This window comes from Streptosporangium sp. NPDC002524, from assembly GCF_040295985.1.
Classification (GTDB): Bacteria; Actinomycetota; Actinomycetes; order Streptosporangiales; family Streptosporangiaceae; genus Streptosporangium.
In genome coordinates this window covers 1-57671 of sequence record NZ_JBEOWK010000013.1, presented here as the reverse complement: position 1 = coordinate 57671, position 57671 = coordinate 1, and the positions used below count along the sequence as shown (strand labels likewise).

Here is a 57671-nt window from a genome sequence, read left to right as displayed (position 1 = left end):
GCCTGCTGAGCAACGCGACCATTTCCAGCGCCTCGCTGAAACTCACCACTACGGCCGGAGCGGGATGCCCACAAGGTGGCATTCTCTCTCAGAGAGCGACCGCGTCATGGGACAGCGGATCGGTGGACTGGTGGAACCAGCCTGCCAGCACCACTTCGGGCCAGGTTGCCAATACCAACCCAAGTAGTTGCAACACCGGATCGGGCGTCCAGATGACCTGGCCCATCACCGCCATCACCCAGGCGTGGGCGGACGGCCAGCCCAATCACGGTCTGATGTTGCGTGCGGCCCAGGAAGAGTTCTCCACCTTCGACAACGGTTTCGAACGGGCTTTCAACGCCTCCACTGCCGCCCTGTCGGTCACTTACAGCACGCCCGGTGTCGACGGGTTCTCGGTGATCCCGAGCCTGGCCCCGGCCGCGCCCACCGTGACCGGCTCATTGACTCCTGAACTGAGCACCAGGGTCATCGCCGCCGTTCCAGCCGGGGCCAGAGTCGATTTCGAAGTCCAGCACGATCCGGCTGTTCCCGCTCAGGGCAGCGGACAGATCTGGACCGGTGCCACCTCCGGCATCCCGGTTCAGGGGTCCGAAGCGCGCATCGCCGTCCCCACTGGCAAACTGACCAACGGGTGGAAGATCCAATGGCGTGCCAAGCTGTCGGCGCTGATCGACGGGTCGACACCCGTCTGGTCAAAGTGGCAGAACTTGACCGTCGATCTTGCTGCCGTACCTCCTGCCCCTACAAACAGCACCGAGGATGCCTACACGGAGGTCACCTCCACCCGCTACGAGTATGAGACCCGGACTGTGGCCAACTCCATCCCGGTCACGGCCCACATGGTGATCTCCAATCGGTTGCGCACACGGGAACGTCTCGCCAACGGTAGCTACCGCTTCAGCGACGCCCGGCTCGTCTCTGACATCTATGGCTTACCTACGGCGATTCATGCTTACGGCCAAGACGGTGTTCCCGACGACAACACCTGTACCGGCATCACCTATGCCCGTAATACGGCGGGCGGCCGATGGATGATTAACTTTGCTGCTGGTCAGGAGGCCCGTAAGGGCGATGACTGCGCTGCCGGGGCCCTAGTGGCACGAGGCCTGAGTCTGTATGACGGCGCGACCGATTCGGCGGTGAACGTCCCAACGAATGGCAACTTGACAGAGAACCGGCTTTGGAGCGACCAGAACACCTTCCTGGCGACGAAGACGTCCTTCGACGCTTACGGTCGCCAAACCATCGAGACCAGCCCTTCCGGTAAGTCGACAACGACCGCTTACAGCCCATCGGTGGGCTGGCCTGCTGGTGGTGTGACGATGACCAATCCACTCGGCCACACCAGTACGATCTGGCCTTCTCATCTGAACGGTCAGGCGATCGGTGCCCGCGACGCCGACGGTAACGACATCAACATCGATCACGACGCACTGGGCCGCACTACGGAACTGTGGACTCCCCAGCAACCTAGGACCGGGAGCATTCCGGCGGCCAAGGTCAATTATACGGTGCCGGTAAACGTGAGTACCGGCACCGTATCCGGTCCCGCCAGCAAGACGATCAGTCAGTTGCAGCGAGTCGATGGCGCCACACCACACTGGCTGACAAGCCATACCTATATCGATGGCCTTGGTCGGGTGCGGGAAATCCAGAACGCTTCTCCCAGCGGAGGTCGGACTGTCGCCGGTGCCACCTACGACGCACGGGGTCTGGTATCCGCGAACTTCCTCCCGGTGCACAATGCCGCCCAGCCGGGCACCGGCCTACTCAATCCGATTCTGACAGACTTGCCGCAGTGGACCAAGAACGCATATGACGCCCTCGGCCGTCCCACTGCGCAAATCGACATGTCGGAATCCATCGAGCTGAAGCGTACCGCTACCACGTATTTCGGTGACCGCTACGAGGTCAGGCCCCCGACCGGTGGGAAGACCGCTTTCTACACCAACCTTGAGGGGCAGGTGGCCAAAGTCGAGGAGTGGGCCAACGCGACAGCCCATCACGACACCACCTATACTTACGATCCCGCCGGGGCGTTGACCAAGATGGTCGACGCCAACGGCGCCGTTCGCACCTTTACTTATGACCTGCTAGGCCGCCGGGTCGCTGGCAGTGACCCAGATTCCGGTAGTAGCCAGCAGCATTACGACGCTGCGGGTCGCTTGGCGTGGACGACAGATGGCAAGAACCAGAAGATCTCGTTCACTTACGACGACCTCAGCCGGAAAACCGCCCAATGGGCTGGGGAAGTTGACACCGGCACCAAGCTCGCCGAATGGGTCTACGACAGCCTGGCCAAGGGAAAACTCACCTCGGCTACCCGCTTCGTCGAGGGCAACGCCTATGTCGACACGATCGCCGGCTACGACACCATGGGGCGGCCCACCGGCTCCACTCTGTCGGTTCCCGCCTCAGAAGGTCTTCTAGCCGGTACGTATGCCTTCACCTCCGGCTACAACCTCAACGGTACTCTGCGCGAGTTCGGCATGCCCGCCGCGGGAGGGCTTCCGCAGGAGAAGCTGACTCTCACCACCACCGATCTCGGCCAGTCGTACGGGCTCACCTCCGACCTCGGCGGAAGCTTCACCTATGTGAAGTCCACCGCCTATTCGGCCACCGGCCGCATGACCGAACGTTCGTATGGAGCGAATGGCCAGGTCAAGAGATCCCTCACCTGGGATGAGAGGACCGGATGGCTGAAACGGCTCACCACCACCGCCAAGGCCAATACCGCTACGCCTCAGCTTGCCCAAGACGACGAATACACCTACGACATCTCTGGTGAGATCACTCGTATTCTCGACCGCGCCTCCGCAGTTCCCGGGCAGACCGACGGCCAGTCCGAATGCTTCACCTACGACGGGCTCCACCGCCTGTCTGCGGCCTGGACCACTACCGGTTCATCGTGCGCGGCGGGACCGAACAGCCTGGGGGTTGATCCTTACAACCAGTCCTACGCCTACGACGCGGTCGGCAATATCACGGCTCTGACCGACAATGGCCAGGCCTCTATCTACCGTTATCCCGCTCCGGCATCCGCGCGGCCGAACGCGGTCACCTCCATCGAACGCCCAAGCCGTACCGACAACTACACCTATGACAATGCGGGCCGGATGATCGCTCGCACTGTCGACGGCAAGCAGGCGACATTCCAATGGAACGAGCTCGGCCAGTTGATCAAATCCACCATCGACGGTAACGACACCAGCATGGTGTACGACGCTGATGGAGAACGCTTAATCCGGCGTGCCCCCGACGGCAAGACGACACTCTACCTCGGTGCCATGGAGCTGGAATTGAGCGGCGCAACCGTCACTGGTAAGCGGTACTACTCGGCTGCTGACGGTGCCATCGTCGCGATGCGCACGTCTGGCATGGGAGTGACCTGGCTCGCCTCGGGCCTGCATGGATCTCAGCAACTCGGCATCGATGACTCCACCGGGCAGATCAACCGGGAACGCTATCTGCCCTTCGGGCAACGCCGTGGCACCGACGACTTGGCCTTCACCGACCGAGGCTTTCTCGGCAAGACCGAAGACGCTTCCACGGATCTGATCTATTTGTCGGCCCGCTACTACGATCCCTCCATTGCCAAATTTATTTCTACTGATCCCCTGCTTAACATGTCGCCGCCCCAATGGGCAAATCCTTACAGTTATGCGGCGAATAACCCAATTGGGTTGTTCGACCCCACCGGCCTTAAAGCAGTAAAACAAAGCAAGGCCACCAAGGGTGTGAGAGTTCCGCCTCCGACTGTGTGTAACACGAGCCCAAAGAGTCTGGCTTGTGCGATGTTTAATGCTGATCGCGCACAAGTGAAAGTGGAGCAAGCAGAACAGGAACTTTGGGATGCGCTGAAAGATTTGGCGCGCCTTGCTGCAGAAGTTTCGGGAATTACCGACGGGCTTGGATGTATTACTGGAACAGATATATCAGCCTGTGCAAGCTTTGCAATTGACGTAATCGGCAAGCTTGTGGCCGGTGCTGGTGGCTGGGTGGCGCGGACAGCAGCTAAGTATGTGTTTAGATGGAAGGAGGGGGTGAAGCTTGTAAAAAGAATTTACAACGCAGGAAAGAGGGCGGTGGATGCTGTAAACAATTGGGTTAACTCAAAACGGGCATTCGTAGCCGCTCAAAAAATTGTTGGCGACACTCTGAAAAATATATGCAAGATAAGTAGCTTTGTTGCAGGCACAAAAGTTCTTTTACCAAATGGCGGTCGCCGTTCTATAGAAAAACTAAAAGTTGGCGACAAAGTTCTCGCAACCGATCCCGTGACTGGCATTACTGAAGCGAAGCCTGTCATTGCGTTGATAACGAGCCAGGGAACCAAAAACCTTGTACGCATATCTGTTGAAACGGGCAGGAAAGATGGTGTAACTGCTCCAGTCGTCGCAACCGATACGCATCCATTTTGGGTTGAGGGTAAGGAAAAATGGGTCGAAGCGGGCGATCTCATTCCCGGTGCACGCCTTCAATCCATAAACGTAGATAGTCTGAAGGTGGTGCAGGTTGCAGAATACTTTAAATTAAACCAGCGCGTTTACAACCTCACGATTGAAGGCATTCACACCTACTATGTGGCGTTTGGAGATCGAGGCGCTCTAGTTCATAACTCGGGTGATGATGGATGTTTTGTCGATCGTCCCGGTGCGATTGCTGCTAGAACTGGATACTCTGTGAAGGAGATTAAAGATGCAATCCATGCTGTGAAGAGGAATATGCCCAGGAATGGCGAAAGGTCAAACCCGGACATAATTGTAGACCTCAGCACCGGCGAAGTATACATAAAGCTACCCGATGGTGGACGAAGCCAAGATTCGATTGGTAATATATATGATCACCTTCACAAGGATTGAATGATGAACGAAACATGGGCTGCTTCTACCGTTCAATTTATTGGCCTAGGATCGAATGACGAGCTTATTGCGCAGGTGGCTACTCATGGAACATTTATTCGCGACAAAGGTGGGTGGCACGTAGATTTTAGAGCCGAGGGGGGGAACCCTTTGGGTGAACAATTAAAGCTCGTTGAGCAATTTCTTGCGGACGTGCAGCAAGTATTTGATGGGGTGATCGATGGAAAGATTAGCTTGCACTTAAGCTGGACGCCCCGCGAGCCGCAAGATGGAATTATATTCAATATGAGAATGATAAAGATCATGGCGTCGATGGATATGGCCGTACTGCTCGACACATACATGGACTAGGAATTTTATTCGAGATTTAAAATGGAGATTTATTAATTGCTTATTGTTGTGGCGAGTGTTGCTGGAAAGAGGTGGGTTCGGCAGGCCGATTGCATTTGGTGCCCAACCTTGGACTGGGTCGTGCACGGGATGCTTCAGCTACGGCGGCCCGCCCCGGACCGGCCCCGACAGACGCTTCAGCGGCGGCGGGCCGACAGGGCGGCCGGAAAGAAAGCGACTACGGCCCGCACCCCTCACGGCCGGAACGTCTGCAGCGGAGGTGGGCGGGTGTTCCGGCCGGCTTAAAAAAAGCCCGCAACCACCACGCCCGCGCAGGCCGAAGGCCTGAACCACCAGACAGCAACTGAGACGGCCGGCCGGAACACCCGCCCACCGCAGCGAGCACAGACAACCACCAGACACCGCAACGAGCACGGACACTCACCACAGACACCGCAGCGAGCACAGACCACCACACCGAGCGCACCGGGTGGCCGCCCAGGTGAAAAAGTCAGACGAGGCGCCAGTCGTGGCGTTCCAGGAAGGCGCGCTCGCCGGTGGCGTACTCGGTGAAGGCGTCCTGAACCGCGCCCAGGTCCGGGACGTGGGTGCGGAACATCCGGTTCCTGACGCTGTCCTTGTACTCCAGCTCGTAGCCCGAGGTCTCCGGGGAGCTCTGGACGAAGTGTTCGCCGAAGACGACCAGGGCCGTGAACGGGTTCTGCGGGGACATGGTGGCGAGCGTGTCGGAGATGAGCCGCAGGTCGGGGCCGACCACGATCATCCCGTCGCCCGTCCGCATCTCCATGGTCGGGTAGACGCCTCGCGGAGACAGGTTGTGCACCAGGCCGCGCTGCGGGTCGTAGCAGACCAGCCCGCACTCGGCGGCCAGGGCGAAGACCTCGGCGGACACCTCGTCGGCCCGCTCCAGGTCCACGCGGACCAGGAGATGGTCGGGGGAGAGCCACCCGGCCCCGGGCAGCCGATCGGCGAACGCCGTCACCCCCGGGTGCGCCTCGGGCTCCTCCTGCTCCCCGGGCGCTCCCCGCTCTCCGGAAGCTCCCCGCTCTCCGGAAGCTCCCCGCTCTCCCCGGTTCCCGGGTTCCCCCCGCTCTCCGGAAGCTCCCCGCTCTCCCTGCTCTCCGGGCGATCCCCGCTCCCCGGAAGCTCCGGGCTCCCCGGAAGCTCCCGGACGGGGATCCGCGCCATGCGTCGGTGTCGCCCCCGGTTCCCTGGGGGGAGGCGTTCCAGGGACCTCCGCAGCCCCACGGCGGAGGGACTGGAAGACCTGTTCCGCGTGTTCCCTGGTGATCGGTTTGGGCTCGTACCAGACGGCCAGTTCGAAACTCACGGTCCCATTGTCCTCCGGGTGCCTTTCCCGGTGGGAAAGGGCCGGACCGATCGGGTGATCGGCCCGGAGGACGCGCCGTGGCCGGGGCGTTCACGATACGCGGGAAGGGTCAGCCCCTGTGTGACCCTGGTGGAGATGAGCCCGCCGTGCCCGCTCATCCTCGTACGGATCGTGAAGCCTCAAACGACCACGTGATCTCCTGCCATCCGGACGCTACGGAGCCGCTGCATATTTTCCGCATATACCGAACGAAACGATCAGGGACAGCCGGTGATCGAGGATCCGAGGAGTCCGGCCAGGTCGTTCGCCTTCGTCCCGTCGCCGATGACGGTGAAGAGCTCGTGGGCCTCGCGCCAGCATCTGACGGCCTTCTCCCGGTCGCCGGCCGCCACGTGGGCGAGGCCGAGGCTGCGGAGCGCGCCCGCCAGGTACGTCGTCCAGCTGCGGGTCCGCCACAGCGCCACGGACTCCGTCAGGCGCGCGACCGAGCGCGCGTGGTCGCCGTCGGCGCGGTCGAGGTCGCCCAGGATCCAGAGGGCGTCGGCCAGGTGGTGGGTGAGGTTGTAGCGGCGGCTGAGCTCCTCCACGGTGACGGCCGTGGGCCGCGCCCGCTCGTCGCCGTCGCCGGCGTAGAGCTTCGCCAGCGTGACCAGGGTCATCGTCTCGGACGCCGGGTCCCGCGCCACCCGGGACATGACGAGCGAGCGGCTGAGGCACCGCTCGGCGGGTTCCGACTGGCCGGTCTCGACGTACGCGAGGCCGAGGAACTGCAGGGACGTCGCCTCGAAGCGCGGGTTTCCCAGCGTCTCCGCCACCTTCAGCGCGCTCACCAGGTGCGGGATCGCCGAGAGGACGTCCCGCTGGCCGTGCGTGATGCCGAGCGCCAGGTGGGCGCGCGCCCGGCCGCCGAGGTGGCCGGTCTCCTCCGCGAGGCGCAGCGCCGTCTCCGCCGACTCCACGGCCGGTTCGACGAACCCCTGCGCGGCCAGGCCCCAGGCGCACATCACGTGGGCGTCCGACAGCCCGCGTAGCTCGCCGACCTCGGTGAACATCTCCGCCAGCCGGACGGCGTTGGTGTGCAGCGCGACCATGGCGCCGCCCTCGTGCTCGACGCCGGTCCAGGTGGTCACGTCGAGCAGCCCGCGCAGCATGACGGCCTCGCCGAGCAGGTTCCCGGACATACGGCAGGCGAGCATGGCCCGCTCGTTGAGGCGCCGGCACTCGGAGAAGAACCCGTGGGAGTCGAAGTAGCGTTCGAGGCACCCGGCGAGGTCCCAGGCGAAGTCGTCGAGCGCGAGGGCGCAGGCCTGCTCGACGAGACCGGCCAGCGCGCTCCGTTCGGCGTTGAACCAGGAGAGGGGGTCGCGCAGGAGGGACGCGGCGACGTCGCCGGGCAGCGCCCTGCGCGGTGCCGGGCCGTGCAGCACGGCGTAGCAGGCGCCGTGGACGTGCTCCATGGCCTGTTCGGCGAGCCAGAGCCACGCGCCGAACGCCCGGGTCGTGGCGAGCAGGAGTTCGGCCGGGTCCTCCTCGGCCTCCGCGCGCTCGCGGGCGTACAGCCGGACGAGGTCGTGGAAGCGGTAGCGGGCCTGCCCGGTGGAGTCGATCCCGGAGATGGTGACGAGCTGCGCGTCCACCAGGGACTCCAGGTGGGTCTCCCCCTCCTCGTGCGGGCGGTCGAGCAGCGTGGCGGGGACCCAGCTCGCGAAGCCGGTGACGTCGAGGAGGCCGAGCAGCCGGAAGGCGCGCCGCGTGTCCTCGGGGAGGCCGACGTAGCTCAGGGCCAGGCTCGCCCTGACCGCGCGGTCGCCGACGACCAGCTGGTCCAGGCGCCCGCGCTCGCCGCCGAGCCGCCCGACGAGCCAGGCGACGCTCTGCTGGGGACGGGCGGCGAGCCGCGCGCCCGCGATGCGGACGGCGAGCGGCATGCGGTCGCACAGCCAGACGAGCTCGGTGGCGGCGGAGAGCTGCGCGGCGACGCGGTCGTGGCCGATCAGCCGTGAGAGCAGCTCCACGGCCTCCTGGGTGCTCAGGACGTCCAGCTCGACCGGCCGCACGCCCTCCAGGCCGGAGAGCCTCGCGCGGCTCGTGACGATCACGGCGCAGCCGGAGACGCCCGGCAGGAGGGGGCGCACCTGCTGCTCGGACGCCGCGTTGTCGAGGACGATCAGGACGTTCGCGCGGGCCAGGCGGCTGCGGTACAGCGCGGCGCGGGCCTCGACCGACTCCGGGATGCTCGACCCGGGCACCCCCAGCGCGACGAGGAACCGTCCGAGCACGTGGCCGGGGTGCGCCTGCTCCTCCTCGTGCGCGCCGTGCAGGTCGACGTAGAGCTGGCCTCCGGGAAACCTGTCGGCCAGCCGGTGCGCCACGTGCACGGCGAGGGCCGTCTTGCCGATGCCGCCCATCCCGGTGATGACCGAGACGGTCGTCGCGGAGCGCTCGTCCAGCCGCGCGACGAGGTCCCTGACGTGCTGCTCGCGTCCCGCGAAGTCGGCGATGCCCATCGGCAGCTCCGCGGGGGGTTCGCGCGGCCCGGCCTGTCCCTGCTCGGTCCCCGGCGGCTCGTCCCGGTCGTCCCGCTCGTCCTTCGCGCGCCCGCTCGCGGCGTGCCCGGGCCCTGCCCGCTCCTCGGCCAGGATCAGCCGGTGGAGGTCGCGCAGCCGGTCGCCGGGCTCGACGCCCAGCTCCTCGTTCAGCAGGCGCCGGATGTCGGCGTACACCGTGAGCGCCTCGGAGCTCCGGCCGGAGCGGGTGAGCGCCACCATCAGGTGCGCCCGCAGGCGCTCGCGGAGCGGGTGAGCGTTCACGTGGCCGGTGAGCTCGGCGACGAGTTCCGGCTGGAACCGCACCGCGAGGTCGGCCTCGACGCGGTGCTCCAGGGTGGTGAGCCGCAGCTCCTCCAGGCGGGCCGCCTCGCCCGACAGGTCCTCGACGAACCGCAGGTCGCCGTACGCGGGGCCGCGCCACAGCCGCAGGGCCCGGTGGAGGAAGTCCGCGGCCTCGTGGTGGTCACCGTGCAGGAACGCGTCGCGGCCGTTCTTCGCCAAGGCCTGGAACCGATGGGCGTCCAGCTCGCCGGGGTGCACGACGAGCAGGTAGCCGCCGTGCCGGCGCAGGACCCGGTCGTGGCCCAGGGACCGGCGGAGGCGGGAGGCGTACAGGCGCAGGTTGTTGTCGGCCGTCTTCGGCGGGTGCTCGCTCCACAGGGCGTCCACGAGCAGGTCGTCGGCCACGGACCTGTTGGCGTGGTGGAGCAGCATCGCGAGCAGGGCCCGCTGCTTGCGTCCGCCCAGGGGTAGCGGCTGGTGGTCGGCTCGCACTTCGACCGGCCCCAGGACGGAGAAGTTCATACCACTCCCCTGGAAGGTTTCGCAGTGGCCAAGTGTGCCCGACCTCCCCCCGACCGTCAATGATCGTTAACGGTTCCCGGGGCTGGAACGGGCCACGGAACCCGGGGATCCAGGGGGATCCCGCCGGGCCGTCGCCGGAGGGCGGCTAGGCGGGCGGCCTGTCGCCGACGGCGACCTTCGACAGCTCCACGGTGCAGAACGCGCAGCGCTTGGCCTCGATCGGGATGTCGCTCAGGCACTCCGGGCATTCCTTCTCGGTGGCCTTCTTGTCCCTGTCGAAGAAGCCGATGAGCCGGGTCATCGGCATCACGACCAGCCAGTAGATGACCGCGGCGATGATCGCGAAGCTCAGCAGGTGGTTGATGAAGTCGCCGTACATGAACTTGGAGCCGTTGATCGTGAACACGTACTGCGAGAAGTCCGGTTCCCTGCCGCCGGTGATCGCCCCGATCAGCGGCGTGATGAGGTCCTTGACGAGTGCCTGCACCAGCCCGCTGAAGGTCGCCCCGACCACGACGGCCACGGCGAGCTCGACGAGGTTGCCTCTCAGCAGGAACTTCTTGAATCCGCCCATCACTCATGTCCTCCACTCGTGAGGACGGTCGGACTACCCACCTGTCGGCGGCCAAACTTCCCCCTTTTCCCGGCTTCGCGCACGAAAAAGGGCAGTTCGGGAAGCCGTCGCGCGGGGCGTGCGTGGGACGGGGTGGTGGGCGCGGAAGGCTACCATCGGCGCAGTTCGCGAGTGAGGTGGCCGGATGGACTTTCGTGTGCTGGGTCCTGTCGAGGCGTTCGGCGACGGAGGGGCGGCGCTGGACATCGGCCCCTACCAGCAGCGGCTGGTGCTCGCCATGTGCGTCCTCGCCGCCCCGCGGCCGGTCGGCCCGAGCCGGATGATCGACGCGCTCTGGGAGGGCGACCCCCCGCCGGGGGCGCTCAACACCGTGCAGGCGTACGTCTCCAAGCTCCGCCGCGTCTTCGAGCCGGGCAGGACGAGGAACGTTCCCCCGGCGGTCCTGGTCAGCAGGCCGGGGGGCTACGCGCTGGACGTCCCCGGCGGCGCGATCGACCTGGGCAGGGCGCGGGGGCGCGCGGCCGGGGGCAGGAGGCTGGGGGCCGGGGGCGACCACGAGGGAGCGGTCAGGGAGCTGCGGCTGGCGCTGGGGGAGTGGAGCGGGGAGCCGCTCGCGGACCTCTCGGGCACCTCCTGGGCGGTGGAGGAGAGCGCGCACCTGGCCGAGCTGCGGCTCACGATCGAGGAGGACCTGGCCGAGTCGGAGCTCGCGCTCGGCCGGGGGGCGGCGCTGACGGGCGGGCTCGCCCACCTGGTCGGCGCCCATCCGTTCAGGGAGCGGCTGCGCGTGCTCGCCGCCCACGCGCTCTACCAGGCGGGACGGCAGGCCGACGCGCTCGGCGTGCTCGCCGAGGGGCGCCGGTTGCTGATGGAGGACATGGGGCTGGACCCCGACCCCCGGTCGCGGGAGATGGAGCGGCGCATCCTCGGCCAGGACCCCGCGCTCGCGCCCCGCCCGGTGGTGGAGGCGGGACCGGCACCGGCGGAGGAAGCTGGGGAGGCGGAGGAGAAGGGCGCCGGGCTGGTGGGCAGGGACGCCGAGGCGGAGGTGCTGGAACGGGCCGTCGCCGGTGACGGGCACCGGACGGTGCTGCTCGCCGGGGAGCCCGGCATCGGCAAGACCAGCCTGGCCGAACGGGCCGCCGGGGCCGCGCGGGCGCGGGGCCACCGGGTGGTGTGGGGCCGCTGCTGGAGCGGCACCGGCGCGCCGCCCTTCTGGCCCTGGACGCAGGCCGTGCAGGACCTGGTCGGCAGGGACGGCGAGCTGGCCCAGCTGACCGGGGCCGGAGCCGGGGCCGGGGGAGCCGGGGGAGCCGGGAGTGCTTCGGGAACCGGGCAGGCGGGGCAGTTCGCACTGTACGAGGCGTTCGCCCGGCTGCTGAACGAGCACGGCCGGGTCCTGGTGGTCCTCGACGACCTCCAGTGGGCGGACCCCTCCTCGCTGCGGCTGCTGGAGTTCCTCGCCTCCACCCGGCTCTGCCCCGGGCTGACCGTCGTGGCCACGTACCGCGACACCGACGTGCGCCCCGGCGAGCCGCTGGAGCAGGCCCTCGGCGCGCTGCTGCGGCTGCCGCACGTGCAGCGGCTCCTGCTGCGCGGCCTGGCGGAGGAGGAGATCCGCGAGTACCTGGGACGGGCCGGCGCCGACCCCGCCCTGGCCGCGGAGATGGGCAGGCTGACCGCGGGCAACCCGTTCTTCCTGGGGGAGGTGCTGCAGCTGGGGGAGACCCCCGAGGCGCTGTCGGACGTCGTGCGCGGCCGGATGGCCGGTCTGCCGCCCGGCACCGAGGAGGTGCTGACCGTCGCCGCGCTGCTCGGCAGGGAGGCGGCGACCGACGTCCTGACGCGCGTGGCGGGGCTGCCCGAGGAGCGGGTCCTCGACATCGTCGACGCCGCCGTGGGGGCCCGGCTGCTGGTCGAGGGGGACGGGCCGAGCTGCCGCTTCGTCCACGACATCGTCCGCGACGCGCTGCGCGAGGCGCTGCCGCCGCTGCGCCGCAGGAGGCTGCACGCGCGGATCGCGGAGGTGCTGGAGGAGCGGAGCGGGACGCGCCTGACCGAGATCGCCCACCACTGCCGCGAGGGCCTGCTGAACTCCCGGATGGCGGGCCGGGCCATCGGCTACACCCGGCGCGCGGCGGCCCAGGCGACCGCGCAGTTCGCCCACGAGGACGCGGTGGAGGGCCTGGGGAGGGCGATCGTGATGATCGACCGGCTGCCGGAGCCCGACGACGCGCTCCGCTGCGACCTCCTGCTCGACCTGGCCGAGGCGCAGGCCGCGGCCGGGATGAGCGCCGCGGCCCACGCCTCGCTGGAGGCGACCGCGGAGATCGCCGAACGGCTCGGCGACGACAACCGGCTCGCCAGGGCGGCGCTGGGGTTCTCCGACCCGATCTATCTGGCCATGTACGAGGAGATGACCGGCATCGACCGGCTGGCCGCGCGCATCGACCGGGTCCTCGCCTCGGACCTGGCACAGGACTCGCCGTGGCGGGCCCAGCTGCTCGCCGCCGCCGCGCTGACCGGCTCCACCGTGCGGCCCGTCGGGCGGAGCGTGGAGATGGCGGGGGAGGCGGTGCGGCTCGCCCGCCTCGCCGGCGACGACCGGACCCTGGCCAGGACGCTGATCGCCCTGGAGATCCTGCTGCGCTCCGGCCACGACCACGGGCGCCGCGAGGCGGTCGCCGGCGAGATCGCGGAGATCGGCCGCCGCACCGGTGACCTGGCCATCGAGTGGATCGGCAGGGAGAACGAGTACGTCGAGCTGACCGCCAGGGGAGCCTCGGGGCGGGCCGCGGAGCTGCTGGAGTGGCTGCGGGAGACCGCGGAGCGGCTCAGGCTCCCCTCGACGGTCAGCCTGGCCGCCTGGCAGACGGCGGTCCGGGCCTACCTGTCCGGGCGCTTCGCCGACGCGCTCGCCGCGGCCGACGCGTCCGGCGCGGCCCACCCCGAGGGGGCGCTGGGCCGGGACGACGCGTCGCTGCGGCGGGAGGTGTTCCGCTTCCTGTCCCTGCGGGCGGCGGGCCGGCCCCGGGAGACGGGTGAGGCGCTCGCGCTGGCCGACGAGATGCTCGCCCGCCGCCCCGGCCAGAAGCCCTGGCGGATCCTGCGCTGCCTCGCCCTGGTCGACCTGGGCAGGACGGCCGAGGCGCGCGACGCCTTCGCCGGCCTCGCCCGCGACGGTTTCGCGGCGATAGGTCCCGAGCTGGCGTACCGGTTCGTCCCGGACGCCGTGAGCGAGATCTGCGCGGCGCTCGGCGACGAGGAGGCGGGGAGGATCCTGTACGGCAGGCTCGCCCCGCACGCGGGACGGTTGCTGGGCTGGTCGCTGACCGACCTGTGCCTGGCCAGGCTCGCCCTGCTCGGCGGCGACGAGGACCGGGCGAGGGCCCACCTGCGGGCGGCCGAGGCGTTCGCGGCCGGGGCGGGACTGCGCGTCCACGAGCCCGCGCTCCGCGCGCTGGGCGAGACGCTCCGGGTGACAGGAGAGACGTGATCTCCGCGCGCCCGGCTCACACGTTTCGCCCGCGGCCGGTGGGTTAGGTGGTGGAGGCCGAGAGCGTCCGTGGCCGGTGGCCGTGAAGGGGAGAGGAGCGCGCGTGGCCGTCAACCGTGTGGTGACCAACATCCTGTCCGACCGCCTGGCCGAGACCAGGGACTTCTTCGCGGAGCTGCTCGGCTTCCAGGTCAACTTCGATGAGGACTGGTACGTCCACCTCTCCGCGCCCGGCAGCCCGGCCCTGGAGGTGGCCGTCTGGCGCAGGGACCACGAGCTGATCCCCGAGGCGTACCGCCGGAGGCCGGCGGGCACGATCCTGACCGTCGTGGTCGACGACGTGGACGCCGTTCACAGGCGGGCCGGCGACATGGGGCTGACGATCGTCGCGCCGCCTCGCGACCAGTTCTACGGCCAGCGCAGCTGCCTGCTGCTCGATCCCAACGGGCTGCTGGTGGACATCTCCACCCCGGTCTGATCTACGCTCGGTCAACGCATGTCATCGCCAGGGTCTGAGATCACCGTCACAGGAGTGGGAATGTGCGCATGGCCACGCGAACACGGGGCATATTTGTCCACCGCTGAGAGGCGGTGCGCTGACATCCTCTTCCCACTCTTCCCATCGGCCGAGTTCGCTCAGACTTTCCAGACAAACCCGTAGTACGGCGTCGTGCCGTGTGCTCTCCCCCGCCTCAAGGCGGGGGTCTCCACGCTCAAGAGGGACTGATGATCGAGATCTGGCCGGGTGACCCCTATCCCCTCGGGGCCACTTACGACGGCGCGGGAACCAACTTCGCGCTCTTCACCGAGGCCGCGGAACGCGTCGAGCTGTGCCTGTTCGACGAGGAGAACAAGGAGACCAGGGTCACCTTCACCGAGTGTGAGGGCTTCGTCTGGCACGGGTACCTGCCGGGCGTCGGCCCGGGGCAGCGGTACGGCTACCGCGTGCACGGCCCGTACGACCCCCCGAGGGGGCAGCGGTGCAATCCCGCCAAGCTCCTGCTCGACCCGTACGCCAAGGCGGTCGAGGGGGACGTCAACTGGGACGAGGCGGTGTACGGCTACCGCTTCGGCCACCCCGACAGCCGCAACGACGCCGACTCCGCCGAGTTCGTGCCGCGCTCCATCGTGATCAACCCGTTCTTCGGGTGGGGGCACGACCGGCCGCCGAGCACGCCGTACCACAACACGGTGATCTACGAGGCGCACGTCAAGGGCCTGACGATCAACCACCCGAAGATCCCCGAGCGGATCCGCGGCACGTACGCCGCGATCGGCCACCCGGAGATCATCGACCACCTCACCGCGCTCGGGGTGACGGCGATCGAGCTCATGCCGGTGCACCAGTTCGTCACCGACCACGTCCTCGCCGAGCGGGGGCTGACCAACTACTGGGGCTACAACAGCATCGGGTTCTTCGCGCCGCACAACGCCTACTCCAGCACGGGGCAGCGCGGCGGGCAGGTGCTGGAGTTCAAGGCCATGGTCAAGGCCCTGCACGAGGCGAACATCGAGGTCATCCTCGACGTGGTCTACAACCACACGGCCGAGGGCAACCACCTGGGCCCGACGCTGAGCATGCGCGGCATCGACAACGCCGACTACTACCGCCTGGTCGACAGCGACAAGCGCTACTACATGGACACCACGGGCACCGGCAACAGCCTGTTCATGCGCTCCCCGCACGTGCTGCAGATGATCATGGACTCGCTGCGCTACTGGGTCATCGAGATGCACGTCGACGGCTTCAGGTTCGACCTGGCCTCGACGCTGGCGCGCGAGCTGCACGAGGTCGACCGGCTGAGCGCCTTCTTCGACCTGGTCCAGCAGGACCCGGTGCTGTCGCAGGTCAAGCTGATCGCCGAGCCGTGGGACGTCGGCCCCGGCGGCTACCAGGTGGGAAACTTCCCCGCCAGGTGGACCGAGTGGAACGGCATGTACCGCGACACGATCCGCGACCTGTGGCGGGGCGAGCCCGCCTCGCTGCCCGAGTTCGCGTCCCGGCTCACCGGCTCCAGCGACCTCTACCAGGACGACAGCCGCCGCCCCGCCGCTTCCATCAACTTCGTCACCTGCCACGACGGGTTCACGCTGCAGGACATCGTCTCGTACAACAACAAGCACAACGAGGCCAACGGCGAGGACAACCGCGACGGGGCCGACGACAACCGCTCCTGGAACTGCGGCGAGGAGGGGCCCGCCTCGCTGGCGATCGAGTCCCTGCGCGAGCAGCAGAAACGCAACTTCCTGACGACGCTGTTCCTGTCCCAGGGCGTTCCGATGATCTCCCACGGCGACGAGTTGGGCCGCACCCAGCGGGGCAACAACAACGTGTACTGCCAGGACAACGAGCTGAGCTGGGTCGACTGGTCCGACATCAGGGAGAACTGGCTGCTGCTGGAGTTCACCCGGCGGCTGGCCAAGCTCCGCGCCGACCACGCGGTCTTCCGGCGGCGCCGGTTCTTCTACGGGCGGCCGGTGCGCGGCTCGGAGGAGAACCTCAGCGACATCGCCTGGCTCACTCCGAGAGGGGAGAAGATGACCGACGCCGACTGGAACGTGGGATACGCCAGATCGCTCGCCGTCTTCCTGAACGGCGACGCCATCACCGAGCCCGACCGCCGGGGGCGGCAGATCGTGGACGACTCGTTCCTGCTGCTGTTCAACGCCCACCACGACGTCATCAAGTTCACGCTTCCCAAGGACTACGGCGAGATGTGGCTGACGGAGATCGACACGGCCATGCCGATCACGGTCGACACCCGGGTCTGCCGGGCCGGGGAGAGCGTGCCGGTGGTCGGCCGCTCGGTGAGGGTGCTGCGCCGTGTCTGAGCCCATGACGCCCGCGACCCGGCCCGTCCCCGAGCCCGTCCCGCTGGAGCCCGCGCCCGGGATCGTCCCCCCGGAGTCGGTGCCCGAGCCCGGCCCCGCGCCGGACCCCGTTCCGGGCCCTGTTCCGGATCCGGACCCCGTTCCGGGCCCTGTTCCTGACCCCGTTCCTGACCCGGGCCCCGGCATGCCGCCGGACCCGCTGCCCGGCACCCCGCCCGCCGCCGTGCCGCCGCAGGTCGCCCACGACGAGATCCTGGCGGAGTCCCTCCCCGGGACCAGGACCGGCGGGGACGTCCCCGACCCCTCGGTGCTCGCCGAGGAGGTGCCCGCGCCCCCGCCGCCGCCCGGCTCGTACGGGGTGCCGGTCTCGACCTACCGGTTCCAGCTCACCCCCGACTTCGGGTTCGAGAAGGTGGCCGAGCTCGCCCCGTACCTGCGGGACCTGGGGATCAGCCACGTCTACCTGTCGCCGATCCTGCAGGCCGTGCCGGAGTCGCGGCACGGCTACGACGTGACCGACCACTCGCGCGTCCGCGAGGAGTTCGGCGGCGTCGAGGGCCTGCGGGAGCTGTCGGCGACGCTGGCCCAGCACGGGATCGGCGTCGTCGTCGACATCGTGCCCAACCACATGACGATCCCGGTGCCCGAGTCGGGCAACGCGCAGCTGTGGTCGGTGCTCAAGGACGGGCCCGATTCGCCGTACGCGTCGTGGTTCGACATCGACTGGTCCGTCGAGGACGGTGAGAGCGGCGGCGACGACGGCGGCAGGGTAAATATGCCGGTGCTCGGCGACTCGGGCGAGGCGGTGGCCGACGGCGACGTGCTGCGCTACCACGACCACGAGTTCCCGCTGCCCGACACCCACTACCGGCTCGTCGACTGGCGGCGCGGGCCCGGCTACCGCCGGTTCTTCGACGTGTCCTCGCTGATCGGGGTGCGGGTCGAGGACCCGGAGGTGTTCGACGCCACGCACGCCGTCATCCTCTCGCTCGTCGAGGAGGGGGTCATTCAGGGGCTGCGGGTGGACCACCCCGACGGGCTCGCCGAGCCGCGCGGCTACCTGGCGCGGCTGCGCGAGAAGTCGGGCGTGTGGACCGTGGCGGAGAAGATCCTGGTCGGCTCCGAGCGGCTGCCCGCCGACTGGGAGTGCGACGGCACCACCGGCTACGACACGCTCAACCGGATCACCGCGCTGTTCGTCGACCCGGCGGGCAGGGAGCCGCTGGTCGAGCTGTTCGCCCAGCAGACCGGGGTGCGCGACGACTACGCCGCCGTGGTCCGCGAGTCCAAGGCGGAGGTCCTGAACCTGTTCTTCGGCGCCGAGATCGACCGGCTGCACGCCGTCGTCGGCTCCGACCGGCGGACGCTGGTGGAGCTGCTCGCCGCGATGCCGGTCTACCGGGCCTACGCGGTGCCGGGCGAGCCGGTGCCCGAGGCCTCGGCGGAGATCGTCGAGGAGGCCGGGCGGGTCGCCGCCGGGCGGCTGCCCGAGGGCGCGCCGGTGGCGGAGGTCGTCGAGCGGGTCCTGACCGGTCCCGCCGAGGCGGTCACCCGCTTCCAGCAGACCTGCGGCCCGGTGATGGCGAAGGGGGTCGAGGACACCGCCCTCTACCGCTGGTACCCCCTGTCCTGCCTCAACGAGGTGGGCGGCGAGCCCGACCGGTTCGGCGGGTCCGTCGAGGAGTTCCACGCGTTCTGCCGGGAGATGTCCCCGGCCACGATGACGACGCTCTCCACGCACGACACCAAGCGCTCCGAGGACGTACGGGCCCGGCTCGCCGTGCTGTCCGAGCTTCCCGGGGAGTGGGCGGCCGCGGTCGGCGAGTGGTCCTCGAAGGTCTCCTTCGACCCGGCCCTCGACTACCTGGCCTGGCAGAACCTGATGGCCTCCTGGCCGATCGGTCCCGACAGGTTCTTCGACTACCTGTTCAAGGCGGCCCGCGAGGCCAAGACCTCGATCTCCTGGGCCACCCCCGACCCGGCGTACGAGCGCGGCATCCGCGACTTCGTCGGCCGGGCCGTCGAGGAGTGCGGGGCCTCGGTCGCGGAGTTCGCCGCGCGGATCGAGCCGTACGCCAGGTCCAACTCGCTGGGCCAGAAGCTCGTCCAGCTCATGCTGCCCGGCGTGCCCGACCTCTACTGGGGCAACGAGATCACCGACTTCTCCCTGGTCGACCCCGACAACCGGCGCCCGGTCGACTTCCCGCTGCGCCGCCGGATGCTCTCGTCGGCCCAGGCCCACGCGAGCCAGGCCCACCCGGACGAGCCCCACCCGAGCCCCGCCTCCACCGGCAGCCTGTCGTGGGACGAGGCGAAGCTGGCGGTCACCGCCCAGGCCCTGGACCTGCGGCGGAGGCTGGACCCCGAGGCGCCGTACGTCCCGATCGAGGCCGGAGAGCACGCGATCGCCTTCGCCAGGGGGGAGCGGGCCGTGACGGTGGCCACCCGGCTGCCCGTCGGCCTGGAGCGGCGCGGCGGCTGGGGGGGCACCACGCTCACCCTGCCGCGCGGCACGTGGCGGGACCTGCTGTCGGGGTGCGAGCACACCGGCCGGATCCCGCTCGCCCACCTGTTGTCCGTCCATCCTGTCGCGCTTCTGGAAAGGGACTGACCGATGTTCGAGGTATGGGCGCCGCAGGCCACGGCGGTGGACGTGGAGATCGGCGAGGTCCGCTACCCGATGTCGGCCGCCGGGGGCGGCTGGTGGACGGCGGAGGTGTCCGGCGCCGGGCACGGCACCGACTACCGGTTCCGGCTCGACGGGGGCGAGGCGCTGCCCGACCCCAGGACCCGCTGGCAGCCCGAGGGGATCTTCGGGCCGAGCCGGGTCTACGACCACGGCCGCTTCGAGTGGGGCGACGCCCTGTGGAAGGGCCGCGACCTGCCGGGCGCGGTCATCTACGAGCTGCACATCGGCACCTTCACCCCCGAGGGCACCTTCGACGCGGCGATCGGCAAGTTGGAGCACCTGGCGGAGCTCGGCGTCGACTTCGTGGAGGTCATGCCGGTGCCGCCGGTGCCCGGCGGGCGCAACTGGGGCTACGACGGCGTGGACCTGTGGGCCGTCACCGAGAACTACGGCGGCCCCGACGGGCTCAAGCGCTTCGTGGACGCCTGCCACCGGCGCGGGCTCGGCGTCATCCTCGACGTCGTCTACAACCACCTCGGCCCGTCGGGAAACTTCCTCGCCCCCTTCGGCCCGTACTTCCACTCCAGCGCCGCCTCCTTCTGGGGGCAGGCCGTGAACCTCGACGGTCCCGGCTCCGACGAGGTGCGCGCCTACTTCGTCGGCAACGCGCTGCAGTGGCTGCGCGACTACCACATCGACGGCCTGCGGCTGGACGCCGTGCACGCCCTGCACGACGACCGGGCGACGCACCTGCTGGAGGAGATCGCCGTCGAGACGGAGGCGCTGTCGGCGGCCGTGGGCAGGCCGCTCACGCTCATCGCCGAGTCCGACCTCAACGACCCCCGGCTGATGACCCCGCGCGAGGCCGGGGGGTTCGGCCTCGCCGCGGCCTGGAACGACGACGTCCACCACGCCCTGCACGTGGCGGCGACCGGTGAGCGGCACGGCTACTACGACGACTTCTACGGCGCCCTGCCCAAGGTGCTGAGCCGCGCCTACTACCACGACGGGACCTACTCGTCCTTCCGGGGGCGCTCGCACGGCCGCCCGGCGTCCCACGTGCCCGGCTACCGCTTCGTCTGCTGCGCGCAGAACCACGACCAGATCGGCAACCGGGCCGAGGGCGACCGGATGGCGCCCGAGGCGCTCCGGCTGGCCGCGGGCCTCCTGCTGACCTCGCCGTTCACGCCCATGCTGTTCATGGGGGAGGAGTGGGGGACGCGGGCGCCGTTCCTGTTCTTCACCGACCACGTCGAGCCGCAGCTGCGCGAGGGCGAGGGCGACCGGCGGCGGCGGGAGTTCGTCGGCTTCGGCTACGACGACTGGGCGGACAAGGCCCCCGACCCCGGCGAGGAGATGACGTTCCTGCGCTCCAAGCTCGACTGGAGCGAGCTGGACGACGACGCCCACCGGGCCCACCTCGACTGGTACCGCGCCCTGATCGCGCTGCGCCGCGCCCACCCCGAGCTGACGGACCCGAGGCTGGACCGGGTACGGGTCGACCACGGCGAGTCCTGGCTGGTCGTGCACCGGGGAGGGCTCAGGGTGGCGGCCAACTTCGGCCCGGTCGCCCTCACGGTCAAGCTGGGGACCGGCCGGCTCGCGCCAGGCCACATCCTGCTCGCCTCCGACCCGTCGGCGACCGTGGAGGGGGAGGAGCTGTTCCTGCCCCAGCGTTCCCTCGCGGTGGTGAGACTGGACCCGGCCCTCTGAGGTTGCTTCCCCGGCGGCGGTTTCGAGGTTGCTCCCCGGCGGCGGTGAGACCCCGGCCCTTGTGACCCGCTCCCGGGCGGTGGTGGGGCTCCGGCGCTTCTAACCGCTCCCGGGCGGTGGTGGGGTCCGACCCCTTCTGGCCGCTCCCGGGCGGTGGCGGGGCCGGATCGAGCCGTCCGGCCCGCCCTCCGGGGGCGACAGGGGCGGTGACCGGCCTCCGGGCGGTGGTGGACACCGGAACCGGCCTCCGGCCGGTCGAGGGCTCAGGCGGGCACGTGGTTGCGCAGCCGGAGATCCTCGGGGTACGGGGAGAAGTAGGTCTGGTCCCGTACGTACTCGGCGGCCAGGGCCTGGGCGTGGTGGCGGATCAGGGTGGCCGGGACGCTCAGCGCCACCCGCCCGGCCTGGTAGGAGGCGATGACCTCCGCCAGGTCGGCCCGGCGCACCGGGTCGAGCGCGTCGCCCACCATCCCCACGCAGTGCTGCAGGACGTTGACGTGCCGGCCGATGCTCGCCTTGGCGGCGAACGCCGTGCCGAAGACGCGGGCGTAGTCGGCGGCCAGCTCCTCGCGGGGCCGGGTGCCCGCCTGGGCCACCACCCTCCCCGCCTCCCGGAAGGCCGCGGGGTCGTGGGCCAGCAGCTGCATCTTGTGCCGGGCGTGGAAGGACACCAGGTCACGAGGGCGCCAGTCGCTCTCCAGCAGCGCGCGGAGCCGGGCGCGGGCGAAGACCCGTTCCACGAAGGTCTCGCGGAGCAGGGCGTCGTTGAGCCGTCCCTCGTCCTCGACGGGCAGCAGCGGATGGGCGTCGACGACCGCGGCGGCGAACACCCCCGTGCCCTTGCGGTCCACGGTCGCGTCCCCCGCGTGGACCGGGATGCCGTGCACCCCGCAGCTGGGGCTCCTGGACTTGAGGACGTAGCCGTCCACCTCGCGCAGGGCCGGGACCCGTTCCTCGGCGAGGGCGGTCATCCTGTCGGTGAGGTCCACCCGGCTCTTCCTGGAGATCAGCCGCGTGCCGTCCGCCGAGCGCTCCAGGCGGAGGGTCTCGCGCGGGCTGCCGAGGCCGATCTCCATCTCCGGGCAGATGTGCACCCACTCGACGTGCCTGTCGAGCTCGCCGTTGAGGAACCGGTCGCGGCTGTGCCCGCCGTCGAACCGGACCGGCTCGCCCATCAGGCAGCTGGACACCGCGATCCTCGGCCTGACGATCTGCCCGCTTCTCTCGTCGGTCCCGCTCACCTTGCCCACCTTGCTCACCCTGCCCATCGCGCGCCTGCCGCTCGCGCCACGCGCGGCGGTCACTCCACTCCTGCGCGGCTCGGCGTCCCAGCCGCCCGACGAGGCCGTGCCGAGGATGCCGGACAGGCGGCGCAGGCCGCGTGCCGTACGTGCCTTGATCGTGCCGAGCGGGACGCTCAGCCTCTCGGAGATCTCCCGCTGGGTCAGGTCGCCGTAGTAGGCGAGCTCGATCGCCTGCCGCTGCGGATCGGGCAGCTTGGCCAGCGCCCGCTGGACCTGGTCGCGCTCCGCCAGGCCGTCGCCGTCGGCCCGGCCGTCGGCACCGGCGGGATCCGCGATGACGTCCAGCGGCACCGTTTGCAGGGTGCGTATCCGCAGCTGGTCGACCGCGCGCTTGTGGGCGATGCCGAGCATCCAGGCGGGGAGGCTGCGCGCCGGGTCGAAGCGGTGCCGGGAACGCCAGACCTCCGCGAACACGATCTGCTGAAGGTCCTCGACATCCTGAGGTCGTACGAATCGCCGCAGGTAGGAGCGGATGAGAGGCCCATGGGTCTGGAGGCACTCGACTAGCGCCTCCTCGTCGCCCTCGGCGAACCGGGTGTTCAGGGGGTCTGTCATGACGCCTCCTCTTACCGAGAAAACCTACTCAAAACTTATTCATACTCGCTCGACCGCCGTGATCGCAAGCGAGCGGCACGCGGGTGTCGGCAGGTGCCGGTGGGTGCGGGGGAGGAGGGACGGCACGGGAGGGCCGCGAGAGGGGGACGGTGCGGCCGGGAGGCCGGGAAATGTGGATCGCGGGCGCACCAGGAATGAGCCGGGCGTACCGGAAAAGCGGGGGCGCTGGAAAGACGCGGGCGCATCGCGAAAGAGCGGGCGTACCAGAGAAAGGGAGGGCTAGGGCAGGGCGGCGGTGACGATGCGGGTGAGCGCTTCCTGGAACGACGCGACGTGCCGGACGGACGCGGGCATGTCGTCCCACCAGCCCATGCCACCGGCGACGACCAGGCTCGGCGGGCGGAGCACGGGCAGCGACGCGAGCGGGGCGGGGTCGCCGGTCTCGGGCAGCTGGGACCAGACGAAGACCACCGAGGGGCCCAGCCGCCGCATCGCGTCCGCCAGGGCCGGGTACGGGGTCCGGGCGCCCAGCACCCGGGTCTCCAGCCCGTGTTCGGCGGTCAGCGCGGCGGCCAGCGCGTAGATCGGCAGGCTGTGGAGGTCGTTCTCCGCGCAGGCGAGCAGCACGGGACGCGGGCCGACCGGCCGGAGGGGGCGCCCGGTGAGGCCGATCAGCGCGGCCATCAGCCGGTCGGAGAACAGGTGCTCGACCTCGATGCTCGCCCCGTTCTCCGACTGGCGCCTGCAGATCGTCTCGAAGACCGGCATCACCAGGTGCTCCCAGGTCCACAGCACGCCGTGCCTGGACAGCGCCGCGCCGATCCAGTCGTGCACGGCCACGCTGTCCAGCGTCATCGCCGCCCGCGCCAGCATCGCCACCGTCGGCACCGTCGGCACGCCCGGCGGCCGGTCGTCCGTGAGGGACGGGGGCCCCTGCGGGGTCGGCCACCCGGGCTCCCACCCCTGCCCCTCCGCCTGCCCGGCCGGGGGCGCGGGGGGGACGACCTCGACCCGCAGGACCCTCCGCGCCGCGTCGGAGGCCGGGATCCCGCTCCTGATGAGCCGGTTCATCTCCTCCAGGCGCCACAGGTCGCGGGCGTCGTAGCGGCGGTGGCCCCCCGGGCTCCGGCGGCTCGGGCCCACGCCGTAGCGTAGGTTCCAGGTCCGCAGCGTGGGGGCGGGCACTCCGAGGCGCCGCGCGACGGCCCCGATGCCGTACGCGGGCTCCTCATCGGCCACCACTCGACGCTGCTCGTCCATCTCATCCCATTTCGAGCCCGCTAGATGCGGTACCAGCGTGACAGGCAACAGGAGCGATTGCTCCCTGAACGTTCCTTCGAGTTCCAGGGGCCCGTGGACGCAACCGACGGAGCGTTACCGGCCGAAGGAAAAACGTGACCGATACTGTGATCGTTTTGTTCAGCCGCGATCTCCGGGTGCACGACCACCCGGCGCTCGCCGCGGCGTGCGAGCGCGCACGTCATGTCATACCGCTCTTCGTCGCGGACCCCTCCATACCCTCGGGAAACCGCGGGGGGTTCCTCGCCGAATGCCTCGCCGACCTGCGCGGATCGCTCCGCGAGCGGGGCGGTGAGCTGATCGTGCGCCACGGTGACGTGGTCGCCGAGACGATGCGCCTGGCCGAGGAGACGAGAGCCCAGGCCGTCCACACCAGTCTGGACATCAGCACCCTCGCGCGACGCAGGCAGCGGCGCCTGGCCGAGGAGTGCGAGCGCCTCAGGACGGCGTTCCTCGTGTTCCCGGGCCTGACGATCGTGCCCCCCGACGCCCTGAGACCGACGGGCGGGGGTGACCACTACCGGGTTTTCACGCCCTACCTGCGGGCCTGGGCCCGGCAGCCGCGCCGGGAGGTGCTCAAGGCCCCCGGCGCGGTGCACGTCCCCGGCGGCCTGGACGCGGGGAGGCTTCCCGAGCCGGGGCGCGAGCCGTACGAGCTGTTCAACGGCGGTGAGAGGGTCGGGCGCCGGAGGATGGAGCAGTGGCTGAGGCACTGCGTGGACGACTACGCCGAGGGCCACGACGACATGGCGGGCAACCGCACCGCCAGGCTCAGCCCCTACCTGCGCTTCGGGTGCGTCTCGCCGCTGGAGCTGGAGGCGCTCGCCAGGGACGTGGGGGGCGGCGGGGACGCGAGGGACGTGGGAGAGCTGGAGGAGGAGGGCGAGGGCCGCAGGGGGGCCGACGAGTTCGTCAGGCAGCTGTGCTGGCGCGACTTCTTCTACCAGGTGACGCGGGCCTTCCCGCGTATCAACCGGGACGACTACCGGCCGCGCGGGAACGAGTGGCGCGACGACGACCACCTGGCGCAGGCGTGGAAGGAGGGCATGACCGGGGTCCCCATCGTGGACGCCGGGATGCGGCAGCTGCTCACCGAGGGCTGGATGCACAACCGGGCCCGCCTGATCGTGGGCTCTTTCCTCGTCCGGCGGCTGGGCCTCGACTGGCGCGTCGGCGCCGACCACTTCTTCGACCTGCTGCTCGACGGCGACGTCGCCAACAACTACGGCAACTGGCAGTGGGTCGCGGGCACCGGCAACGACACCCGCCCCAACCGCCCCGTCAACCACATCCGGCAGGCCAAGCGGTACGACCCGGACGGCGAGTACGTCCGCCGCCACGTCCCCGAGCTCGCCTCCGTGCCCACGCGGAGGATCCACGAGCCCTGGAGGCTCCCCTCGGGCGTCCCGGGCTACCCGCCGCCCCTGGTGCCCATGGGCTGAGCCCGGCCGCTCAGGGGCCGCGAGAGCGATCCGCGGGGGGCGAGATCGAGCCGTTCCCGTCCGGCCGGACGGGAAAGGCTCTCCCCTCCCGGCCTCTTCCCGGCCGGCCGGGGAGGCGCGGGCGGTGACGCGGTGACGCGGGAGTCCGGAACGAATCGCCGCCCTCGCGCGTCGCACAGGTGTGACCCCCTATGACAACGACGCCGACGCCCTGCTCGCCGCCCGGGAACGGGTGCGGCGCCTCGAACGACTGACCAGCCGGCGCGAGGCGGTGGCCGTGCAGCTCGACGAGGTCGCGACACTCCTGGGCGACCTGGAGGAGCGGCTCGCCAAGGAGGAGCGGGACGTCTCCAGGCTGGAGGGCGGCGGCTTCGCGGCCTTCCTGTCCGGGCTCACCGGGTCCAGGGAGGAGCGGCTCGTCAGGGAGCGCGCCGAGGCGCTGGCCGTACGGCAGCGCCTGGACGGCCAGCGCAACCGCCTCGAATGGCTGAACGCGGACCGGGCGGCCGTCGACGAGGGGCTCGCCGGGCTCGGGACGGCGCGGGAGGAGTACGACGCGCTGCTGGAGCGCGAGGAGCGCAGGCTGGTCGCGTCCGGCGACGCCAGGGGCCGCGAGCTGGCCGAGATCGGCCACCGCCTCGCCGACACCCGCGCCGACCTCGTGGAGCACCGGGAGGCCCACCGGGCCGGGGTCGACGCGCTGCACGGGGTCGGCGAGGTCCTGCGCTGCCTCGGCAGCGCCCGCGGCGCCTCCACGTGGGACATGCTGGCCGGGGGCGGCGGCTTCGCGGACATGATGGAGCACGGCCACCTGCGCGACGCGGACGAGGCCGCCTGGCACGCCCAGCAACTGCTGGACACCTTCTCCAGGGAGCTCGTCGACATCGGCGTGACCGTCACCCCGAAGCTCCCCAAGGTGGACACCCGCTGGTTCGCCGACATGTTCTTCGACAACATCATCACCGACGCGATCAAGCACCACCGGATCGCGGACACCGGCGCGGCCGTCGGGGACGTCGCCGAGTGGGTGAGGCGTACGGTCGGCGGCCTGGACCTCCGCCTCGAAGAGCTGGCCCGACAGCGGGACGCCCTCACGGCCCGCCGCGAGGAGGTCATCGTCACCGGCTGAGGCACGGGCCTTCCCCGTAGGGTCCGCAGGCCGTCACGCTGGCTTTATTGCGCCGGGGCCACCGGGGAGTCCGCGATGATGGGCGGGCGGAGACGCTCAGCGATCCGGCGGGCTGCCATTACCGGGTCGTTGGCCGGGCCCCGCTCGGCGCGTTCGCCAGAGCAGAAAGACCAGAAGAACGTCGTCGCCCTCGGGTCGATCCACACGGTGAGGGCGAAAACGTGCAACTGCGGTTGTCCGTCTTCGTAAGTGATCGACGGGTAGACGCCGCGCTCGTAGAGCTTGGTCTGGAGGCGATGGACGGCGGTGGCTGTCGGCGTGCCCTGGTGAGGGATCGCAAGGGCCAGGGGTGTCACGGTCGTCAGCTCCTTTGCTCAAGTAAGGGGGTGTGGCCCCGGAGCGCCATCGGCGAGGGGCGTCCCGGGGCCACTCGGAATGGCAGGTCCTACGGTGATCCCGTCATGGGAGAAGAGTCAGCGAGATCACCGGTCAGAGGTTGGGCCTGCCGGTGGGTTTCGGTGCCGAGGAGTTCGTCCAGGAGCATGCTCGACATCAAGGAGCCTCCCGGGACCATGTTCATCGTGGTCTGGTTGCGGAGCATGGCGTAGTAGGTGGCCAGACGCTTTGCGGCTCGGCCGTACGTTTTCTCGGACGTCGTAGGCCAGCCGGACCCGCGATATCTACGGTGCCGGCTCGTGGGCGCGTCCCACCGGTACCGATGTCCGTCACAGCGGACGACCAACCCCACCCAGACGGACACCAGGACCTCATCCTGACGTAGGTGATAGGGCTGCACATCGGCGTTGATCTGGTGGATTTTGGATGGCGTTGCGGCAAGGCGCAGAGCCATCCGTAAGGCAGGGCTCTTGCGCTCCGCTCCTGTAATGCAAGGAGGCTGGAGAGACATAGCCATGACCGTAGGCCGTTAAATACGGCATGTCATTGATACTTTTGCGGAGCCTCCTCGCAAGTATCAATGACATGCCGTGCTTGCAGGCCGGGCGTTTAATAGGCGATGTGAAGAGCATCGATGAGATGCCGTACTCCCGGCGTAAGGGAACGACATCTCATGAGCAGATCAATCAGGATCTGCCGGGCGTACCTCTGAGCGATCAGCCATTCCGGGGATGTGCGGTAAAGGTCCTCCAGTATGGCCATTGCCTCGGAGTGCTTACCGGTAGCGCGTAGTGCCTCCGCGACATCCAACCGATGCCTGTTTCGGCTGGCCGAATCACCGTTGAGTATGTTGCCTGGAATGCGTTCAGCGATTGCGAGTACCCTGTCGTGTTTGTTGAGGACTGAGGCGTTTTCGGCGGTGACCATCGCCACGGTGACCGGTCCGAACGTTCTGGCTGTGGAGCTGTCCGTCTCGGTTTCACGGCCGATCCGGACGGCGGCGGCCCGCGCGAGCTTAATGGCGTCTTCGGCTTCACCGGGCCGGTTGTCGCGTACGGCCGCGCTGCTGACGCTGATCAGCAGCCGCCCCCACAGGGCCAGCTCTGCCTCGGTGGCGCGCGAGAATCTGGGCTCTATGTCGTCAGCCCACCGTATCGCCAGCTCGCGAGCCTCGTTCAGCTGGCCGGCACGAAGATACATCCAAGCCAGGGTGGCGACTGCGGCGGCGGCGTCGAGACGGTCTTCGGCGGCGTCTATGGCCTGCCGTATCGGTGACTCCGCGCGCTCGAACTGGCGCATCTGGACGAACAGCCAGCCCGTGATGTTAAGGATCCGAGAACGCGCCGCGCGCCCTTCCATGTCGATGGCGTCGACATCGCGGATCAGGTAAGGCAACAGTGAGGCGACCTCCCCGTAGCGGTTGGTGGCGAGCAGTGGCTTGAGTCCGTTGATCTGGCTCTGGATCTCCGGCAGGGATGGTGCTTCCTCCAGGGGAGGCACCTTGCCGCGCAAGGCCCGCTCCACGGGCTCCCACATGCTGGGGTCGATCGGCAGCTCTTCCTGTACCCGTGAGCTGCCCTTGAGTAGCTCGCTGGTGGTTATGCGCAACGCGATGGCCAGCTTGTGCAGAGTAGCCGTTTGGGGGTCCGTGACTACTTCTTGTTCGAGTTTGCTGATGAGTGACTTCGATACGCCGGAGACCTTGGCAAGCTCTCCCTGAGTGAATCCGCGCCTCTTCCGGATCGTCCGAAGGCGTTGGGATAGACCTGTTTGCGTGCTACTTTCTGGCATAGCCCTGCATCTCCTAGTTCCTGATGACTCGACACCATCAGGCTAAAGGTGCAGGGCTCATTCATGTCAGCCGTAGCTCCAAGATTCCTGCGGTAGCGCCCTTGACGGCAGCTCATCGGATCATGTTGTAGCAAAGGTTTCATGTTTCCGAACGCCGTTTGACATCGGCAGACAGCTGTTATTGATACTTCCGTTTCGCTGCGGCCAAAGTGTCATTGACCTGGCTGCTTGAGAGGCGTGCAATTCGTAAATCAACTAGCCGTCACACGCCATGACGCTAAGCCACTCCTTCCGGAAGGATCGCTATGACTGCGACCACGCTCTCCCTGCCCGCCCCTGATCTGTTCGCTCTCGACCTGCGCGTCATCGTCGATGTCGGTTCTGGCAGCCCGGTCGCGCCCTGCAACACCGAGGACGGATGCGCGCCCACCTGCGCCTCCTCCTGCACCAGCAACTAGCGGCTCGACTCTGCGGGGCCGGGGGTGCCCCCCGGCCCCGCGACCCTTTTCTGTCCCTCGATCCCGACCGGCCGGAGGAATGATGACCTCCCTCAGCAAGCTGCTCTACCGGCACGACGGTGTCGCGCTGCTTCGAGCAGCGGCCGTAGCGCTGAGCCGCACCCCTGTCTGGCCCGACCCAAGCAACACCGAAGCGTGCCGCGCATGGCTACATCAGGTGTGGTCCCAGCCCGGACTCACCGACGTGATCCGGCAGGCCAGCCACCCCCTCACTGCCTACGTCGACGCTATGCGCGCTGGCCGTCCAGTGCAGGCCAAGCATGTACGTCGCGCCGCGTATGCCACGGCCCGTTATCTGCTTCGCGCCTCCGGCCGCCCCACTCCCTTCGGGCTTTTCGCCGGGGTGGCTCATGTGTCCCTGGGATCAACCGCCACAGTGCGCTGGGGTGAGGAGCACCGAAGTGCTATCCGCGTCGACGCTCAGTGGCTGGGCGACATCGTCGAGCGCCTGGAAGCGTGCCCTGAACTACTGGAGCGTCTTGACGTCGTGTTCAACAACCTCGCCACCCGCCGTGGTGGAGAGCGGCTCGAAGTACCGTGCGGCCCGAACCGGGCAACGATCCGATACGGCGGGGAGATCGAAGCGATTCGGAACGCGTCGGCATCCCCCATCCGATTCGCTGACCTGGTCGCCACTCTGACCCAGACCTTCCCCGGCGCCGATCAGGCACTGGTCCGGGTCGTGCTCACCACGCTCGTGCAGCAAGGTTTCGTTCTTACGTGTTTACGCGCCCCGCTTACGGTCACCGACCCGTTGGCCTGGGTGATCGACCGGCTCCACAAAGTGACGGCGGCGGCCACTCCCATCGCGCCGCTGCTGGGTGACCTCGAGTTCATCCAGGCGCAGGTACGCGACCACAACGAGAGCACTCCCACCGAACAGCGCCAGACATATGAGACGCTCACACACCGTATGCGTGAACTGTCACCTGCCGGTCGCACTCCGCTGGCGGTGGATCTGCGTCTGGACTGCGCGGTGCAACTACCGCGCCGGGTAATTGGCGAGATGGAGCGAGCCGCCAGCGCGCTGCTCCGCCTGACCCGGCAACCAGAGGGGGAGGCGACATGGCGTAGTTTCCACGCGGCGTTCCTGGACCGTTATGGCACCGGCGCCTTGGTGCCGCTCACCGAGGTCGTTAATCCCGACGCTGGGCTGGGGTATCCGGCCGGGTACCCCGGCAGCGTCTTGCCCGTACCGGTGAGCGGCTCATCGGAACGCGACGAGCAGCTCCTGGCACTGGCGTGGCGCGCGGCGGTGACCTCCAGTTCGGAGATCATCCTCACCGAGCAGGACATCCACGACCTGAGCGATGACCGCTTCGACGAGCGCTTCATTCCGCCCCACGTAGAGCTTGCTGCCCGCGTTCATGCCGACAGCATCCAAGCGCTGGAGCGCGGTGACTTCACCCTCACCATCTCCCCGGCCCGCAGCGCGGGCACCCTCACCTCGCGCTTCACCCTCGCCGCCGCCGGCTCCGGCCTGGAGCGGGTCTACCGGGCCGTGCCTACCGCGACCGTGGGCGCGCTGCCGGCGCAGTTGTCCTTCCCTCTTTACCCCCACGCCGAGAACATCTGCCGCGTCCCGCCGTACCTGCCTGACGTGCTCTCTCTCGGGGAGCATCGCGGCCCTGGCGAGGCCGCGATCGCACTGGAGGACCTGGCCGTCATCGCGACTCACGACCGCCTGCACCTGGTCAGCCTGTCGCGGAAGCAGGTGATCGAGCCGCAGGTGTTTTCCGCGTTGGCGCTTAACAAGCAGCCCGCCCCACTGGCGCGTTTCCTCGCTCACCTGCCGCGTGCTTTCGGCGCCGCGTGGACCGAGTTCGACTGGGGACCGTGCGCCTACCGGCTGCCGTACCTGCCACGAGTGCGTTACGGGCGCACCGTCCTGCATCCGGCCCGCTGGCGGCTCAGCGCCGATGATCTACCCCTCGGGAAGAGCGGCCACGATGAGGAAGTGCGGCGTGCCCTGCAGGAGTGGCGAGTGCGCTGGCACTGTCCGCCCACGGTGGAACTGCGCGAGGACGACCGCAGCCTGCGGCTGAACCTGGAGGAGCCGTTCCACATCCATCTCCTTCGCGCTCACCTCAAACGTCGCGGGGACGCTGTGCTCGTCGAGGCTGTGGCCGCGTCGAGGTTCGGCTGGTTTGGCGGGCATGTCCACGAGATCGCTGTGCCGCTCGTGGCGACGCACCCGGGCGCTCCCTCTCCCTTGCGTGGTCCGCTGGTCCAGGTGCGTAACCACGATGGACAGGCGCCGGGCTCGACCAGCGCCGCCTGGCTGTACGTGAAGATCCACACGCACCCTGAGCGGCACGACGAGCTCATTGCCACTCACCTGCCGGAGTTGCTGGCCAGCCTCGGCGACGAGCCGCTTTACTGGTTCGTGCGTTACCAGAGCCCGCACGAGACTGCCCACCTGCGGCTGCGTCTCCGCACCCCGAACGGTGAACGCCAGTCGGCGTACGCGGCTGCGGTCGGGGATTGGGCGCAGCGGCTGCGCGACATCGAGGTGGCCGGGCGGCTGGTCTTCGACACCTACTTCCCGGAGGTGGGCCGCTATGGGCACGGCACGGTCATGGAGGCGGCCGAGGTGGTGTTCGCCGCTGACTCCCACCTGGTGGCGGCCCAGCTACGGCACCTGACCGTCACCCCCACAGCTCTGGCGGCGATGAACATGGTCGACATTGTTCACGGCTTCCTCGGTGATCCTTGCGCCACGACGCAGTGGTTCACCGTCCGTCCCGCTCGCGCCGAGACCTCCGCCGAGCGAGCGGTGGTCGACGAGGCGGTCAACCTGGTCGTGCGCAGCACGCTGCCCGATTGGCCGCATGAGGTCATCGCGGCGTGGCAAGCCCGCGCGGCAGCGCTGAACATCTACCGCGAGCAGCTGCCCGTCGAGGCGGACACCGGCGCCGTCTTGGAGTCGCTGTTACACATGCATCACAACCGGGCCCTCGGCGTTGACCGCGAAGGAGAAAGAACTTGCCGCCGCTTGGCCCGGCAGGCTGCTCTCGCTTGGCGAGTGCGCGAAGGACACGGACGGTGATGCAGCTTGAACGGGGCGACGAGCTGAGCGCCGGCCCGGCGGGCATCGCCCTGCTGCACATCGAGCGCGCCCGCACCGGCTCCGGACCGTGGAGTACGGTCCAGGAGTGGGCGGCGGCCATGACCCGTGACCCCGTGGTCGCTGATCCCGACACCTGCGGCCTGTACCGAGGTGTCCCCGCTGTCGCCTTCGCTCTGCACACGGCCGATCAGCCCGTCTACGCGGACGTGTTGGCTGTCCTGGACGGCCACGTCGCCACGATTACCTGGCGCCGCCTGATCCAGGCCCATGAGCGTATCGACAGTGGACGCCTTCCGGAGCTGCGGGAGTTCGACCTCGTCAGTGGTCTGACCGGCATCGGCGTCTATCTGCTGCATCGCTACGGCGGGGACGACCAGCTGCGCGGCGTTCTGTCCTACCTGGTACGGCTGACCGAACCGTTGACGGTCGACGGTGAGGCGCTCCCAGGCTGGTGGTGCGGCACCGCCGCCGGGGGAGAGCTCCCGCAGCGCTGGCCAGGCGGTCACGGCAACCTGGGCCTCGCCCACGGTATCGCCGGGCCGCTGGCGCTGCTGGCGACTGCGATGCGACGCGGCACCACCGTGACCGGGCAGGCCGAGGCGATTGATCGGATCTGCGGCTGGCTGGAGCAGTGGCACTGCGGTGCCGGAGCAGACCCGTGGTGGCCAGGAATGATCTCCCAGTCCGAACGGCGAACCGGCACCGTTCGGCAGTCCGGTCCGCAACGGCCGTCATGGTGCTACGGCACGCCGGGCCTGGCCCGCGCTCAGCAGCTCGCGGCCCTGGCGCTGGACGACCCGCAGCGGCAGCGACGCGCCGAGGAGGCCTTGGCCAGATGCGTGGCCGGTGAGCAGTTGTCCTTGCTGGGCGACGCTTCGGTGTGTCACGGCTGGGCCGGTCTGGTCCTGAGCACGTGGCGCGCGGCGGCCGATGCCGGGGATGGTGGGAAGCTGGCTGACCTCCTGCCGCGCCTGCAGGCGGGCATGGAATATCACCTGCGTCGTCACGGGCCACCGGCCCGCGGTGGCCTGCTGGAGGGGGAGGCGGGTGTGCTGCTGACCCAGCACACCACCGCCGCGAACGCTCCTCCGTCCTCGGGATGGGATGCCTGCCTACTGCTGAACGGCTGATGACCCTGACCACCCACAACCTGCCAGGTCAACGAGCTAGGATCCGCCTGCCTCTCTCACCGGCGGTTCTCCGACGAAGGGAAAATGATCAATGAACGCCACCACCAGCACCTCCCCTGAGGTGCTGCGTGCTCGCATGGTCGACCACGTCGTGCATGCTGGCCATGCCCGTTCTGGTCCCGTTGAGGAGGCCATGCGGACGGTTCCGCGCCACGAGTTCGTACCCGGTGCTCCCCTGGAAGACGCATACGGCAACCAGGCCGTGATCACTAAGAGCGCCGCTGACGGTGCGGCTCTCAGCTGCGCGTCGCTGCCCTTGGTCGTGGGCATGATGCTCGACCAACTCGGAGTCACCCCGGGCGACCACGTCCTGGAGTTCGGAGCTGGGACCGGCTACAACGCCGCGCTTTTGGCTTACCTAACGGGCCCTGATGGGCAGGTCACCACGATCGACATCGACCCGGAGGTGACCGCGCAGGCCCGGCAGGCGCTGGACGCGACCGGCTACGGCCACGTGCGGGTGATCACACGGGACGGTGTACTTGGCGCGGCCGAACGCGCTCCCTACGACCGCCTCATCGCCACGGTGGGGGTGTGGGATATCCCGCCCGCCTGGTGGGAGCAGATGACTTCCGGCGGGCGGCTGGTGTTGCCGCTGCGCTGGCGAGGTCAGACCCGCAGCGTCGCCCTGGTCCGCGAAGGCGATCGGCTGGTTTCGGACTCGGTGGAGCTGTGCGGCTTCGTCCCCATGGTCGGCCAAGAAGGGGAGCGTACCGGGCACATCGCCCCTGATGGGCAGGTCACCCTGTACTGGGACGCTGACCAGGCGGTGAGTGTGGACGTGCTCGATGGGGTGCTTGAGCAGCCCAAGGAGGCCGTCTGGGCTGGGGTGACGGTCGGCGGCGGGGAGAGCTTCGATGGGATCTGGTTGCGCCTGACCGGCATCGAGCCGGGAACATGCCGTCTCGCCGCCGAGGCCGCCGCCATCGACAGCGACTTGTGCTTTCCCGTGATCGCATCGCGCAGCCCCGCCCTGGTGGAGGGGGGATCGCTGGCTTACCTTAGCCGTCGCCGGGACGAGAACAGCAGTCCGGGTCGGTGGGAGCTAGGAGCGATCGGCCACGGACCAGCCGGCGCCGAGCTCGCGGACCGGCTGGGTGAGCAGATTCTCATGTGGAACAGTGACCGGAACGCCGAGCCGGTCATCACGGTCTACCCGGCAGGCACGCCCGACGATCAACTCTTGGGCGGGATGGCCATCAACAAGCAGCATGTACGTCTGGTGGTGTCCTACTGATCATCATGTGAGGAACGACGACCGAGAGTCTCCAGCGGTGGAGAGTCTTTCCTGCGGGGCCCACGATGAGAAAGCCCCGGCGGTGGTGGTGCTCGGTGCTGCGGTCCCAGTACTGCGGTCTCAGTGCTGTGGACTCAGCGCTGTGGTCTCAATACCGCGGTCTCGGTGCCGCGGTGTCAGTGCCTGTGGTCGTGACCCGCGTGGTCGGCGTGGTCGTGGCCCGCGTGGTCGTCGTCCTCATCCTCGTCCGAGGGACCGTCGGAGGGCTCGACGCCCAGCACGGCCTCGCGGGGCTCGATCTGGTCGATGTGCTCGATCAGCCCAAGGACGTGGTCCGGCTCGATCAGCCACTGCAGCGCGCTGGCGCCGGTGTCATCGGCCGAGACCAGCTCGGCCTGCTCCTTACGCTCATCGTCGTCCAGGTCGGCGTCAGGGTGGTTGATCTCCTTCAGCGCGGCGGTTTGCAGGGCGGCGAGGTCCTGCACCTCCACGGTCAGCTCAACGGTCAGACGCAGATAGCGTTCGGTGCCCGATACATCACTCATGGTGGAAATCCTAGTGCCTGGGTGGGGTTGGAACTGCCTAGGGGAGCTTCCACTCCACCGGGGTGGCGCCCTGCTGCTCGAGAAGCTCGTTCGTCCTGCCGAAGGGGCGGGAGCCGAAGAAGCCGCTGCGGGCCGACAGGGGGCTGGGGTGGGCCGACTCGATGGCCGGGACGGAACCGAGCATCGGGCGCAGGTTGCGGGCGTCGCGGCCCCACAGGATCGCCACCATCGGCTTGTCGCGGGCGACGAGGGCCTTGATGGCCTGCTCGGTGACCTCCTCCCAGCCCTTGCCGCGGTGCGAGGCGGGCTTGCCCGGCATCACGGTGAGCACCCTGTTGAGCAGGAGCACGCCCTGCTCGGTCCAGGGGGTGAGGTCGCCGTTGCTCGGCATCGGCAGCCCGAGGTCCTCGGTGAGCTCCTTGTAGATGTTGCGCAGGCTCCCCGGGATCGGGCGCACGTCCGCGGCCACGGAGAAGCTCAGTCCGATCGGGTGACCCGGCGTGGGGTAGGGGTCCTGGCCCACGATCAGCACTTTCACCTGGTCGAAGGGCTGCTGGAAGGCACGGAGCACGTTGGCGCCGGAGGGGAGGTACTGCCGGCCTTCCGCCACCTCCCTCCGGAGGAACTCGCCCATCTCGGCGACCTTCTCGGCGACGGGTTCGAGGGCCTTGGCCCACCCGGCTTCCACGACTTCGTTCAAGGGGCGTGCGGCCATGTGCAGGACCCTATCGAGGTTTTAGGCCCGGTACGGCGCGTGCCGGAAAACAGCGCGCGTCGGACCGGGCCTGCCCCTGTGACTCACTTCACCGAGCCAGCCATCATCCCCTGGACGAAATACCGCTGGAAGGCGAAAAAGAGGATCAACGGGATAATCAGCGACAGGAAAGCGCCTGGCGCAAGAATGTCCACGTTGGTCCCGAACTGCCGCATCTGGGACTGCAGGGCCTTGGTCATCGGCTGGTTCTCGGTGTTGGCGAAGACCAGCGAGACGAGCAGGTCGTTCCAGACCCAGAGGAACTGGAAGATCCCGAGTGAGGCGACCGCCGGTTTGGCCAGCGGGAACACCACGGTGGAGAAGATCTTCCATTCCCCCGCGCCGTCCATCCGCGCCGCCTCCAGCAGCGAGCGTGAGATGCCCGCGAAGAAGTTGCGGAGCAGGAAGATGGCGAAGGGAAGGCCGAAGGCGACGTGGAAGAGCACCACGCTCGCGATGGAGCCGAAGATCCCGGCGGAGCCGTACAGCTTCGCGATGGGGATGAGCGCGATCTGGGTCGGCACCACCAGCAGGCCGACCACCACCAGGAACAGCGCGTCCCTGCCGGGAAACTCCATCCAGGCGAACGCGTACGCCGCCATCGCGGCGATGCCGATCACCAGGACGGTCGAGGGCACCGTGATGAACACGGTGTTCCAGAATGACGCGGTGAACCCGGTGGCCAGCAGGTCCGAGTAGTTCTTGAAGGTCAGCTCGGCGGGCTTGGTGAGGATCGTCCACCAGCCGGTGGAGTTGTTGGCCGTCTCGTTGCGGATCGAGACGATGAACAGGCCCAGGGTGGGAACCAGCCAGAACAGGCCGATCACCACCAGTACCACCTGGACCAGGCCGCCGCCCAGCCGGTCCACGATCCTGCCGAGGGCGCTGCGGGGCGGGGCGCCAAGGGTGGAGGTCGTCACTGGTTGTCCCTCCTGAACCGGCGGATGTTGATGATCATGAACGGCAGGACGAGGACAAGCAGGAAGATGGCGAGCGCGCTGCCCAGCCCCTGGTTGCTGCCTCCGCCGAACGAGACCCGCCACATCTCCAGCGCGATCACGTTGGCCTGCGGCTGCACCGATCCCGGCGCGATGACGAAGACCAGGTCGAAGACCTTCAGGGTGTTGATGATCATCGTGACGAACACGACGAGCAGCACCGGGGAGAGCAGCGGAACGGTGATCTTGCGGAACACCTGCCACTCGGTGGCCCCGTCGATGCGGGCCGCCTCCAGCGCGTCACGCGGGATGGCCGCGAGACCGGCCGCGATCAGCACCATGGCGAACCCGGCCCACACCCAGATGAACGCGCCGATGATCGCCGGGGTGATCAGTGTCGGGCCGAGCCAGGGGATCCCGGCGAAGGCCGCGTCGAAGTTCGACTGCGGCAGCCGCACCTGGTAGTCACCCGGAGCGAGCCCGGTGAAGCGGAAGGTGCCGTCGGCCCCGCTGGTGGCGGTGGCCTTGACGGCGCCGTCCTGCACCGCCTCGACCGTCATCCCGGCCAGGGCCTTCTCGGTGCCGTCCACCTGGTTGGCCGCGCCGCCGCCGCCCTGGGTGAAGTCGAACCAGACCGTCCCGGCGAGCTCGCCGGGGCCCGGCTGGGCCGCCTTCGCCGGCGAGGCCGAGGCGAGGGTGGCGGGCTTCACGCCCACGAGCGGCAGGAGCACCGCCTGCCCCGGCTGCGCGGGCCGCTTGGCCACCACCCCGCCGCCCTGCCCGGGGGCGACCGGCGACTGGTCGTTCTCCCTGGGACGGGCGTCGGGATAGCCCTGGTCCGAGCCGAAGAGGCCGGTCACCGAGGTGATCACGGCGTTGGCCACACCCCGGTCGGGGGCCTGCTCGTAGACCAGGCGGAAGATGACGCCGGAGGCCATCAGGGAGACGGCCATCGGCATGAACACGACCAGCTTGAACGCGGTCGCCCAGCGGATCCGCTCGGTCAGCACCGCGAAGATGAGGCCGATCACGGTGACCAGGGCGGGGGCCACCGCGACCCAGATCAGGTTGTTCCTGATCGTGGTCAGGGTGGAGGAGTCGCTGAAGATCGTCGCGTAGTTGTCCGCCCCGACGAAGGTGCCGCCGCTGGCGTCGTAGAGGCTCCGGAAGATCGAGTAGATGATCGGGTAGATCACCATCACGCCGAGCACGAGCGCGCCCGGCAGCAGGAACCACAGCGCCAGCGTCGGCGGCGGCCCCAGCCGGGAGGCCCCGGCGGGGATCTTCGCCGGTGCCGCCGGTGCCGCCGCCGGAGCCGCCGCTCCGGCCGTCGCGAGTTCCGGCTCGGCGACGGGCTCGGCGATCGGCTCGGCGACCGGTTCGGTCACCGATCCGGCCGGGCCGGCCGGGCCGTCCGACCTGACGTCGGCCAGGGCCGGATGGCCCTCGCCCTCGCTCTTGCCCTCGCTCTTGTCCTCGTTGGAGGCCGCCCCGGAGGGCTTCGGGGCCGCCGGGGACGCCGGTGGCTCCTCGCCGGTCGAGGTCCCGGAGGAGGTCCCGGAGGCCCCGGTGCCGGTCGTACCGGTCCCGCCGCCGGTGCCGGTGTCGGTTCCGGTGCCGGTCGTACGGGTGTCGCTGTCGGTGTCGCCGTCGGTGGTGCGGGTGTCGTCGGGCTCCGCGCCGGGCGTACGGGCGCCGGGGCCGGCGTCCCGCGCCGGCCGCTGGGTGTCGTCCGGTCCGGGGGAGGGGTCGCGGGCGGCGTCGCCGCCACGCGAACCCTGCGGGCCGTCTAACCGGTCGGTCACGGCCGCTCTCCCTTACTTCCAGGCCTGCTTGGCGGCGTCTTCGAGCTTGGTCTGGGTGCCCTTGACGTCGGAGGGGTCGCGGACGAAGTCCTGCAGGAACTTCCACTCGGCCTTGCCGTCGGTGCCGCCGAAGGCGCTGGGCGCGAGGTCGGACATGTCGTAGCGGACGGCGTCACCGGCGGCGATGATCGTCTCGGCGAGCTTCTTGGTCAGCTCGTCCGGGTAGTTGTCGGGCGAGACGTTGCGGTTGGGAGAGAGGTAGCCGGGGAGCTTCGCCCAGACCTCGCCGCCCTCCTTGGAGGCGAGGAACTCCAGCAGCGCCATCGCGCCCTTGGAGTCCTTCAGCGCCACCGCGATGTCGCCGCCCAGCACGACCGGCTCGGTCTCGCCGGCCTTCGGGAACGGGAAGTACTTGGCCTCCTCGCCGAGCTTCGCGCCCGACTGCTCGGCCGTGACGCCCACGAAGTCCGCCTCGATGACCATCGCCGACTTGTCCTGGCCGTAGACCTGGGTCACGCAGGTCGGGAAGTCGGTCTGCAGGGCGCCCGCGGAGCCGCCGAGCAGGAACTCCTTCTTGCCGACGAGCTGCGCGATCTTCTCCAGCGCGGTGGTGACGCTGGGGTCGGTCCACGGGATCTCGTGCTTGGAGAGCTTGGTGTAGTTCTCCGGGCCCGCGGTGGAGAGGTAGACGTTCTCGAACAGGTCGGTCAGCGTCCAGCCGGAGGCGCCGCAGAGGGAGAACGGCGGGGTGCCGGAGTCGGCGACCGTCTGGGCGGTCTTGATCAGGTCGTCCCAGGTGGCCGGGGGCGTCGCGCCCGCGTCCTGGAAGGCCTGGTCGCGGTACCAGATGAGCGACTTGTGGGCCGCTTTCACCAGCACGCCGTAGGACTGGCCGTCGGCGGAGCCGAGTTCCTTCCAGTACGGGGTGTAGTTGTCGTCGATCTGCTTCTGGACCTCGGCGGTGAGCGGCTTGAGCGCCTTCTGGTCCGCGTACTGCTGGACCAGGCCGGGCTGGGGCAGGATCGCGACGTCCGGCGGGTTGCCGCCCTCGATGCGCGGGCCGAGGTAGGCGCCGGTGTCCTCGCCGGTGGAGGCGTAGGTGACCTTGGCGCCGGTCTTCGCCTGGAACGCCTTGAGCACCGCCTCGAAGTTGGCCTGCTCGGCGCCGGTCCACTTGGCGGCGACCTCGACGGTCACCCCTTCGAGGGTCTTGGCGGCCGCCGGGGCGGACGAGGACGCTCCGGCGCTCCCGGCGGGTGCGGGGGTGGCCGATTCGCCGCCGCCACACGCGGCGAGCGCCAGAGCGAGTCCCGCCGTCGTCACCGCGGCAATGGTTCTGCGCATGCTGAACAGACCTCCTGAGACGTTGAGACATGAAATAGGGGGATATAAGACGATCAAGCAGCCGAAATGGGGATGACGGCTTCTGCCGGGGGGCACCCCGGCGTCATTGAGCCCGGATGATCTCTTCGAGTTGGCCCTTCATGGAGGAGACGACGTCCTCGCTGTCGTGTTCCGTGAAGGGAGGTGTGAGGGCGTTGGAGACCGCGCTGGCGATCGCCAGGCTCACCTGGTCGTAGTTGGCGCTGGCGGGCCTGGGCCGGGCGGAGAGGATGCTCTGCTTCAGGACCGGCAGATAGGGGAAACGCTTGATCAGGCCGGGGTCGTCGTACAGCTCGGCCCACACGGGCGGGAACGAGCCGTCGGCGAGCACCCGGCGCTGGTTCTCCAGGCTGGTGAAGTAGCGGATGAACTCGGTGGCCGACTTCTGCCGCTTGGAGAAGGCGCTCACCGCGAGGTTGTAGCCGCCGAGCGAGCCCGTCCCCGGCCCGTTCGCCCCGGGAAGCCGGGTGACCCCGAACTTGTCCGCGACCGCCGAGGTGGTGGCCGGTCCGTAGGTGTGCGGCCAGTTGCGGGCGAAGGCGAGCCTGCCCTCCTCGAAGGCGAGCTGTGCCTCGTCCTCCTTGAAGGAGAGCGACTCGGGCGGGATCCACCCCTCCCGGAAGCCGCCCACCAGGAAGTCCAGGCCCGCCTTCGCCTTGGTCACGTCCATCGTCACCCTGGTGCCGTCCGGGCTGAGGATCTGCCCGCCCGCCGACTGCACGGCCTCGGCGAAGTTGACGGTGAGGCCCTCGTAGGCCAGGAACTGCCCCGCGTAGCCGCCGATGCCGTACTTCTCGTGCAGGGCGCGCGCCTGGTCGCGCAGCTCCCCCCACGTCTTCGGCGGCTTGAAGCCCTCCTTGGCCAGCAGGTCCTTGCGGTAGAAGAGCAGGCCGGCGTTGCTGGTGTACGGGACCGCCCAGAGCTTGCCCCGGTAGACGGCCGTGTCGACGACCGGCGGCAGGAACCTGTCGAGCGGGAACATCGCGCGCTCCAGCGGCAGGATCCAGCCCGCGTCGGCGAACTCCGCCGTCCAGATCACGTCCAGCCCGAGCACGTCGTAGCGGTCGCTTCTGGCCTGGAGGTTGGCGACCATCTGGGCGCGCTGCTCGTCGGCGGCCTCGGGGAGTTCGAGCAGGGTGGCCCGCTCCCCGGGGTGGGTCTGGTTCCAGCGGTCGAGCAGCGACTGCAGATAGGCGGTCGCGGGACGGCCGATCACGAGGGTGAAGGGACCCGTCCCGCCGAACCGTTCGGTCTCCTGCGCGCCGGCCGCCGAGCACGCCGTCACGAGGAACACCGGAAGCACGGAGAGCACAGTGAGCGCGACGGGGATGAGTCGGCGCACCATGACCTCCCGGTTTCCAGTTGGTTACATACGTGTTAGGTAGATGCATGCATGTTATGCATAGCGATAACATCACCGTCAACGGATAACCCCGTAACGCTCACGTAACGAGCTCTCCGAGGAGGTGGGGCGTGCGGCTGACGCTGCTGGCGCTCCTCGCGAAGGAACCTGCCCACGGCTATGAGCTCAAACAGGCACTTGAACAGATCTTCGGCAGCGCCTACCCTTCTCCGAACATCGGGCAGATCTACGTCACGCTCGGCCGTCTGGAGAAGGACGGCCTGGTGCGCGCCGTGGACGTCGAGCAGTCCAACCGGCCGAACAAGAAGGTCTACTACCTGACGGCCGCCGGCCGCGAGATCCTCGACACCTGGGTGGACGAGCCCAGCGAGGGGCCCAGGGTCCGGGACGAGTTCTTCATGAAGCTCGTGCTGGCCCCGATGACCGGCATCGCCGACAGGATGGCGATGATCAACCGCCAGCGCCGTCACTACCTCGGACTCATGCGTGACCTCAACGAGCTCGCCGAGCGGACCGACCCGGACAACCGCGTCGCGCTCCTGCTGGTCGAGGGGGCCATGCTGCATCTCCAGGCGGATCTCGACTGGCTCGAACGCTGCCAGGAGGACCTGAGTTGACCTCTCCCGTGGTGCCCGCGGTCCCCGTGGTCGAAACCGTCAACCTCGTCAAGATCTACCAGGACGGCGGGGTGCCGGTGCCCGCGGTGCGGGGGGTCGACCTGCGGGTGGGCCCGGGGGAGTTCGTGGCGGTCATGGGCCCGTCCGGCTCCGGCAAGTCCACCCTGGTCCACATGATCGGCGGCCTTGAGGCCAGGACGAGCGGCGAGATCTGGCTCGACGGGCAGCGGGCCGACACGCTCGGCGAGAGCGCCTGGGCGCTGCTGCGCCGCCGGAGGATCGGCTTCGTCTTCCAGTTCTTCAACCTCGTCGCCAACATGACCGTGGCCGACAACGTCGAGCTGCCCGCGCTGCTGGCCGGGGCCTCCACGCGCGAGGCCCGCCGCCGCCGCGAATACCTCCTCGGCGAGCTCGGCCTCACCGCCCGCGCCGACGCCGCCCCCTCCCAGCTCGCCGGGGGCGAGCAGCAGCGGGTCGCGCTGGCCCGCGCGCTGGCCAACGAGCCGAGCCTGCTGCTCGCGGACGAGCCCACCGGCAACCTCGACAGCCGCAACACCCGCGACGTGCTGCGCCTGCTCGGCGAGGTCCACCGGGACGGGCAGGCCGTCATCCTGGTCACCCACGACGCCAGGGTGGCGAGCCTGGCCGACCGGGTGGTCTCCCTCCTCGACGGCCAGATCGTCGACGACGGCGGCGCCGGGCTGGTCCGCCGCCGCCCCAGGGGCAGCGCGGGCGACGTCGTCGAGCTGAGAGGCTGAGGTGCGCCTCCAGCTCTCCCCGCTCACGGCTCCACGAGTCCCAGGGGCTCGGGCCGCAAGGGGCCGGGCCGCGCAGGGGGCGCGGGCTCCGCGGGCCGTACGGTCCCCGGTGCCGTGTGCCGCGCGGGAGGCGTCACCGTGAGCACCGTACGCGCCTCCGTCAGGTGGATCCGGGCCGACCTCAGGGCCCGCAGGGCGCAGGCGCTGCTGACGGTGCTGGCCGTGGCCGGGATCGTCACCGCGCTGATCACCTCCGCGACCCTGCTGGAGGACGGCACCAACCCGTGGCGCGGGCTGTTCGCCGAGTCCAGGGGCGCGCACGTGTGGATACACACCAAGGACGCCCCCGACCCGGCCGCGCTGTCGAGACTCCCGGGCGTGGTCCAGGTCGCCGGCCCCTACCGGTCGGCCCCGGTCACCCTCACGCTGGACGGGAAGAAGTCGCCGGTGGCGCTGCGGGAGATGTCCGCGACGCCGCCGAAGGTCGCCGTCCCCCTGATCCGCGAGGGGCGCGCGCTCCGCGCCGGGGACACCGACGGCGTGGTCGTCGAGCGCTCCTTCGCCAGGGCGCTCTCCCTCAAGGTGGGCGGCCTCTTCCCGGTGACCGCGCTCAACGGCGCCACCCACCCGCTCGTCGTGGTCGGCCTCGCCGACAGCGCCGACCAGGGCTTCTACCCCGAGTGGACGCCCGGCCTGGCCTGGACGCTCGCCCCCGTGCTCGCCAGGGTCGAGCCCGCCCTGGGCCGCAGCGAGTCGGTCACCGGGCTGCGCCTCGCCGACGGCGAGGCCACGCTGCCCGCCGTCCACGGCGCCGTCACCCTCCTGGAGGGGCAGATCCAGCGGATGTCCACCTGGCGCGAGGTCCGCGCCTCGATGGAGCTGGACAACCGGCTGCTCGGCCTGCTGCTCGCGCTGTTCGGGATCACCGGACTCGTCGCCGCCGCGCTCGCCATCGCCAACGCGGTGGGCGGCCGGGTGCTGAGCCAGACGCGCGACATCGCCACCCTCAAGTCCCTCGGCTACACCCGGGGCCAGGTCTTCGGCGTGCTCATGGCCGAGCACGGCGCGCTCGGGCTGCTCGGCATCCTCATCGGGCTGGTCTGCGGGCAGGTCGCCGCCTCGTTCGTCCTGGACGGGGTGCCGATCCTGCCGCTCTCCCCGGTCCCGCTGCTCGCCATCGCCGGCGGCACCGCCGCCGTGGTCCTGGTGGCGGTGGCCCTGCCCGCCTGGCGGGGCGGCCGCACCCCGCCCGTCCCCGCCGCCCCCGCGGCGCCGCCCAGGGGTCATCTGTCGCGGCTGGCCCGCCTGGCGCTGCTCGTACGGCTGCCCCCGGCCCTCGTCCTGGGCACCCGCGACGCCTTCACCCGGCGCCTCCCGGCGTTCCTGAGCATCTTCGGCGTCGCGGTCCCGATGATGATGATCACCATCGGGCTCGGCTGCTGGGCCACCCTGGACGACTTCCTGAACCATCCCGAGCGGGTCGGCCAGGCGGCGGCGCTCACCGTGCGCCCGGACAAGCTCCCGGCCGACGACGCCCTGCGGATGGCGAGGGCCGACCCCGGGGTGCTCGCCGTCTACCCCGGCACCGAGGTGCCCGCGCTGGAGCCGGAGCAGACCAGGAGCGTGCTGGCCCGCGCCGCCGGGACCTCCGCCGAGCCGTACCCCTTCTCGGTCGTCGAGGGGCGCATGTACGCCGCCAGGGGTGAGGCCGTCGCCGGGCAGGGGCTGCTCGACCTGCTGGACGTGAAGATCGGCGACCGGGTCCGGCTCACCGTCGGCGGCACCCCGCTGATCGTGCACCTCGTGGGCCGGGTGGTGGAGCCCGACCAGGACGGCGAGGTGCTCTCCTTCGGGATCGACAGCCTCGCGGCCAAGGACGCGGTGCCGCCGCAGTTCTACAGCCTGGTGCTCAGGCCGGGCGCCGATCCCGTGGAGGTGAGGGCGCGGCTGCTGGTCGCCTCGGGCGAGGCCCTGGAGGTGCAGCGGGTGGTCAACCCGGCCGAACGGCTCGCGATCATCCGCGTGGTGATCGTGGCGCTGATCGTCGTGCTCGCCCTGCTCGGCCTGGCCAACCTCCTGACGGCGAGCGCCCTGGGCCTGCGCGACCACGCCTTCGACCTCGCGGTGCTCAAGGCCATGGGCCTCACGCCCCGGCAGGTGGCCGCCACCCTGGTCACCGGGACCGGCCTGCTGATCGTGCTGGGCGTGGTCGCGGGCGCCGTGGCCGGTGCCTCGCTGGTCGGCGGGCTGGTCGACCTGCAGGGGCACACCAGCGGCGTCGGGGCGGGCATCGGCCGGGCGCCCTCGGCCCTCACGCTCGCCGTCGCGATGCTCGTCGCGGTCGGGACGGCCCTGCTGGTGACGCTGATCCCGGCCGGTCGCGCGGCCCGCGCCCAGGTCCCGGTCACCGCCCGGTAGGACGACGGGGACGGCCCCGGGACGGTGAACCGTCCCGGGGCCGTTTCGGGTTCGTCTCGGGACCTTCTCGGGAAGGGCCCGAGAAGGGCTCAGAGGTCGATGCCGGAGATGCCGGAGGCGTCGGGGGTGTCGGAGTTCTTGAGCGAGAACCAGTAGAACCCGTGGCCGGGCAGGGTGAGCAGGTACGGCAGGGTGCCCACCGGGGGGAACCGCACCCCGCCCCTCGCCTCGACCGGCGTCATGCCCGCGAAGCGGCGCAGGTCGAGCTCGACCGGCTGCGGGTACTTCGACAGGTTGTTGACGCACAGCATCAGGTCGTCGCCGTCCTCGCGGACGAAGCTGAGCACCGCCTGGTTGCTGGACCACAGCTCGTTGTAGACGCCGGTGCCGAAGACCTGGTGGTCGCGGCGGATCGCCAGCATGTTCCTGGTGAAGTGGAGCAGCGACGCGGGGTTCTTCTGCTGCGCCTCCACGTTGACCGCCTGGTAGCCGTGGATCGGGTCCATCACGACGGGCAGGTACAGGCGCCCGGGGTCGGCCTTGGAGAAGCCCGCGTTGCGGTCGGGGCTCCACTGCATCGGGGTGCGGACCGCGTCGCGGTCCTCCAGCCAGATGTTGTCGCCCATGCCGATCTCGTCGCCGTAGTACATGACCGGGGAGCCGGGCAGCGAGAGCAGCAGCGCGGTGAACAGCTCGATCTGGTCGCGGTCGTTCTCCAGCAGCGGGGCGAGCCGGCGCCGGATGCCGAGGTAGGCCCGCATGCGCGGGTCCTTGGCGTACTCGGCGTGCATGTAGTCGCGCTCCTCCTCGGTCACCGTCTCGAGCGTGAGCTCGTCGTGGTTCCGCAGGAAGATGCCCCACTGGCCGCTCTCGGGGAGCTTCGCCGTGCGCGACATGATCTCGGAGATCGGCTCGCGGCTGCCCTGCCGTACCCCCATGAAGATGCGCGGCATGAGCGGGAAGTGGAAGGCCATGTGGCACTCGTCGCCGCCGACCGAGGGGTCGCCGAAGTACTCGACCACGTCCTCGGGCCAGCCGTTGGCCTCGGCGAGCAGCACCCGGTCCGGGTAGAGGCGGTCGACCTCGGCGCGGACCTTCTTCAGGTACGCGTGCGTCTCCGGCAGGCCGGAGCAGTCGGTGCCCTCGCGCTCGAAGAGGTACGGCACCGCGTCGAGCCTGAAGCCGTCGATGCCCAGGTCCAGCCAGAACCGCAGGACCTCCAGCATGGCCTCCTGGACCGCGGGGTTCTCGTAGTTCAGGTCGGGCTGGTGGTGGAAGAAGCGGTGCCAGTAGTACTGCTTGCGGATCGGGTCGTAGGTCCAGTTGGACTCCTCGGCGCCGACGAAGATGATCGGCGCGTCGGGATATCCGGCCGGGTCGTCGGACCAGACGTAGAAGTCGCCGTACGGGCCCTCGGGGTCGTGCCGGGAGGCCTGGAACCAGGGGTGCTTGTCGCTGGTGTGGTTCATCACCAGGTCGGTGATGATGCGCAGGCCCCGCCTGTGCGCCGACTCGATCAGCTCCACGAAGTCCCCGAGGTCGCCGAAGTCCGGCAGGATCTTCATGTAGTCGGAGATGTCGTACCCGCCGTCACGCAGGGGAGACTCGTACAGCGGGAGCAGCCACAGGCAGTCGACGCCGAGCCACTCGACGTAGTCCAGCTTCTCGATGAGGCCGCGCAGGTCGCCGGTGCCGTCGCCGTTGGAGTCCTTGAACCCGCGGACCAGGACCTCGTAGAAGACGGCGCGCTTGTACCACTGGGGGTCCGCGGAGACGAAGTCCTCGGCCACGGAGTCCTGGGAGGGGGAGGGCAGGGGGGATGGATTCATCGTGTTCTCGCTCACGGTGATGGAGGGCAGGACGAAGTCACCGGATGCTCCGGCTGATGATGTTTGGTGACCGCGCCGGAGGGAGCCGTCATCCCCACGAGCTCCATGCTCTCGGCCGGGCCGAATTTGTGATTCGGGACCGTCCGTTGTGGCGCTTTCTGGGCCGAACACTACCAGCCGCCCGACGCCCTGGAACCCCTCTTGGCGTGCTACGCCGCCCCCGTCCCACGGAATCGCCGCGCGCATCGCGCCGTGGCCGCGTAATCGCCGTGTCACTCACGGTTTTCACGGGTGAAACATGACACGCGCCGAGGGAGCGGTCTCGCCCCGTGTCCGCAGATCAGGCCCGTAGAGGTGTCGCCGGGAGAGCGCGCGGGACGTCCCGGGCGAGGGGGTCCGGCCCGGTTTCCGGGGGCGCCGCGAGGCCCCGCCGGACCGCGTCACAGGGGTCCGGCGGGCGGGTCTCAGGGGCTCGGGAAGGGGTGGTTCGTCAGCCTGACGAGGCCTTCGTCAGCCTGACGAGGCCCCGGGAGGGGGCGTCCGGGTCCCGGTGGACGGGCGGGTCAGGCCCAGGGCGGGGTGAGCTCGGGGAGGTTGTCCTGGTAGTCGCCGAGCCAGGCGCCGAACAGCACCAGGCCGCGCACCCAGAAGCGGTCGTTCCAGCCGTTGAACCGCGCCAGCGCGTCGGGCCCCTCGGCGACCACGACGTGGAGCTGCTCCGACAGCAGCGAGGGCACGGTGTCGGCGACCCGGGTGAGCATCCGGTGCCCGTACTCCCTGGCGGGCGCGGCGGCCGAGCGCAGCGGGATCCGCTGGAGCGGCTGCTTGACCACGTTGGTGGAGGGCAGCGCGGCCACGCGCGGGTCGGCGGCGTACAGGATCTCGCGGTAGAAGCGTCCCTGGTCCTTGCGGTGCACGCCGACCGAGAGCGCCGCGTCGAAGAAGGCGGGGTGGATGAACGGCGCCGCGAACGAGACCTCGGGGCCGACCAGGTTGACCGGGGAGCGGGCGATGCCCCGCGCGGTCCTGGTGTGCAGGACCGACAGCGGCAGCTCCGCCCGGTGGCCGTTGAGCATGGTGGTCGACTGGGTGAAGGCGTTCCCGACGCTGTCGGTGATCCAGGCCTCGGCCTCCTCCGACAGGAACGGCACGGACGGGGAGCCCAGCGTGAGCGAGCCGAGCAGCGCGGCCTTGCGCCCGGCCTGGGTGGAGGCCTCCAGCGCGGCCCCGCTGACCATGAAGTTCTTCAGCAGCGGCCCGCCGGCGAGCCCGTCGACCAGCGTCCGTCCCGCCCGGTGCACCTCGCGGGCGAACGGGGTGTACCAGGCGTGGTGCGGGGTGAGGAACTCCAGCCGCCGCGCCGCGGCCAGCGCGTCGTCGGGGTAGGCGGCGGCGTCCTGGGGGATCACCCGGTGCCGCACGCCCAGCTCGCGGGTGATCGCCTTGGCGAAGACGATGTCGGTGTCGGTGCCGTCGTCGGGGCTGGTCGTCCACGACTCCACGTCGGCCCCGCGCGCCACCGCCACCGAGCACAGCAGCCGCGAGTCGTAGCCGCCGCTGACCGGCACCAGCAGCGGGCGCCCGTCGAACTCCTTGTAGACCTCGTGCAGGATCTCCAGGATCTCCCCGGCGGTCCTGCCCGCCTCGTAGGGCTCCTCGCGCAGCCACCGGGGCAGCATCCGCTCGACGCCGACCCGCCCCGCCGCCCGGTCGAAGACCAGCGCGCTCGCCCCCGACAGCCGCTTCACCTGCGTGTACGGGGTGTCGTCGCGCAGCGGGAAGGTCAGCTGGATGATCGAGGCCCAGGCGTCCCAGTTGATCTCGTACGGCGTGCGCGCCAGGGAGAGCAGCGGCTCCAGCAGCGAGGAGAAGTAGACCGCCCCGCCGAGGGAGAGGTGGTAGACGTCGACGAGGCCGAGACCTCCGGCGTGCAGCGTGATCCGCTCGCCGTCGTCGATCAGGCCGGGCGTCTCGTAGGTCTCCGCCACGGTGATCCACGGCGCCACCCCGCCGGGCGTGCGCTCCCCCCAGGCGAAGGCCCAGGTGCGCTCGTCCCGCTGGTAGGGCGGCAGCGGGGAGGAGCTGAACAGGGCCGCGTTCCCGGCCTGGACGGCGGGTCTGACCCGCGGCCCGGCCCCGCGCAGCGTCTCCAGGACGGCCTCGTCGAGGTGCCCGATGCCGCCGCAGACGTACGGCCTCACATTGAACGTCGGCCACTGCACCGTGCTGACTCCTCTGTGTCGCGATTGACCAAAGGGTATCCTTTCGCCCGGCTCACGAAACGGAGGACGGCGTGGCGGGCGAGCAACTCGAAAGCACACGACAGGCGTTGCGGGAGGCGGTGGCGCACGCGGAGAGGGCTTCCGAGCTGGCCCGCCTGCTGGAGGCGGCACAGGCCAAGATCGCCGACGCGGAGCGTGCGGCCGAGGAACTGCGCGGGGTGAAGGAACTCCTCAGCGAGACCGAGGAGCGGCTGGAGGCCGCGAACGCGGCCGAGGAGAAGCTCCGCAAGGACCTCGCCGAGCAGCGCTACCAGGCCGAGGTGGCCAGGTGGAAGCTCTCCTCGGTGCAGGTGGCCCGCTGGTCCCGGCTGGGTGACGCGATCAAGACGGGCAAGAGCAACCCGGTGCGGCTGGCGCGCGGCCTGCGCGGGGCGGCCAAGCCTGCCAAGCGCCCGACCGCGCCCAAGCGCCAGCCGGTGCCGCGCAAGGCGGGCGACAAGGCGCCGGTGCCCGGGGCGGCCTTCCAGGCCACCAGCTCCGTCAGGACCGTCGGCGGCAGGTCGGTGAAGCTCAAGCCGTACCGCGTGCCGACCGGCCCCAACACCCGCCCGCACCTGACCGCGGCCGTGATCGCCGCGCCGCACGGCGAGGCGCTGCTGCGCTACGAGTGGCGCCAGACCACCGGTTTCACGCCGAGGGACTTCGCCCGGGTGCTGGCCGCCGAGGTCCCGCACCTGCTGCTGGTCGAGTCGGTGACCGAGGGGCCGTGGGCGGAGGAGGTGCGCCGGCCGGGCCAGGGACTGCGCGCCCTGCTGGCCTGGTGCGCGGAGCGGGGCATCCGCACCGTCTTCTGGCACACCGGGGGCACCCCGGGCGAGTTCGTCGCCGCGGCCAGGCTGTTCGAGCACGTCGTGACCGCGCTGCCCAAGTCCGTGGGACCGTGGGGCGCCGCGCTGGCGGCCCAGGAGCCCGAGCCGGGACGCCGGGCGCCCTCGCTGGGGATCCTGCCCTTCGCCGTCCAGCCGCGCGTGCACAACCCGCTGCCGCTGGCCGGGGACCGGTTCGGGCGGGTGCTCTCGCTGGAGGAGCTGCTTCCCGGGCACCTGTCGTACCCGGACGTGCTCACCTCCTACCGCTGGCCCGTCGCGGTCGACTGCCCGCCGGGCACGGAGCCCTGGCGGATGGCCGAGCTGGCCGCCTGCGGCACCCCCATCGGCACCGAGCCCGACGCGCGCCGCGCCCACCTGGCACTCCGCCAGGCGTACGCCTCGGGCACGATGACCAACAAGGTCGACGACCTGCTGGACGCGATCGGCCTGCCCAGCGGCAGGGCCACCCTGAACATCTCGGTGATCATGATCGACCGGGGCGACCTCGACCACGCGCTGGCCCAGGTCGCGCCGCAGAAGGGCGTCGTCCAGCTGGTGTTGCTGTCGGACGCCCCCGACGCCGTCGGACGGGCCCGCAAGGCGATGCCCGACGGGGTGGAGGTCGCGGTGCGCCGCTCTGACACCGAGCTGACCACGGGCGGCCTGCTCAACCGCGCCCTCGACCTGTGCCAGGGCGACCTGGTGGCGGTCATGGACGCCCGCGACCAGTACGGCGAGCACTATCTGACCGACCTCAGCAGGGCCTTCCTGTTCGCCAACGCCGACATCGTGGGCAAGGCGGCCTACTACGCCCACCTGCGCGACGTCGCGGCGACCGTGCTGCGCCAGCCCTCGGCGGAGTACTCCTACCTGCCCGACGTGGCGGGGGCGACCCTGCTGGCCCGCCGCGCGGTCCTGCGGGGCATCGGCTTCGCCGACGTCTCGGACAACTGGGCCGACGTGCTGATGCGCCAGTGCCGCGCGGACGGGATCAAGGTCTTCTCCGCCGACCGCTTCGGGTACGTCTGCCTCCGCGACCGCGACCGCTGGCTGCTCGGCTCGGCCCAGCTCGTCGACTACGGCCCGGCCGACCCGCACGCCCTGATCTGAGCGGGTCCCCGGGGTCCTCGGGGTCCTCGGGGTCCTCGGGTACGGGGCTCCTTCGCCGCGACGGCGGCGGGGGACGGCCCGGTGGATCCGTGCGCCCTGGTCCGAGTGCTCTGGTCCGATCTGACCTGAGCGCGCTGGGCCGAGCGCCGGTCGTCCGGGGGGTCGTTAGGCTGCCGGGATGACGCCCGGTGCGCTCGGCGAGGTCCTCGGCCTGCCACCGATCCCCAGGGGGACGTGGGCCGAGGAGGCGCTCTACGTCTCCTCGGCCGCGCTGCGCCGGGGCGAGGACCCCGGCGAGCTGGCCGGCCGGCTCCGCGCGCTGCCGGGGATCGCGGCCGTCCGGGTGCGGCCCGGCGGCTTCCTGGAGATCGTGGTGGCGGTGCCCGGCGAGCTGGTCACGGAGATCGGCACGGCCACACCCCCGGCCACGGGCGGGAGCGGGGGCGCGGCCGGGTCCCCGTGGGAGGACCTGCCCAGGACGTGGGCGAACCCCGGGTTCGTCGTGAGATACGCGCACGCGCGGGCGGTCGCCGTACAGCGCTGGGCCGCGGAACTCGGCGTCGGCGGGGACTTCAGGCCCGAGCTGCTGGAGGACCGCAGGGACCGGGCGGTGCTCAGGCTGCTGGCCGAGCTGCGCGGCAGGCGGGTGAGCCGGGACCCCGGGTGGGCCGCCTACGCCGAGCAGCTGGCCCTCGCCTACCACGACGCGTTCGAGGGGGCCGCCGCGCTTCCCTCGGGGGACGAGGAGCCGTCGGGGCTCCACGCCGCCCGGGTGCGCCTGGCGCGGGCCGTGCGGGACGTGCTGGCCGAGGCGCTGGCGGCACTTGGCGAGACGGCACCCGACAGATTGTGATAGACCCTCCCAAAGGATTTAAAAAGGATCAGGGGAGAGGTGGATGGCCGGGCCCCGGGACTGGGAGGCGCACGAGCCGCGCCGATCCGGGATGGTCCGGCGGATCCTGCCGACCCTGCTCGCCTTCGCCGTCGTCCTCGGCGGGCTCGCCTACCTCGGCGGAGACCTCAGGGAACTCCTCGGGACCGCCCCCGGCTCGCCCCGCTCGGCCGCGGCGACGCATCGCCTCTACCAGGAGACCGGGCCGGTCGGCGGTCGCTGCGGCACCCTTCCCAAGGACCTCGACGCCGACGCCACGACGTCGCTGAGGGCCCTCGCCGGGTGTCTGGACCGGATGTGGGCGGCCACCCTGGAGCAGGCGGGCATCGACTACGAGCCGCCGGGGGAGGTGCGGCTGGTCGCCGCCCCCGAGGAGGCCGAGTGCGGGATCGACGACTACGACTGGGCCGGGATCTACTGCCCCGGGCCTCGCGTCGTCAACGTGCTGGTCGAGGAGGAACGGGCCTTCTCGATGATGTTCACGCTCGCGCACGAGTACGCCCACCACGTCCAGGAGGTGAGCGGGATCGCCGACCAGCGGGGCTCGGAGACCTTCGACGAGGCGTGGTCGCGGCGGCTCGAACTGCAGGCCGACTGCCTGGCCGCGGTGACGCTGCGGGGTGTGGCGCCGCGCCGGCTGGAGAGCCTGCGCCGCCTCGCCGGGCGCGGTTCCGGCGCCGACGAGGGCGTGGAGGCGGGGTACCGGCAGTCGCACGGCTCGGGGGCGAGCAGCGCCGAGTGGATGCGGCGCGGCCAGGAGGGCGGCACCGTGGGATCCTGCAACACCTGGGCCGCTCCCGCCGAGCGGGTCTCCTAGGATCGTCGCCTCGTCGCCCCGGTCGCCTAGGTCACCCTGGTCCCCCCGGTCACCCCGGTCGTCCCGGTTCTCTCCTCTCCCCGGTCTCCCCGATCGTCCAGGCTCTCCCCGGTTCTCCCCGCTCTCCTCTTCCCGGTCTCCCCGGCCTCCCTGGAACGGGTCCGCTCCGGTCACTCTCGAAGATCGGGTCGTGATGCGACGTTAAAATATGTTGTCAAAGTGGCGCATAACGTAAAAACTTCGCGTGTTCGAGGTTGATCGCGTCTCGATGGGTGGGCAATCGTCTCAGAGGGATCACCGGGTCCGATAGCCTCGATCGGGTGAGTCGATTCGCCCACCCCGCCGGTGACCGGCATGCAGAAGTGCTGCCCGAGGAGCGCCCTCCGCACGCACCCGCCGATCTGAACACGCTCGACCCCACCATCTGGCCGCGAACGTCGAGCCGCGCCGACGGCTCGATCACGATCGGCGGCGCGGACGTCAGGGATCTGGTCGAGGAACACGGCACCCCGCTCTACGTGGTGGACGAGGAAGACTTCCGCTCCCGCTGCCGCGACTACGCGAGCGCGTTCTCCGGGGGAGAGGTCCACTACGCGGGCAAGGCGTTCCTGTGCCGCGAGGTCGCCCGCTGGATCATGCAGGAGGGCCTCGGCCTCGACGTCTGCAGCGCCGGTGAGCTCGCCGTCGCGCTCAGCGTCGGGTTCCCGCCCGAGCGGATCACCATGCACGGCAACAACAAGTCGCTCGCCGAGCTGGAGAGGGCCGTCGAGGCCGGGGTCGGGCACATCGTGGCCGACTCCTTCGAGGAGATCGCCCGCCTGGGCTTCCTCGCCGACAAGCACGGCAGGCGCCCCAAGGTGATGATCCGCGTCACCGTGGGCGTCGAGGCCCACACCCACGAGTTCATCGCGACCGCCCACGACGACCAGAAGTTCGGCTTCTCGCTGAGCAGCGGCGCGGCGGCCGAGGCGGCGCGGCGGATCCTCGCCCTGCCCCAGCTGGAGCTCGTCGGCCTGCACTCCCACATCGGCTCCCAGATCACCGACACCGCCGGGTTCGAGGTGGCCGCGGCCCGCCTGGCCACCCTCCTGGTCAAGATCAAGGACGAGCACGGCGTCGTGCTGCCCGAGCTGGACCTCGGCGGCGGCTACGGCATCCCGTACGTCGAGGGCGACACCGCGCCCGACGTCAAGGAGATCGCCGACAACCTGCGCGAGATCGTGAGCAAGGTGGCCAGGGGCGCCGGCCTGCCGGTGCCCAAGCTCACCGTCGAGCCGGGCAGGGCCATCGCCGGGCTCGCCGGGGTGACGCTCTACGAGGTCGGCACGATCAAGGACGTCGAGGGCCTGCGCACCTACGTCAGCGTCGACGGCGGCATGAGCGACAACATCCGCACCGCCCTCTACGGCGCCGACTACACCGCGCGCCTGGCCTCCCGCGAGAGCACCGCGAAGCCGATGCTCTCCCGCCTGGTCGGCAAGCACTGCGAGAGCGGCGACATGGTCGTGCGCGACCTGTGGTTCCCCGCCGACCTCGCCACCGGCGACCTGATCGCCGTCGCGGGCACCGGCGCCTACTGCCGCTCGCTCGCCAACAACTACAACTACCTCCCCAAGCCCGCCGTGGTCGCGGTCAAGGACGGGGCGTCCCGCGTGATCGTCCGCAGGGAGACCGAGGACGACCTCCTGAGAGGACAGCTGTGAAACGACCCGGAGCGGCGGGGCAAGCCCGTCCGCGGTGTGAGCGAAAAGGGGGCGTGACCGCATGGCACTGAAAGTCGCACTGCTGGGATGCGGCGTCGTCGGCTCCCAGGTGGTCAGGCTCATGCACGAGCAGGCCGACGACCTCGCCGCCCGCGTCGGGGCGCCGCTGGAGCTCGCCGGGGTCGCCGTGCGGCGCCTGGGCCGCAGGCGGGACGCCGACGTCGACCCGGCCCTGCTCACCACGGACGCCGAGGCCCTGGTCACCCGCGACGACGTCGACGTCGTCGTCGAGGTGATTGGCGGCATCGAGCCCGCCAGGTCGCTCATCCTGGCCGCGCTGAACAGCGGCAAGTCGGTCGTCACGGCCAACAAGGCGCTGCTCGCCGAGGACGGCGCGACCGTCCACGCCGCGGCGAGGGCCGGCAACGCCGACCTCTACTTCGAGGCGGCCGTCGCGGGCGCCATCCCGCTGATCCGGCCGCTGCGCGAGTCGCTCGCCGGAGACCACGTGCACCGCGTGCTCGGCATCGTCAACGGCACCACCAACTACATCCTCGACCAGATGGACTCCAGCGGGGCCTCGTTCTCCGACGCGCTCGGGGAGGCGCAGGCGCTGGGCTACGCCGAGGCCGACCCCACCGCCGACGTGGAGGGCTTCGACGCGGCGGCCAAGGCCGCGATCCTCGCCGGGATCGCCTTCCACAGCCGGGTGACGGCCGCCGACGTGCACCGCGAGGGCATCACCGAGATCACCGCGACGGACGTGGCCAGCGCCAAGGCGATGGGATACGTCATCAAGCTGCTCGCGATCTGCGCCCGCTCCGACGACGGCAGGTCGTTCGGCGTACGGGTGCATCCGGCCATGATCCCCAGGACGCACCCGCTGGCCGGGGTCCGCGAAGCCTACAACGCGGTGTTCGTCGAGGCGCGGTCCGCCGGGCAGCTCATGTTCTACGGCGCGGGCGCGGGCGGCGCCCCGACCGCGAGCGCGGTGCTGGGCGACATCGTGGCCGTGGCGCGCAACGTGCTGGCCGGGACCCGCGGGCCGGAGGAGTCCACGTACGCCGACCTGGTCGTGCACCCGATGGGCGAGACCGTCACGCGCTACCACGTCTCCCTGGACGTCGCCGACAAGCCGGGCGTGCTCGCCAGGGTCGCCGACATGTTCGCCAAGCAGGACGTCTCCATCCAGACCGTCAGGCAGGAGGGGCACGGCGCGGACGCCCAGCTGGTGCTGGTCACCCACCGGGCCAGCGACGCCGCGCTGTCGGCCACGATCGAGGGCCTGCGCGAGCTGGACATCGTCCGCGACGTGGTGAGCGTCATGCGCGTCGAGGGCGAGGACGCCCCCTAGCCGGTGCTCCGCGAAGGCGCCCCGCGCCGATGCCCCGCCAGGCCTGTCCACCGCGACCGGCCTGGCCAGGCTGCCCGGTCCGCCTGGCCTGCCCAGGCTGCCCGGCCGCGTCGGCCCGGCGCGGGCGCCCCGCTGTCAACGCCTCTGTCAGGCCGTCGCCGGCCCTGACGGAGGCCCGGTCCCGGCCGTGGCGACGGTCGCGGCCGTCGTGCCATGCCGGCTCGGCATCGGGTTCCTGGGCATTTGATAACGGATCATTTGATGGCCTCTAACGGCTTATAAGCTGCTTTCATGCCTTGTTTGCCGTTCCGCGAAAGAGAACTCGTCGTGAAGGTCTTTCGCCGGGCGGCGGCGTCCGCCACGGTGCTGGCCGTCGTGGCGGCGCTGGGCCCGGCCGCCCACGCGGCGGCCGAGCGGCCCGCGAAGAAAGTCAAGACGGTCGTCGCGCTCACCTTCGACGACGGCGACTCCTCCCACCCCGCCGTCGCCCGCATGCTGGAGAAACGCGGGATGCGTGGAACGTTCTACGTCAACACCGAGACCGTTGGCGGTGCGCAGAAGCTGACCCGGCGCGAGCTCGCCGGGATCGCGAAGAAGGGGCACGAGATCGGCGGTCACACGCTGACCCACGTCCGCCTCACCGAGCTGATCCAGAGCGATCAGGAGGGCCAGATCTGCGACGACCGCAGGACGCTGGTGGCGTGGGGGTACCGGCCCACCACCCTCGCCTACCCGTTCGGCGCGGTCGACTCCGACGCCATGGCGGTGGCGCGGCGGTGCGGCTACGACGCGGCGCGCGGGGTCGGCGGGCTCAAGGAGTGGGGCTGCCCCGGCTGCCCGCCCGGCGAGGCTCTCCGCCCGAAGAACCGCTACGACATCCGCACGCCGGGCTCCATCCGCGACGACACCCTGCTGCGGCATATGAAGCAGCAGGTCCTCAACGCGGAGAAGGGCGGTGGCGGGCTGGTCCCGATGGTGTTCCACCGCGTCTGCGACGGCTGCGGCCTCTACTCGACGACTCCCAAGCTCCTGGGTCAGTTCCTCGACTGGCTGAGGACGCGCAAGGCCCACGGCACGGTCGTACGGACCCTGCAGAGCGCCGTCGGCGCCCGCTACCGCGCCCTGCCGAGACAGGAGTGACCCGGCCGCCGAGGACGCCCGGTTATCCTCTTGCCGCCGCCCTCGTGGGGATGTTCAAGGATCCCGAGCTGAATCCGAAAGGT

General features: G+C 70.0%; 37 protein-coding genes and 1 pseudogene (1 of these 38 running past the window's edge). 22 read left to right on the top strand and 16 right to left on the bottom strand.

The window, feature by feature from the left end:
- On the top strand, positions 1 to 4862 hold the 3' portion of the coding sequence (locus ABT053_RS22930; RefSeq protein WP_350971122.1) for a LamG-like jellyroll fold domain-containing protein. Its footprint begins 4144 nt before the window's first position; 4862 of the gene's 9006 nt are visible here — the last part of the coding sequence; its start codon lies off the left edge, out of view; the stop codon is at positions 4860 to 4862.
- Positions 4863 to 4865: 3 nt separating this feature from the next.
- On the top strand, positions 4866 to 5213 hold the full coding sequence (locus ABT053_RS22925) for a hypothetical protein (protein WP_350971120.1): 348 nt from the start codon (positions 4866 to 4868) through the stop codon (positions 5211 to 5213).
- A 490-nt stretch (positions 5214 to 5703) separates the two neighbouring features.
- Here ABT053_RS22925 and ABT053_RS22920 read toward each other — a convergent pair whose 3' ends face one another.
- The 3 genes from ABT053_RS22920 to mscL all read right to left on the bottom strand — a co-directional run bounded on the left by ABT053_RS22920 (position 5704) and on the right by mscL (position 10470).
- Positions 5704 to 6195 carry a hypothetical protein gene (locus ABT053_RS22920; RefSeq protein WP_350971118.1) on the bottom strand — a complete coding sequence of 164 codons (492 nt, stop codon included), beginning with the start codon at positions 6193 to 6195 and terminating at the stop codon, positions 5704 to 5706.
- A gap of 605 nt (positions 6196 to 6800) precedes the next feature.
- A complete protein-coding gene (locus tag ABT053_RS22915) occupies positions 6801 to 9896 on the bottom strand; it encodes an AfsR/SARP family transcriptional regulator (RefSeq protein ID WP_350971117.1) in 3096 nt (1031 codons plus the stop codon).
- 145 nt (positions 9897 to 10041) lie between these two features.
- The gene (mscL, locus tag ABT053_RS22910) at positions 10042 to 10470 is read right to left on the bottom strand and encodes a large conductance mechanosensitive channel protein MscL (RefSeq protein WP_350971116.1); all 429 of its coding nucleotides are present in this window, start codon (positions 10468 to 10470) and stop codon (positions 10042 to 10044) included.
- A 184-nt stretch (positions 10471 to 10654) separates the two neighbouring features.
- Here mscL and ABT053_RS22905 point away from each other — a divergent pair, with 184 nt between their 5' ends.
- The 5 genes from ABT053_RS22905 (at position 10655) to treZ (ending at position 21140) form a co-directional block, all read left to right on the top strand.
- Complete coding sequence (locus ABT053_RS22905; RefSeq protein ID WP_350971114.1) at positions 10655 to 13966, top strand: ATP-binding protein; 3312 nt, start codon at positions 10655 to 10657, stop codon at positions 13964 to 13966.
- Positions 13967 to 14069: 103 nt separating this feature from the next.
- Positions 14070 to 14444 carry a VOC family protein gene (locus ABT053_RS22900; RefSeq protein WP_350971113.1) on the top strand — a complete coding sequence of 125 codons (375 nt, stop codon included), beginning with the start codon at positions 14070 to 14072 and terminating at the stop codon, positions 14442 to 14444.
- Positions 14445 to 14692: 248 nt separating this feature from the next.
- Entirely contained in the window at positions 14693 to 16798 is a 2106-nt protein-coding gene (gene glgX, locus ABT053_RS22895) for a glycogen debranching protein GlgX (protein WP_350971112.1), read from the top strand.
- Entirely contained in the window at positions 16791 to 19409 is a 2619-nt protein-coding gene (treY, locus tag ABT053_RS22890; RefSeq protein WP_350971111.1) for a malto-oligosyltrehalose synthase, read from the top strand. The genes glgX and treY overlap by 8 nt, the downstream gene beginning before the upstream one ends.
- A 3-nt stretch (positions 19410 to 19412) precedes the next feature.
- A complete protein-coding gene (gene treZ, locus ABT053_RS22885; protein ID WP_350971110.1) occupies positions 19413 to 21140 on the top strand; it encodes a malto-oligosyltrehalose trehalohydrolase in 1728 nt (575 codons plus the stop codon).
- A 263-nt stretch (positions 21141 to 21403) separates the two neighbouring features.
- On the opposite strand, the gene ABT053_RS43485 is transcribed toward treZ, so the two are convergent.
- The 3 genes and pseudogenes from ABT053_RS43485 to ABT053_RS22875 all read right to left on the bottom strand — a co-directional run bounded on the left by ABT053_RS43485 (position 21404) and on the right by ABT053_RS22875 (position 24259).
- Positions 21404 to 22408 carry a YbgA family protein gene (locus ABT053_RS43485; RefSeq protein WP_502991840.1) on the bottom strand — a complete coding sequence of 335 codons (1005 nt, stop codon included), beginning with the start codon at positions 22406 to 22408 and terminating at the stop codon, positions 21404 to 21406.
- Between the two features lie 105 nt (positions 22409 to 22513).
- Positions 22514 to 22999: pseudogene (locus ABT053_RS43480) on the bottom strand (RNA polymerase sigma factor); the annotation flags it as partial.
- 279 nt (positions 23000 to 23278) lie between these two features.
- Positions 23279 to 24259, bottom strand: a complete 981-nt coding sequence (locus tag ABT053_RS22875) for a MerR family transcriptional regulator (protein ID WP_350971108.1) — start codon at positions 24257 to 24259, stop codon at positions 23279 to 23281.
- Positions 24260 to 24393: 134 nt separating this feature from the next.
- On the opposite strand from ABT053_RS22875, the gene ABT053_RS22870 reads away from it, so the two are divergent.
- Together ABT053_RS22870 and ABT053_RS22865 are read left to right on the top strand one after the other, a co-directional pair.
- On the top strand, positions 24394 to 25740 hold the full coding sequence (locus tag ABT053_RS22870; RefSeq protein WP_350971107.1) for a cryptochrome/photolyase family protein: 1347 nt from the start codon (positions 24394 to 24396) through the stop codon (positions 25738 to 25740).
- 181 nt (positions 25741 to 25921) lie between these two features.
- Positions 25922 to 26869: a hypothetical protein gene (locus tag ABT053_RS22865; RefSeq protein ID WP_350971106.1), complete on the top strand. Its 948-nt coding sequence runs from the start codon at positions 25922 to 25924 to the stop codon at positions 26867 to 26869.
- Between the two features lie 44 nt (positions 26870 to 26913).
- On the opposite strand, the gene ABT053_RS22860 is transcribed toward ABT053_RS22865, so the two are convergent.
- A complete protein-coding gene (locus tag ABT053_RS22860; protein ID WP_350971105.1) occupies positions 26914 to 27225 on the bottom strand; it encodes a hypothetical protein in 312 nt (103 codons plus the stop codon).
- Between the two features lie 649 nt (positions 27226 to 27874).
- On the bottom strand, positions 27875 to 29056 hold the full coding sequence (locus tag ABT053_RS22855) for a helix-turn-helix domain-containing protein (RefSeq protein ID WP_350971104.1): 1182 nt from the start codon (positions 29054 to 29056) through the stop codon (positions 27875 to 27877).
- A gap of 305 nt (positions 29057 to 29361) precedes the next feature.
- Here ABT053_RS22855 and fxlA point away from each other — a divergent pair, with 305 nt between their 5' ends.
- From fxlA to fxlM, 4 genes are all read left to right on the top strand, one after another.
- The gene (fxlA, locus tag ABT053_RS22850; RefSeq protein WP_350971103.1) at positions 29362 to 29514 is read left to right on the top strand and encodes an FxLD family lanthipeptide; all 153 of its coding nucleotides are present in this window, start codon (positions 29362 to 29364) and stop codon (positions 29512 to 29514) included.
- An 82-nt stretch (positions 29515 to 29596) separates the two neighbouring features.
- Positions 29597 to 32623, top strand: coding sequence for a lantibiotic dehydratase (locus ABT053_RS22845; RefSeq protein ID WP_350971102.1), 3027 nt, complete (start codon positions 29597 to 29599; stop codon positions 32621 to 32623).
- Positions 32623 to 33774 (top strand): lanthionine synthetase C family protein, encoded by a 1152-nt coding sequence (locus tag ABT053_RS22840; protein ID WP_350971417.1) that lies wholly within the window; start codon positions 32623 to 32625, stop codon positions 33772 to 33774. The genes ABT053_RS22845 and ABT053_RS22840 overlap by 1 nt, the downstream gene beginning before the upstream one ends.
- A 91-nt stretch (positions 33775 to 33865) precedes the next feature.
- Positions 33866 to 35071: a methyltransferase, FxLD system gene (gene fxlM, locus ABT053_RS22835; RefSeq protein WP_350971101.1), complete on the top strand. Its 1206-nt coding sequence runs from the start codon at positions 33866 to 33868 to the stop codon at positions 35069 to 35071.
- A 176-nt stretch (positions 35072 to 35247) separates the two neighbouring features.
- Here fxlM and ABT053_RS22830 read toward each other — a convergent pair whose 3' ends face one another.
- From ABT053_RS22830 to ABT053_RS22805, 6 genes are all read right to left on the bottom strand, one after another.
- Entirely contained in the window at positions 35248 to 35616 is a 369-nt protein-coding gene (locus ABT053_RS22830) for a hypothetical protein (protein ID WP_350971100.1), read from the bottom strand.
- Between the two features lie 37 nt (positions 35617 to 35653).
- Entirely contained in the window at positions 35654 to 36331 is a 678-nt protein-coding gene (locus tag ABT053_RS22825; RefSeq protein ID WP_350971099.1) for a uracil-DNA glycosylase, read from the bottom strand.
- 83 nt (positions 36332 to 36414) lie between these two features.
- Entirely contained in the window at positions 36415 to 37290 is an 876-nt protein-coding gene (locus ABT053_RS22820; protein WP_350971098.1) for a carbohydrate ABC transporter permease, read from the bottom strand.
- Positions 37287 to 38672, bottom strand: coding sequence for an ABC transporter permease (locus tag ABT053_RS22815; protein ID WP_502991839.1), 1386 nt, complete (start codon positions 38670 to 38672; stop codon positions 37287 to 37289). Before ABT053_RS22815 ends, ABT053_RS22820 begins: the two co-directional genes overlap by 4 nt.
- Before the next feature lie 453 nt (positions 38673 to 39125).
- Positions 39126 to 40457, bottom strand: a complete 1332-nt coding sequence (locus ABT053_RS22810; protein WP_350971097.1) for an ABC transporter substrate-binding protein — start codon at positions 40455 to 40457, stop codon at positions 39126 to 39128.
- A 103-nt stretch (positions 40458 to 40560) separates the two neighbouring features.
- Entirely contained in the window at positions 40561 to 41841 is a 1281-nt protein-coding gene (locus tag ABT053_RS22805; RefSeq protein ID WP_350971096.1) for an ABC transporter substrate-binding protein, read from the bottom strand.
- 128 nt (positions 41842 to 41969) lie between these two features.
- Here ABT053_RS22805 and ABT053_RS22800 point away from each other — a divergent pair, with 128 nt between their 5' ends.
- The 3 genes from ABT053_RS22800 (at position 41970) to ABT053_RS22790 (ending at position 45652) form a co-directional block, all read left to right on the top strand.
- Positions 41970 to 42476: a PadR family transcriptional regulator gene (locus ABT053_RS22800; RefSeq protein WP_350971095.1), complete on the top strand. Its 507-nt coding sequence runs from the start codon at positions 41970 to 41972 to the stop codon at positions 42474 to 42476.
- The gene (locus ABT053_RS22795; protein WP_350971094.1) at positions 42473 to 43234 is read left to right on the top strand and encodes an ABC transporter ATP-binding protein; all 762 of its coding nucleotides are present in this window, start codon (positions 42473 to 42475) and stop codon (positions 43232 to 43234) included. Before ABT053_RS22800 ends, ABT053_RS22795 begins: the two co-directional genes overlap by 4 nt.
- Before the next feature lie 138 nt (positions 43235 to 43372).
- A complete protein-coding gene (locus ABT053_RS22790; RefSeq protein WP_350971093.1) occupies positions 43373 to 45652 on the top strand; it encodes an FtsX-like permease family protein in 2280 nt (759 codons plus the stop codon).
- An 89-nt stretch (positions 45653 to 45741) separates the two neighbouring features.
- Here the strand turns inward: ABT053_RS22790 and treS are convergent, their stop codons facing one another.
- Positions 45742 to 47481, bottom strand: coding sequence for a maltose alpha-D-glucosyltransferase (treS, locus tag ABT053_RS22785; RefSeq protein ID WP_350971092.1), 1740 nt, complete (start codon positions 47479 to 47481; stop codon positions 45742 to 45744).
- 563 nt (positions 47482 to 48044) lie between these two features.
- Positions 48045 to 49703, bottom strand: coding sequence for an asparagine synthetase B family protein (locus ABT053_RS22780; RefSeq protein ID WP_350971091.1), 1659 nt, complete (start codon positions 49701 to 49703; stop codon positions 48045 to 48047).
- Positions 49704 to 49774: 71 nt separating this feature from the next.
- Here ABT053_RS22780 and ABT053_RS22775 point away from each other — a divergent pair, with 71 nt between their 5' ends.
- From ABT053_RS22775 to ABT053_RS22750, 6 genes are all read left to right on the top strand, one after another.
- The gene (locus ABT053_RS22775; protein ID WP_350971090.1) at positions 49775 to 51682 is read left to right on the top strand and encodes a hypothetical protein; all 1908 of its coding nucleotides are present in this window, start codon (positions 49775 to 49777) and stop codon (positions 51680 to 51682) included.
- A 178-nt stretch (positions 51683 to 51860) separates the two neighbouring features.
- Positions 51861 to 52535, top strand: coding sequence for a DALR anticodon-binding domain-containing protein (locus ABT053_RS22770; protein WP_350971089.1), 675 nt, complete (start codon positions 51861 to 51863; stop codon positions 52533 to 52535).
- Positions 52536 to 52578: 43 nt separating this feature from the next.
- Positions 52579 to 53391 carry a neutral zinc metallopeptidase gene (locus tag ABT053_RS22765; RefSeq protein ID WP_350971088.1) on the top strand — a complete coding sequence of 271 codons (813 nt, stop codon included), beginning with the start codon at positions 52579 to 52581 and terminating at the stop codon, positions 53389 to 53391.
- 320 nt (positions 53392 to 53711) lie between these two features.
- On the top strand, positions 53712 to 55094 hold the full coding sequence (lysA, locus tag ABT053_RS22760) for a diaminopimelate decarboxylase (RefSeq protein WP_350971087.1): 1383 nt from the start codon (positions 53712 to 53714) through the stop codon (positions 55092 to 55094).
- A gap of 61 nt (positions 55095 to 55155) precedes the next feature.
- Positions 55156 to 56448 (top strand): homoserine dehydrogenase, encoded by a 1293-nt coding sequence (locus ABT053_RS22755; RefSeq protein ID WP_350971086.1) that lies wholly within the window; start codon positions 55156 to 55158, stop codon positions 56446 to 56448.
- Positions 56449 to 56775: 327 nt separating this feature from the next.
- The gene (locus tag ABT053_RS22750) at positions 56776 to 57588 is read left to right on the top strand and encodes a polysaccharide deacetylase family protein (protein WP_350971085.1); all 813 of its coding nucleotides are present in this window, start codon (positions 56776 to 56778) and stop codon (positions 57586 to 57588) included.
- Positions 57589 to 57671: the final 83 nt, after the last annotated feature.

What these genes read in the sequence shown, in the direction of transcription:
- ABT053_RS22925 (WP_350971120.1), top strand. Translation starts at nt 4,866, where the DNA reads ATGAACGAAACATGGGCTGCTTCTACCGTTCAATTTATTGGCCTAGGA.
- ABT053_RS22915 (WP_350971117.1), bottom strand. Translation starts at nt 9,896, where the DNA reads ATGAACTTCTCCGTCCTGGGGCCGGTCGAAGTGCGAGCCGACCACCAG.
- mscL (WP_350971116.1), bottom strand. Translation starts at nt 10,470, where the DNA reads ATGGGCGGATTCAAGAAGTTCCTGCTGAGAGGCAACCTCGTCGAGCTC.
- ABT053_RS22905 (WP_350971114.1), top strand. Translation starts at nt 10,655, where the DNA reads ATGGACTTTCGTGTGCTGGGTCCTGTCGAGGCGTTCGGCGACGGAGGG.
- glgX (WP_350971112.1), top strand. Translation starts at nt 14,693, where the DNA reads ATGATCGAGATCTGGCCGGGTGACCCCTATCCCCTCGGGGCCACTTAC.
- treZ (WP_350971110.1), top strand. Translation starts at nt 19,413, where the DNA reads ATGTTCGAGGTATGGGCGCCGCAGGCCACGGCGGTGGACGTGGAGATC.
- ABT053_RS43485 (WP_502991840.1), bottom strand. Translation starts at nt 22,408, where the DNA reads ATGGGCAGGGTGAGCAAGGTGGGCAAGGTGAGCGGGACCGACGAGAGA.
- ABT053_RS22875 (WP_350971108.1), bottom strand. Translation starts at nt 24,259, where the DNA reads ATGGACGAGCAGCGTCGAGTGGTGGCCGATGAGGAGCCCGCGTACGGC.
- ABT053_RS22855 (WP_350971104.1), bottom strand. Translation starts at nt 29,056, where the DNA reads ATGCCAGAAAGTAGCACGCAAACAGGTCTATCCCAACGCCTTCGGACG.
- fxlA (WP_350971103.1), top strand. Translation starts at nt 29,362, where the DNA reads ATGACTGCGACCACGCTCTCCCTGCCCGCCCCTGATCTGTTCGCTCTC.
- ABT053_RS22845 (WP_350971102.1), top strand. Translation starts at nt 29,597, where the DNA reads ATGACCTCCCTCAGCAAGCTGCTCTACCGGCACGACGGTGTCGCGCTG.
- ABT053_RS22840 (WP_350971417.1), top strand. Translation starts at nt 32,623, where the DNA reads ATGCAGCTTGAACGGGGCGACGAGCTGAGCGCCGGCCCGGCGGGCATC.
- fxlM (WP_350971101.1), top strand. Translation starts at nt 33,866, where the DNA reads ATGAACGCCACCACCAGCACCTCCCCTGAGGTGCTGCGTGCTCGCATG.
- ABT053_RS22830 (WP_350971100.1), bottom strand. Translation starts at nt 35,616, where the DNA reads ATGAGTGATGTATCGGGCACCGAACGCTATCTGCGTCTGACCGTTGAG.
- ABT053_RS22825 (WP_350971099.1), bottom strand. Translation starts at nt 36,331, where the DNA reads ATGGCCGCACGCCCCTTGAACGAAGTCGTGGAAGCCGGGTGGGCCAAG.
- ABT053_RS22810 (WP_350971097.1), bottom strand. Translation starts at nt 40,457, where the DNA reads ATGCGCAGAACCATTGCCGCGGTGACGACGGCGGGACTCGCTCTGGCG.
- ABT053_RS22805 (WP_350971096.1), bottom strand. Translation starts at nt 41,841, where the DNA reads ATGGTGCGCCGACTCATCCCCGTCGCGCTCACTGTGCTCTCCGTGCTT.
- treS (WP_350971092.1), bottom strand. Translation starts at nt 47,481, where the DNA reads ATGAATCCATCCCCCCTGCCCTCCCCCTCCCAGGACTCCGTGGCCGAG.
- ABT053_RS22770 (WP_350971089.1), top strand. Translation starts at nt 51,861, where the DNA reads ATGACGCCCGGTGCGCTCGGCGAGGTCCTCGGCCTGCCACCGATCCCC.
- ABT053_RS22765 (WP_350971088.1), top strand. Translation starts at nt 52,579, where the DNA reads ATGGCCGGGCCCCGGGACTGGGAGGCGCACGAGCCGCGCCGATCCGGG.
- ABT053_RS22755 (WP_350971086.1), top strand. Translation starts at nt 55,156, where the DNA reads ATGGCACTGAAAGTCGCACTGCTGGGATGCGGCGTCGTCGGCTCCCAG.